At 61.1% G+C, this 56,462-nt stretch carries 54 protein-coding genes (2 of these 54 cut by a window edge); 16 read left to right on the forward strand and 38 right to left on the reverse strand.

The window, feature by feature from the left end; genetic code table 11:
* The 3 genes from ACIONG_RS11060 to ACIONG_RS11070 all read left to right on the forward strand — a co-directional run.
* Positions 1 to 607, forward strand: partial view of a curlin gene (locus tag ACIONG_RS11060; protein ID WP_401299172.1) — the 3' portion only. It extends 845 nt beyond the left edge of the window; 607 of the gene's 1,452 nt are visible here — the last part of the coding sequence; its start codon lies beyond the left edge, outside the window; its stop codon occupies positions 605 to 607.
* Positions 608 to 877: 270 nt separating this feature from the next.
* Positions 878 to 1,084, forward strand: a complete 207-nt coding sequence (locus ACIONG_RS11065) for a hypothetical protein (protein WP_034152589.1) — start codon at positions 878 to 880, stop codon at positions 1,082 to 1,084.
* Entirely contained in the window at positions 1,074 to 1,358 is a 285-nt protein-coding gene (locus ACIONG_RS11070; RefSeq protein ID WP_082341417.1) for a type II toxin-antitoxin system RelE/ParE family toxin, read from the forward strand. Before ACIONG_RS11065 ends, ACIONG_RS11070 begins: the two co-directional genes overlap by 11 nt.
* A 75-nt stretch (positions 1,359 to 1,433) precedes the next feature.
* Here ACIONG_RS11070 and ACIONG_RS11075 read toward each other — a convergent pair whose 3' ends face one another.
* The 22 genes from ACIONG_RS11075 to ACIONG_RS11180 form a co-directional block, all read right to left on the reverse strand.
* On the reverse strand, positions 1,434 to 1,652 hold the full coding sequence (locus tag ACIONG_RS11075; protein WP_034152590.1) for a hypothetical protein: 219 nt from the start codon (positions 1,650 to 1,652) through the stop codon (positions 1,434 to 1,436).
* 181 nt (positions 1,653 to 1,833) lie between these two features.
* Complete coding sequence (locus ACIONG_RS11080; protein WP_401299176.1) at positions 1,834 to 2,205, reverse strand: DUF6124 family protein; 372 nt, start codon at positions 2,203 to 2,205, stop codon at positions 1,834 to 1,836.
* Between the two features lie 1,220 nt (positions 2,206 to 3,425).
* Positions 3,426 to 4,286, reverse strand: a complete 861-nt coding sequence (locus tag ACIONG_RS11085; RefSeq protein WP_401299179.1) for a CsgG/HfaB family protein — start codon at positions 4,284 to 4,286, stop codon at positions 3,426 to 3,428.
* Positions 4,287 to 4,315: 29 nt separating this feature from the next.
* Positions 4,316 to 4,747 carry a curli assembly protein CsgF gene (locus ACIONG_RS11090; protein WP_016987875.1) on the reverse strand — a complete coding sequence of 144 codons (432 nt, stop codon included), beginning with the start codon at positions 4,745 to 4,747 and terminating at the stop codon, positions 4,316 to 4,318.
* Positions 4,744 to 5,136, reverse strand: a complete 393-nt coding sequence (csgE, locus tag ACIONG_RS11095) for a curli production assembly/transport protein CsgE (protein ID WP_103305800.1) — start codon at positions 5,134 to 5,136, stop codon at positions 4,744 to 4,746. Before csgE ends, ACIONG_RS11090 begins: the two co-directional genes overlap by 4 nt.
* Positions 5,133 to 5,672, reverse strand: a complete 540-nt coding sequence (locus tag ACIONG_RS11100) for a type II secretion system protein (protein ID WP_103305799.1) — start codon at positions 5,670 to 5,672, stop codon at positions 5,133 to 5,135. Before ACIONG_RS11100 ends, csgE begins: the two co-directional genes overlap by 4 nt.
* Positions 5,647 to 6,021, reverse strand: coding sequence for a type II secretion system protein (locus tag ACIONG_RS11105; protein WP_064588154.1), 375 nt, complete (start codon positions 6,019 to 6,021; stop codon positions 5,647 to 5,649). Before ACIONG_RS11105 ends, ACIONG_RS11100 begins: the two co-directional genes overlap by 26 nt.
* A 5-nt stretch (positions 6,022 to 6,026) precedes the next feature.
* Positions 6,027 to 6,500, reverse strand: a complete 474-nt coding sequence (locus ACIONG_RS11110; RefSeq protein ID WP_083368631.1) for a type II secretion system protein — start codon at positions 6,498 to 6,500, stop codon at positions 6,027 to 6,029.
* A gap of 2 nt (positions 6,501 to 6,502) precedes the next feature.
* Positions 6,503 to 8,350 (reverse strand): secretin N-terminal domain-containing protein, encoded by a 1,848-nt coding sequence (locus ACIONG_RS11115; protein WP_315445701.1) that lies wholly within the window; start codon positions 8,348 to 8,350, stop codon positions 6,503 to 6,505.
* Positions 8,347 to 8,859, reverse strand: coding sequence for a hypothetical protein (locus tag ACIONG_RS11120; protein WP_401299186.1), 513 nt, complete (start codon positions 8,857 to 8,859; stop codon positions 8,347 to 8,349). Before ACIONG_RS11120 ends, ACIONG_RS11115 begins: the two co-directional genes overlap by 4 nt.
* Positions 8,859 to 9,407 carry a GspMb/PilO family protein gene (locus ACIONG_RS11125; RefSeq protein WP_103305794.1) on the reverse strand — a complete coding sequence of 183 codons (549 nt, stop codon included), beginning with the start codon at positions 9,405 to 9,407 and terminating at the stop codon, positions 8,859 to 8,861. Before ACIONG_RS11125 ends, ACIONG_RS11120 begins: the two co-directional genes overlap by 1 nt.
* Positions 9,394 to 9,939, reverse strand: coding sequence for a PilN domain-containing protein (locus ACIONG_RS11130; protein WP_401299190.1), 546 nt, complete (start codon positions 9,937 to 9,939; stop codon positions 9,394 to 9,396). Before ACIONG_RS11130 ends, ACIONG_RS11125 begins: the two co-directional genes overlap by 14 nt.
* 1 nt (position 9,940) lies before the next feature.
* Positions 9,941 to 10,744 carry a hypothetical protein gene (locus ACIONG_RS11135; protein WP_401299193.1) on the reverse strand — a complete coding sequence of 268 codons (804 nt, stop codon included), beginning with the start codon at positions 10,742 to 10,744 and terminating at the stop codon, positions 9,941 to 9,943.
* Positions 10,725 to 12,431 carry a GspE/PulE family protein gene (locus tag ACIONG_RS11140; protein ID WP_401299196.1) on the reverse strand — a complete coding sequence of 569 codons (1,707 nt, stop codon included), beginning with the start codon at positions 12,429 to 12,431 and terminating at the stop codon, positions 10,725 to 10,727. The genes ACIONG_RS11135 and ACIONG_RS11140 overlap by 20 nt, the downstream gene beginning before the upstream one ends.
* Positions 12,432 to 12,512: 81 nt before the next feature.
* Positions 12,513 to 13,043: a response regulator gene (locus ACIONG_RS11145; protein WP_103305790.1), complete on the reverse strand. Its 531-nt coding sequence runs from the start codon at positions 13,041 to 13,043 to the stop codon at positions 12,513 to 12,515.
* Positions 13,044 to 13,262: 219 nt separating this feature from the next.
* Positions 13,263 to 14,024, reverse strand: a complete 762-nt coding sequence (locus ACIONG_RS11150) for a SurA N-terminal domain-containing protein (RefSeq protein WP_315445706.1) — start codon at positions 14,022 to 14,024, stop codon at positions 13,263 to 13,265.
* A gap of 15 nt (positions 14,025 to 14,039) precedes the next feature.
* Positions 14,040 to 15,590: an ABC transporter substrate-binding protein gene (locus ACIONG_RS11155; protein ID WP_401299199.1), complete on the reverse strand. Its 1,551-nt coding sequence runs from the start codon at positions 15,588 to 15,590 to the stop codon at positions 14,040 to 14,042.
* A 9-nt stretch (positions 15,591 to 15,599) separates the two neighbouring features.
* Positions 15,600 to 16,220 carry an SCO family protein gene (locus tag ACIONG_RS11160; protein ID WP_103305787.1) on the reverse strand — a complete coding sequence of 207 codons (621 nt, stop codon included), beginning with the start codon at positions 16,218 to 16,220 and terminating at the stop codon, positions 15,600 to 15,602.
* A complete protein-coding gene (locus ACIONG_RS11165) occupies positions 16,217 to 16,867 on the reverse strand; it encodes an SCO family protein (RefSeq protein WP_401299202.1) in 651 nt (216 codons plus the stop codon). The genes ACIONG_RS11160 and ACIONG_RS11165 overlap by 4 nt, the downstream gene beginning before the upstream one ends.
* A gap of 14 nt (positions 16,868 to 16,881) precedes the next feature.
* Positions 16,882 to 18,804 (reverse strand): YncE family protein, encoded by a 1,923-nt coding sequence (locus ACIONG_RS11170; protein WP_401299205.1) that lies wholly within the window; start codon positions 18,802 to 18,804, stop codon positions 16,882 to 16,884.
* Positions 18,805 to 19,294: 490 nt separating this feature from the next.
* Positions 19,295 to 25,129: a manganese-oxidizing multicopper oxidase MnxG gene (gene mnxG, locus ACIONG_RS11175; RefSeq protein ID WP_401299208.1), complete on the reverse strand. Its 5,835-nt coding sequence runs from the start codon at positions 25,127 to 25,129 to the stop codon at positions 19,295 to 19,297.
* Between the two features lie 199 nt (positions 25,130 to 25,328).
* Complete coding sequence (locus tag ACIONG_RS11180; protein WP_401299211.1) at positions 25,329 to 25,937, reverse strand: lytic transglycosylase domain-containing protein; 609 nt, start codon at positions 25,935 to 25,937, stop codon at positions 25,329 to 25,331.
* Between the two features lie 206 nt (positions 25,938 to 26,143).
* On the opposite strand from ACIONG_RS11180, the gene gspG reads away from it, so the two are divergent.
* The 3 genes from gspG to ACIONG_RS11195 all read left to right on the forward strand — a co-directional run bounded on the left by gspG (position 26,144) and on the right by ACIONG_RS11195 (position 28,372).
* Complete coding sequence (gene gspG / locus ACIONG_RS11185; RefSeq protein WP_103305781.1) at positions 26,144 to 26,572, forward strand: type II secretion system major pseudopilin GspG; 429 nt, start codon at positions 26,144 to 26,146, stop codon at positions 26,570 to 26,572.
* A gap of 14 nt (positions 26,573 to 26,586) precedes the next feature.
* On the forward strand, positions 26,587 to 27,774 hold the full coding sequence (locus ACIONG_RS11190) for a type II secretion system F family protein (protein ID WP_103305780.1): 1,188 nt from the start codon (positions 26,587 to 26,589) through the stop codon (positions 27,772 to 27,774).
* A 73-nt stretch (positions 27,775 to 27,847) separates the two neighbouring features.
* Positions 27,848 to 28,372, forward strand: coding sequence for a hypothetical protein (locus tag ACIONG_RS11195; protein ID WP_401299216.1), 525 nt, complete (start codon positions 27,848 to 27,850; stop codon positions 28,370 to 28,372).
* A 272-nt stretch (positions 28,373 to 28,644) separates the two neighbouring features.
* Here the strand turns inward: ACIONG_RS11195 and ACIONG_RS11200 are convergent, their stop codons facing one another.
* Positions 28,645 to 29,544 carry a LysR family transcriptional regulator gene (locus ACIONG_RS11200; protein WP_401299219.1) on the reverse strand — a complete coding sequence of 300 codons (900 nt, stop codon included), beginning with the start codon at positions 29,542 to 29,544 and terminating at the stop codon, positions 28,645 to 28,647.
* A 159-nt stretch (positions 29,545 to 29,703) separates the two neighbouring features.
* On the opposite strand from ACIONG_RS11200, the gene ACIONG_RS11205 reads away from it, so the two are divergent.
* Positions 29,704 to 30,729 carry an alpha/beta hydrolase gene (locus ACIONG_RS11205; RefSeq protein WP_401299221.1) on the forward strand — a complete coding sequence of 342 codons (1,026 nt, stop codon included), beginning with the start codon at positions 29,704 to 29,706 and terminating at the stop codon, positions 30,727 to 30,729.
* 207 nt (positions 30,730 to 30,936) lie between these two features.
* Entirely contained in the window at positions 30,937 to 32,364 is a 1,428-nt protein-coding gene (locus ACIONG_RS11210; protein WP_401299224.1) for a mechanosensitive ion channel domain-containing protein, read from the forward strand.
* Between the two features lie 207 nt (positions 32,365 to 32,571).
* Here ACIONG_RS11210 and ycaC read toward each other — a convergent pair whose 3' ends face one another.
* The 6 genes from ycaC to ACIONG_RS11240 form a co-directional block, all read right to left on the reverse strand.
* Positions 32,572 to 33,195, reverse strand: coding sequence for an isochorismate family cysteine hydrolase YcaC (ycaC, locus tag ACIONG_RS11215; RefSeq protein WP_103304931.1), 624 nt, complete (start codon positions 33,193 to 33,195; stop codon positions 32,572 to 32,574).
* Positions 33,196 to 33,263: 68 nt separating this feature from the next.
* Positions 33,264 to 35,102, reverse strand: coding sequence for an amidohydrolase (locus tag ACIONG_RS11220; RefSeq protein WP_103304930.1), 1,839 nt, complete (start codon positions 35,100 to 35,102; stop codon positions 33,264 to 33,266).
* A 31-nt stretch (positions 35,103 to 35,133) separates the two neighbouring features.
* Complete coding sequence (locus ACIONG_RS11225; RefSeq protein WP_401299228.1) at positions 35,134 to 35,760, reverse strand: antibiotic biosynthesis monooxygenase; 627 nt, start codon at positions 35,758 to 35,760, stop codon at positions 35,134 to 35,136.
* Positions 35,753 to 36,169, reverse strand: coding sequence for a DoxX family protein (locus ACIONG_RS11230; protein ID WP_401299230.1), 417 nt, complete (start codon positions 36,167 to 36,169; stop codon positions 35,753 to 35,755). Before ACIONG_RS11230 ends, ACIONG_RS11225 begins: the two co-directional genes overlap by 8 nt.
* A 211-nt stretch (positions 36,170 to 36,380) precedes the next feature.
* Positions 36,381 to 37,304 carry a LysR family transcriptional regulator gene (locus tag ACIONG_RS11235; RefSeq protein ID WP_103304927.1) on the reverse strand — a complete coding sequence of 308 codons (924 nt, stop codon included), beginning with the start codon at positions 37,302 to 37,304 and terminating at the stop codon, positions 36,381 to 36,383.
* A gap of 56 nt (positions 37,305 to 37,360) precedes the next feature.
* Positions 37,361 to 38,353: an MBL fold metallo-hydrolase gene (locus tag ACIONG_RS11240; RefSeq protein WP_103304926.1), complete on the reverse strand. Its 993-nt coding sequence runs from the start codon at positions 38,351 to 38,353 to the stop codon at positions 37,361 to 37,363.
* Positions 38,354 to 38,604: 251 nt separating this feature from the next.
* Here ACIONG_RS11240 and ACIONG_RS11245 point away from each other — a divergent pair, with 251 nt between their 5' ends.
* Positions 38,605 to 39,060, forward strand: a complete 456-nt coding sequence (locus tag ACIONG_RS11245) for a helix-turn-helix domain-containing protein (protein WP_213028179.1) — start codon at positions 38,605 to 38,607, stop codon at positions 39,058 to 39,060.
* A gap of 34 nt (positions 39,061 to 39,094) precedes the next feature.
* On the opposite strand, the gene ACIONG_RS11250 is transcribed toward ACIONG_RS11245, so the two are convergent.
* On the reverse strand, positions 39,095 to 39,664 hold the full coding sequence (locus ACIONG_RS11250; RefSeq protein ID WP_401299288.1) for a flavodoxin family protein: 570 nt from the start codon (positions 39,662 to 39,664) through the stop codon (positions 39,095 to 39,097).
* Positions 39,665 to 40,018: 354 nt separating this feature from the next.
* On the opposite strand from ACIONG_RS11250, the gene ACIONG_RS11255 reads away from it, so the two are divergent.
* Complete coding sequence (locus ACIONG_RS11255; RefSeq protein ID WP_401299235.1) at positions 40,019 to 42,943, forward strand: ATP-binding protein; 2,925 nt, start codon at positions 40,019 to 40,021, stop codon at positions 42,941 to 42,943.
* On the opposite strand, the gene ACIONG_RS11260 is transcribed toward ACIONG_RS11255, so the two are convergent.
* Both ACIONG_RS11260 and ACIONG_RS11265 read right to left on the reverse strand, forming a co-directional pair.
* Entirely contained in the window at positions 42,908 to 44,377 is a 1,470-nt protein-coding gene (locus tag ACIONG_RS11260) for an ATP-binding protein (protein WP_401299238.1), read from the reverse strand. The two genes, ACIONG_RS11255 and ACIONG_RS11260, sit on opposite strands and share 36 nt — an antisense overlap.
* Positions 44,378 to 44,467: 90 nt before the next feature.
* Complete coding sequence (locus ACIONG_RS11265) at positions 44,468 to 45,418, reverse strand: GlxA family transcriptional regulator (RefSeq protein ID WP_401299241.1); 951 nt, start codon at positions 45,416 to 45,418, stop codon at positions 44,468 to 44,470.
* 221 nt (positions 45,419 to 45,639) lie between these two features.
* Here ACIONG_RS11265 and ACIONG_RS11270 point away from each other — a divergent pair, with 221 nt between their 5' ends.
* Positions 45,640 to 46,362: a pirin family protein gene (locus tag ACIONG_RS11270; protein ID WP_213028176.1), complete on the forward strand. Its 723-nt coding sequence runs from the start codon at positions 45,640 to 45,642 to the stop codon at positions 46,360 to 46,362.
* A gap of 49 nt (positions 46,363 to 46,411) precedes the next feature.
* On the opposite strand, the gene ACIONG_RS11275 is transcribed toward ACIONG_RS11270, so the two are convergent.
* Both ACIONG_RS11275 and ACIONG_RS11280 read right to left on the reverse strand, forming a co-directional pair.
* Complete coding sequence (locus tag ACIONG_RS11275; protein ID WP_249412115.1) at positions 46,412 to 46,888, reverse strand: hypothetical protein; 477 nt, start codon at positions 46,886 to 46,888, stop codon at positions 46,412 to 46,414.
* Positions 46,889 to 47,072: 184 nt separating this feature from the next.
* Positions 47,073 to 47,948 (reverse strand): LysR family transcriptional regulator, encoded by an 876-nt coding sequence (locus tag ACIONG_RS11280; protein WP_103304919.1) that lies wholly within the window; start codon positions 47,946 to 47,948, stop codon positions 47,073 to 47,075.
* A 111-nt stretch (positions 47,949 to 48,059) separates the two neighbouring features.
* Between ACIONG_RS11280 and ACIONG_RS11285 the strand changes: the two genes are divergently transcribed.
* The 3 genes from ACIONG_RS11285 (at position 48,060) to ACIONG_RS11295 (ending at position 51,450) form a co-directional block, all read left to right on the forward strand.
* The gene (locus ACIONG_RS11285) at positions 48,060 to 49,334 is read left to right on the forward strand and encodes a YbfB/YjiJ family MFS transporter (protein WP_213028174.1); all 1,275 of its coding nucleotides are present in this window, start codon (positions 48,060 to 48,062) and stop codon (positions 49,332 to 49,334) included.
* Positions 49,335 to 49,394: 60 nt separating this feature from the next.
* Positions 49,395 to 50,393, forward strand: coding sequence for an NAD(P)H-quinone oxidoreductase (locus tag ACIONG_RS11290; protein ID WP_401299246.1), 999 nt, complete (start codon positions 49,395 to 49,397; stop codon positions 50,391 to 50,393).
* A 112-nt stretch (positions 50,394 to 50,505) separates the two neighbouring features.
* Entirely contained in the window at positions 50,506 to 51,450 is a 945-nt protein-coding gene (locus tag ACIONG_RS11295; RefSeq protein ID WP_213028172.1) for an alpha/beta hydrolase, read from the forward strand.
* Here the strand turns inward: ACIONG_RS11295 and ACIONG_RS11300 are convergent.
* Complete coding sequence (locus ACIONG_RS11300) at positions 51,447 to 53,258, reverse strand: ABC transporter ATP-binding protein (RefSeq protein ID WP_401299249.1); 1,812 nt, start codon at positions 53,256 to 53,258, stop codon at positions 51,447 to 51,449. The genes ACIONG_RS11295 and ACIONG_RS11300 overlap by 4 nt on opposite strands.
* A 35-nt stretch (positions 53,259 to 53,293) precedes the next feature.
* On the opposite strand from ACIONG_RS11300, the gene ACIONG_RS11305 reads away from it, so the two are divergent.
* Positions 53,294 to 53,974 carry a hypothetical protein gene (locus tag ACIONG_RS11305; RefSeq protein ID WP_401299252.1) on the forward strand — a complete coding sequence of 227 codons (681 nt, stop codon included), beginning with the start codon at positions 53,294 to 53,296 and terminating at the stop codon, positions 53,972 to 53,974.
* A 164-nt stretch (positions 53,975 to 54,138) separates the two neighbouring features.
* On the forward strand, positions 54,139 to 54,552 hold the full coding sequence (locus ACIONG_RS11310; RefSeq protein WP_103304913.1) for a VOC family protein: 414 nt from the start codon (positions 54,139 to 54,141) through the stop codon (positions 54,550 to 54,552).
* A gap of 56 nt (positions 54,553 to 54,608) precedes the next feature.
* Here the strand turns inward: ACIONG_RS11310 and ACIONG_RS11315 are convergent, their stop codons facing one another.
* The 3 genes from ACIONG_RS11315 to ACIONG_RS11325 form a co-directional block, all read right to left on the reverse strand.
* The gene (locus ACIONG_RS11315) at positions 54,609 to 54,938 is read right to left on the reverse strand and encodes a hypothetical protein (RefSeq protein WP_213028170.1); all 330 of its coding nucleotides are present in this window, start codon (positions 54,936 to 54,938) and stop codon (positions 54,609 to 54,611) included.
* A gap of 149 nt (positions 54,939 to 55,087) precedes the next feature.
* Positions 55,088 to 56,113, reverse strand: a complete 1,026-nt coding sequence (rtcA, locus tag ACIONG_RS11320) for an RNA 3'-terminal phosphate cyclase (protein ID WP_401299255.1) — start codon at positions 56,111 to 56,113, stop codon at positions 55,088 to 55,090.
* An 8-nt stretch (positions 56,114 to 56,121) separates the two neighbouring features.
* Positions 56,122 to 56,462: the end of a nucleotidyltransferase domain-containing protein gene (locus ACIONG_RS11325; protein ID WP_103304910.1), read on the reverse strand. It continues 448 nt past the right edge of the window; only the last 341 of its 789 coding nucleotides appear in the window; the start codon falls outside the window, past its right edge — the gene reads right to left on this strand; its stop codon occupies positions 56,122 to 56,124.

Consider the following 56,462-nt stretch of genomic DNA (forward strand, 5'->3'; position numbering starts at 1 on the left):
GCTGTATCAAGTCGGCAACGGCAACGTGCACTTCACCTACCAAAACGGCGAGGGCCACGTGCTCAGCGCCACCTCCGTGGGCAACGAAAACAAGGTCTACGCCAGCAACTGGAAAGGCCCGCAATCGGGTGGGCAGTTCGGCAGCAACCAACGCGCGACAGTGACTCAGGCGGGCAATGGCAACATCGCCAGCTTCACTCAGGATGGGGTTGGGCATGTGATGACCACGCATCAGACCGGGACCGGCAACAAGACCACGGTCAGTCAGGCCGAGTCGTATAACGAGCTTTATTTTGATCAGAATGGCAGCGACAACATTTTGATCTCGGATCAGCGCGGGACCGGCAACCTGGTGCAGGGCTCTTCGAATGGAACGGGGAACAGCGCCGAATTTGATCAATCGGGGTCGGGGAACCAGGCGTATACCGCGCAGTTGTATGGCAGTGATAACCAGATCACTGTGAAACAGGCGGATACGATGAACGTGGCGTATGTGACCCAGGGCGGGACGGGGAACATTGCCAATGTGGATCAGAGTGGGGTTACGCAGACGGCGAATATTCAGCAGTTCGGGTCGGCTAACCAGGCGACGGTTTTGCAGCAGTAGGGGTTGGGTGTTGGAAAACCGCGACCTGCTGAGGGTCGCGGCTTTTTTTGCGCTGACGCTTGAGTTGCGTCCTACGGAAAACGGAACGTTTTCAGAAATTCGGGGAGTTTTCTGACAAGTTCTGGCGGTTGGCCGTCGGAAGTACAGGCTCTAGGATTTGCCGGGACAACTTGATCCTCATGGAGCTTGGCCTACATGCAATTCATCCAGACAGCGACGACATCGATACCGTTAACGAATAGACTTCGAGGCACCAAACCCGGAGGTTCCATGATCGACCCGTCTTTGATCGACCCACTGTGCCCGGTTGTTTCGGATCTTGATCCCGAGGAGCAGGCTGCAAGTTATGACCGTTGGTTTCGGGCCGAAGTACAGGCCTCTCTCGATGATCCGCGTCCGAGTATTCCCCATGAGCAGGTGATGGAGGAAATAAATGCCTTGATGGAATCAATGCGCAAAAGCGCTGATGCAGATTAAGTGGCGACCCAAGGCCAGGGTCGAACTCTCGAAAATCCTTAAGTACATTGGCGAGCGAAATTTTGTAGCGGCGACTGCACTTCACAAGTCCGTCGTAAAAACTACATCTGCGCTTTGTTGGCATCCACACCTGTATCGCAAAGGCCGCTCTCCCGGCACTCGAGAGATTGTCGTAAGCCCGAACTATCTCGTCGTTTATCAAGTGGCGGACCACATTGAGATTGTGAGCATCTTGCATGCGCGTCAGGAGTACCCTCGACGCGACCCCGGTTAAGATCGCTTCCTCGTCTCAACACAAGAAACCGTGCTTCCCGTGGAAGTACGGTTTTTTTTGTATCTCAGTACTCAGTTAATTGAGATGAAATATGCGATTTATTGCAGCTCGAGCCTTCTTGCCGTCAGCCTCGTAAAGTCCCTGTAACAAAACCTGATCGTTTAACCGATGGAGGCGAAAATGGTTGTAGAAGGCTTGTCCCAATCGCTGGTTATCAAAAGAACCCATTTCCCACAGAACTGAGAATTCTGCATAGGCTGCGCTGTCGATTTCGAGTGGTGGTGAAAGGTCCATACGCTCCTCAAAAAATAGTTAGCCGTCAGGAAGCAGTAGAGTAGCCAAAATCGGCATTACGCTTTTGATCGTTCCCACGCTCTGCGTGGGAATGCCTCTCGGGACGCTCCGCGTTCCAACTCGCGAATTTGACGCAGAGCGTCAAGGGCTGCATTCCCACGCAGAGCGTGGGAACGATCAATCAGCCATCCTTCAACTCGACGTGATCCAGCGCTTGATTGACGGCGAGTTCGCCCAGCATGACGACTTGAGCGATGCCCAGTGCGGTTTTGCGCTGTGAGTTTTCCAGCGAAGCGGCGAAGTTGATGAGCATTTCGCTGGCCGAGCCGAGGGTTTCGCTGGCGTTCGCGAGCAGGGATTCGGTGTTGTACCTGGGGTTGGCGAGGTACATGGGTTCCGGCTCGTTGGCGCTGGACATGATGTGGGCGGTGGGCTTGAGGTAGAAATCGAGGGCGCGGTCGGCGGCTTCGTGGAGTTTTTTGCTGTCGACGGAGGCGTAGGGGGATGTGGTGTTGGTGTCTGGTTCTGGGGGGTTGGGTGTTGGTTTTTTCATGATTATTTACCCTGTATGACGGTTATAGCTGGTCCCCCATTCGGTTTCCAAGCGAATAGGTGGCAGCTGTACGCAGGTTGGAAACCCGGGACAGAGGCAACCCGGCAGACACAAGGTCTCCCACGCACAGCCGCCATAACAAAGTGCACACAGTGAAGGTGCGCAAGGATACGTTATGAATGGCGCTAGTGCGCTCTGTAGTTACTCGGGTTTCCACGCCCGGTCACTGAATTGGCAGCGACGAACACAGGCTAGTGACCGGACGTCCGACGGACAACCTGAAAACCTTGTGGGAAGGTTCTGCAAAAACGAAACATCCTTTAAACATCCCGAATTGAAATACGCATGTGTAGGAGCTGCCGCAGGCTGCGATCTTTTGATCTTGATCTTGATATTCATCTTAAAAAATCAGAGTCAAAAGATCGCAGCCTTCGGCAGCTCCTACAGTGAATGTGTGCAACCGGCGGGAATTGGTCGGCTCGTAGATCGCCATCGCTGGCAAGCCAGCTCCCACAAGGATTTGGGTACATCCGCAATGGCAACTGAGTCTGAGAGATAGCTATCGCGAGCAGGCTCACTCCTACAATTGAATCGCGCTCTGTCAGCAAGAGATTGGTCGGCTGTAAGGCCGCCTTCGCGAGCAAGCCAGCTCCTACGAAGATCAAAAGCCGAGCACGCTGTGCTCCTCACCACTCAACAGGATGAGCGTTAGCTCGGCTGCAGCTCTTGATCTTGATCCACGGGCGACGTCGGAAGGCTGAGTGGAGGGATTGATCCGGGCGTGGGAGCGCAGCGACCGTTTGGCGCAGCCAAACACAGCGAGAGGAGGTGCAGCGAAGCAAACCGTAGGCGCTGCGCCCGGATCGATCCCGCAGCGAAGGAACCCCGAGCCCCAGCGAGCGGGCCGCACGCAGGAGCAAGCCTTTTTGGTTACTTTTTCGGCGTCTGGAAAAAGTGACCCGCCGTAAGGGCGGAACCCTAAGCAGCCATTACCGCAGAAACGGATATGTACTCAATCAGAAAGAACCCCACCGCCTGACAAAAAGCCTTCGCGAGCAGGCTCGCTCCCACAGTTGAAACTGGGTACATCTGCCAGAGATTGGTCGGCTATAAGGCCGCCATCGCTGGCAAGCCAGCTCCCACAGGTTTTGGCGACTTTCTCAATATCATCAGCCCCGCCAACCTCTGCAAGAACCTGGTCGGCCCGAAGGCCGCCACGTTCACTCGGCATCCGGATCAACCTTGTTCTGACTCAAATACCGATTCAACACATCATCCTGCCCAGGCGTAGAAGCGTCCCCCGCGACCTGCCACAACCGCCGCTCAATCCCCTGCGCCACCATATGCCCCACCGCCGCCTCAATCGCCGACAACACACACAACTGCGCCGGCTCATTCGTCGTATACCCAACCTCAGCCTCAAGCAACTTCTTGAACTCGATAAACTTGAAAATCCCGGCACTGCGCGCCACCGAATAAATCGTCTTGCTGGTCATCACATTCGCCAACACCTGCCCGCTGCGCACATCCACCGCACGCAAATTCACCGTCACCTGATCCACCCGATACTCACGCTGCAAATCGATCCCCAAATACCGTGCCCCTTCCCCACCGCTACGCACATTCGTGTCATAAGCGATGATCCCGCCCTCGAGCATCATGTTCGCCGCCTGCAACGGTGGCAGCTCACCCTGAATATTCACCGGCGTATTCGGCTTCTTCTGCGACGCGCGAATGATCTTGCGCTCGGTCAACAGGTTCTGCAGACCTTCCCGCTCCAACACCACAAACCAGCCACTGGCCTGCATCGCGTCCATCAACATCGACGCCGCGCCCTGGGTCACGCTGGTGGAAAACGAACTCGCTGGCGTCGGCTTGTACTGCCCGGTCTGATCACGGAAGCCGTACACCACCGCCATCAGCCGCCCCTTGGGGCGCGGCATCTTCAGCAAGTCGTAATAAGTCGAGGCCCTTGGAGTCAGGGTCGGGGTTTCGGTGTCCTGCTCGGCCGGCATCGGCTCACGCAGACTGCACCCTTGTAATGTCGCCAACATCAGCCCTAGCGCGATTATTTTTTTCATGTCCATCACTCCCCGGAACCGTCAGCCCGTCATGGGTTGAGGCCGTTCACCTGAATTTCCGAAACCTCACCGGTCGCTCGATCGGTCACTTCAATGCTCAGTGCCCCGGAGTCGTCGATGACGTTGACGATAAAAGAGTCGGTGGACAGGCTCCCCGTGTTGCCAGTGGAGATGTTGTCCAGCAACTGCCCTAGCAGCCGCGATTGCAATTGACTGGTGAAGCGCTCCAGCGCCGAAGTGCCGGCCACGCTCGAACGGCTTTTCAGGTCCGGATCGTCGTGATCGTTTTGCGCCTGGGCGTTGTTGAGCAACCAAGTGCCGTTGAGCGGATTGCCGCCAAACGACGGGTTGACCGGCGTGTAGACCAGTTCAGTGGCCTGGACAGCCGCGGCGCTGGCGAGCCCGATCAACAACCCCGAGATCCAGAATCCGCTGCGCCGTGAGAACGTTGTGCTGTTCATAGTTCGTCCTTCTCAAGGTCGGTGGTGTCCTGCAACAGAGCCTCCAGCTTGCGCTGGACAACCTGGCGTCGAACCCAGTCGGCGGCCGCGTAGGCCTCGTCCTTCAGTTCCACGGTGTTCGGCGGCAGGAAGCGCCGATACACCAGGCGTTGCTGATATTCCACGGTCACCAGGCTGCCCCAGCGCGCGTCGGGACGCTCGCGCACTACCAGGTTGAAATCCATCGGGCTGGTGTCGCGCAGGCGTTCACTGAACGAGTAGTAAAAGTCGTGGCCGATGTGCGAGATCGTGTCGTCGACGATAAAGCCCATCATTTCGTCTTCTTCACCGGCATTGGCGCAGCACGCCGCAACGGCGAGGGCCAGCGCGCACCACCATTGGCGAGTCATGGCTGCAACGCCTGCGGCAGATTCGACTGGCCTTTCGCCGGGCCATTGGTGCCCTCAAGGAAGGCCTTTTCGGCAACAAACTGCCAGTCCGAATAACGCTGCATGCCTTCGAAATCCGACCACTGCGTCGGGAAGTCCGCCTGCTTCAATGGCAGCTCGATCGACGGGCTGTTGAGGCCAGTGATGCGTCCGTCGAAACCGCGTTGCAGCGCCCATTCACCCTGACCGATCGGGTCCGGATAGAGCTGACGCAAGTGATGTTTGGCCTCGGGAAAACGCTGATCGTCGAGCAGGTCCACCAGTTCTTTCGGGTACTGCGCCAGCCCCGGCGAACTGCGGTAGTAGCTGCGCAACGCCTGTGCGTATTGAGTACCGACCCAGAGCAACTGGCGCTCCCGGTCACGGCGCGAGGCGGTCGACCACAACTCGCCAGCACTGGCCAGGCCCATGCCCATCACCACTATCAGGAACAGCACGCCCAAGTAGGTGAAGCCACCCTGCTGCGCGCGGTTACCACTCGGCATACTGGCTGCCATCACGCGCCCTCCCGGTAGCACCGCTTTTGATGTCGGCCACGCCACCGGCGACGCCGTCCGGTGGCGCGATCAGCACCCACTGGTCTTTGCGTTCGGTGATTGGGTCCAGTGGTGCGCTGCGCAAGTAACGTTGTTCGATCAGTTGTTCAATGGAATCGGGGTAGCGGCCGGTGTCGCCGTAAAAGTGATCCAGCGCCTCACGCATCGCCGACAGGCTCTGGCGCAACGTGGTTTCCTTCGACGCTTCAAGGCTGTTGAAGTAGCGCGGCAGCGCGATGGTCATCAGCGTGGCGATGATCGCCATCACCACCATCAGCTCCAGCAAGGTAAAACCTTTTTCCCGGCGCATGAGGTTCACCACTCGCGGTAAGCGACACCGTTGAGGCCCTTGCCCCGGGCGTGGGAGTAGACGTCGAACACGTCTTCGCCATCGCGCGGGTTCTGAGCCGAACTGTTGTAGGCGCGTACGCCCCAACCCCCTTCATCGTCACGTTTGGCCGGCACCAGCGGATCGCGCGGGATGCGGCGTAAAAAATAGAACTTGGCGCCCTTCGCGCTGCGCACATCGCGCACGCCCTCGACCAGCACTTTCAGGTTCGGCGGGTAGCCGCTGCTGTTCAGCGACTTCTCGATGTAGCCGGCATCGAACGCGCGTTTATAGGCGTCGATGCCATCGCGAATCTGGTACAGCGCGTTGCGCAATTCCTGCTCCTTGCCACGCCGCACCAGGGTTTCGGTCAGGGGCGCGGCCATGCTCGCCAGCAGGCCGATCAGGGCCAGCGTCACCACGACTTCGATCAGGGTGAAACCGCGTTGGGAGGCGTTCATGATCAAGGCTTCTCAACGGTGACGCGGGTGGTGGCCACGGCCGATTCACCGACTGCACGCGGCTGCGCGGCAGGCGATGGCATCACGTAACTCTGCGAACGATCCGGTGCCTGGATGTGCATGCTGGTTTCGGTGCCGGTGGAGAACTCCATGTCCGACGGGCTCTGGTATGGCAGGTTGCGCACGATCCGTGGGGTGATCGACAGCACCAGTTCCGATTTGCCGATGGTGTCTTTGTTGCTGCCGAACAAGCGGCCCAGCCCGGGAATGTCACCGAGCCCAGGAATCTTGTTGCCGGTGGCGCCGTGATCGTTGCGCACCAACCCGGCGAGGATCTGCGTTTCGCCGTCGTGCAGACGCAGCGAGGTCTGCGCGTTGCGGGTATCGACCTGCACCGGGATCGTGCCCTGACGGGTCGGTTCCAGCGGCGTGGCGTTACTCACTTCCAGGGCAATCTTGATCGCCACTTCGTTGTTCAGGTGCACGGTGGGGGTCACTTCGAGCTTCAGACCGACATCCAGGTACGTCACGCTTTCGGTGATCACCGGCCCCTGTGTCGACGGCACCGAGGTCGCGCTGATGATCGGCACGCGCTGGCCGATGTGGATGCGCGCCTGCTCACGGTTGCTGACGCGAATCACCGGGCTGGCTAGGGTGTTGATGTCGTTGTCCTGCGCGTTGATCTTGGCCTGCGGCGATGGCCCGATCGAGATGCGGTCGGAGTTGATGCCCTTGAGTTGGCCCAGCAGGGTGACCGGCGAACCATCGGAGTTGACCACACCGAAGGTGCTCGGCCATTGCAGACCGAGGTCGAGAATGCGCTGAGTGGCGACTTCCATCACCTCGACTTCGAGCACCACTTCCGGGTTGGACTGGTCTTGCGATTGCAGGAGCTTTTCCGCCATGCGGATCGCGTCTTCGGTGTCGCGCATGGTCAGGGTGTTGAGGCGCTCATCGACGAACACGTCGCGGGTCTTGAGCATGGTTTTCACCATGTTCAGCGCGGTGTTGGCGTCGATGCTGGTCAGATAGAACGTGCGCATCACCAGTTCCTGGTAATCCTTCACTTTCTGCGGCGAATCCGGGTAGATCAGCAAGGTGTTTTCGTTCACCACTTTCTGGTGCAACTGGTTCTGTTGCAGCAGCAGGGTCACGGCGTCTTCGATGCGCACGTCACGCACGAAAATCGTCGCTTTCATGTCCGGGCGCAGGTCTTTGTCGAAGATGAAATTCAGCCCGGCGACTTGCGACAGCACCTCGAAAATAGTCTTCAGGTTGGCGTCGCGAAATTCCAGGGTCACCGGGCGATCGAGCTTAGTGCGCAGTTGCGGGTAGGCAATCACGTTGCGGCTCTGCACCAGGCGAATGTTGCCTTGCAGCTCCAGCGCGCCTGCGTTGGCCGGGTCGAGTTCGAGGATCTGTTTGACCTGGCGATCAGCGCCGTAGATGTCGCCGCGACGCAGGTCGCCACGGGCCAGTTCGAGTTTCTCGTCCATGGTGCGCAGGTATTCCAGCTGTTTCAGGGCATCCTGGGCGCGGCGGTTGTTCGGCTCGATGGTCAGCACGCGCATGTAAGCGGTGCGCGCCGAAGTGAAGTCGCGCCGCGAGCGGTCGGTGTCGCCGGCCGTCAGCAATGCCGTGATTGCTTTGGCGCGGCCGCTGTTGAGCAGCAGGTGCAGTTCGGTGTCGCGAGGATTCTCACGCAGACCTTCCTCGATCCGGGCCAGCCCCGCCTCGTACTGACCCTGTTCAATCAGGTCGGCGGCTTCCTTGTTGGCCACCTGCGCAGTACTGCACGCGGCCAGCCCGGCGCACAGGCCCAGGCTCATCAGCAAACGGGAACGGTTCATTGCGTACTCCCCACAGACAAGGTCTGCGACAAATGCAAAGGCAGGTAAACCAGGCTCAATTCCAGATCGGAAATGCCGGTGATCTTCCAGGTGTCGTCGATCACATCCCCGTTGCGCACGACGTAGATCTTTTCGCCGTTCTGCAAAAACACTTGCAGGTCGCTGCGGTCATGCAGCCGGCCGACGAATTGAAACGGCACCGGTGGCAGGCTCGGGGCTTGCACCACTGTGGCCGGGTTGATCGCTTGTTCGGTGACCGTGGCCAGGGTCGGCGCGGCTTTCCAGGATTTCGCGGCGAACAGATCGCCGGTCGGGCTCAGGTCCTTGATCGGTACGTCCTTGGCCTTGGCGTTGCTCGCCGGCAGCGCGCCACGGGTTTTCCCCGGCGTGGCGACGGCCACTTCGTTGGAATCGGCGTCTTCGCTCGGCGAGAAATACTCCGGCAACCACGCCAGCGCCGCCGCCACGCCGAAGAACGCCAGCCACCCTGTCACGCGCTTGGTATTCATCACGACCTCGACAGGTAAAGGGTCATACGGATCCGGCCATTGAGGTCGGTGTCGCCAATCTTCTTGCGTTGCAATTCGAGGTCTTCCACCACCACCGCCGGCAACTGGCCGAGCAAGGCATGCAGAAAGCGGCGCAGTTGCGGGTAGCTGCCGCGTACCGGCAACAGGATCTGATAGCGCGCCAGATGGGTTTTCGGGTCGACGCCGAGGGCGTATTCACCGCGCGCCAGGGTGATGTGCTCTTGCGCTGCAAGGGCGTAGATGCGGTCGATGGCGACGGTGGCTTGCGGCTGCGCCGGGAGTTTGTTGCGGAAGTCGTCGAGTTGCCTTTGCGGCACCACTGGCGGCGCGATGCTGCCGTCTTCAACCTTGGCCAGGTATTCGGTGGCCTCCTGAGTCTGCTGGCTGAGGTGCTGCAACGATTGCCAGCCCGGCAGCAAACCACCGAGCGCCCAGGCCACCGCAACCAGCAGCAGCGCCAGCCCGGCGAGGCCCGGAATGCCGAGGCCTTGCAGGTATTCGTGGACAATCAGCCTAGGGATTCGCATCGCCAATCTCCCAAGTCGCCGACAGGTTGAATTGCACCGGTTGCTCCGGCGATTTGACGACGATCTCGTGGCTCAGCAGCGAGACGTCCGACAGCTCGTCGCTGGCTTCCAGACGCTTGTGGAAGTCGAGCATCGCTTGCAGATCACGTGCTTCAGCGCTGATGCGTACCTGGCCTTTGCGCGCATCCGGGGTCAGGGTCAGCAGCGCGACGTCATCGCGCGGCATCGCTTCGAGCATGGCGAACAGGCGTTCCCACGGCCGGCGCAACTGCTGCGAGACCTTGCGCATCTCGGCGAGGTTTTGCGCCTGTTCGCGGGTTTCCGCCGGGCTCAGGGTGGACTTGCCACCGCTGTCGCCGGTGAGCTGACGCTGGGTGGTTTGCAGGTGACCTTGTTGCTGTTCGGTGTGCGCGTCGAGGTGCTGTTGCACGCTGAAGCACAGCAGCGCCAGCAGCACACCGCCGCCGAGCAGGCTCCAGCCCAACGGGCCGGAAAGTGGGCGTGGCTGAAAATCGAGATTGAGCGCGCGCATGTCAGGCCACCGCCCGGGACATGACGTACAAGCCGTCACGCACGGTCATCGAGTCGTCTTCGAGGGTGCGCAGTTGCACACCCGCCACGTCCGGCTGCGCATCGAGGCGCGCCGGCGCATGCAGATACACGTTGAAGGCGCGTTCGCTGGTCGAGGCTTGCAGTTGCCGTTCGCGACCGATCAACGCGCTCAGCGCCACATCGCTATCACTGCCGCCGACGGAACGCACGCCGGCCCAGCGCCCTTCCCTCGCCAGCAACAACACGCTGCGTTGCGGCTCGGCGACGACGAACAGGAAGTCGCCGGCATCGAGGCTTTTGTCGAAGCGGTTGAACGCCGCCATCAGGTACGGCTGCACCGAACGCAGGCGCAAACCGCGACCGCTGACCAGCGTGCGCAGGCGTTCGAGCAAGTCTTGCGGCAAGGCGCTGGCGATGCGGTCGTAACCGGCCGGCTCGGCGGACAACACCAGACTCCACGGCTGGGTCGGCGCGCCAAACAGGTCTTCAAAACACAGTTGGGCGAAGCCGCGCAGTTCTTCTGGGCTGCTGATCTGCGCGCTCCATGGCACCAGGCAGAAGCGGCTGAAGTGGCCGGAGATGACCACACTCAATTCGGCACCGGCACGGGCGTGTTCACCAAGCAGGCGATCGAGGGTGTCCAGCGCCACCGCGTAGCTCTGGAAGCCTTCGTCGATGTAACCGACGCTGCCCAGCCACAGGGTGTCGCTGCCGCGCCGCTGACCAAGGCCAACACCGCTGGCGCCGAGCACGGCGACAAAACGCTCACGCGATAAAAGTGACACGATTGATCTCCTCCAGCGTGGTGCGGCCTTGTTCCACCAGCTCCAGCGCCGATTCGCGCAGCAGGCGCAAACCACGGGCGCAGGCCAGGGCTTTGATTTGTTTGATCGGTTGGCGCTCGACGATCATCTGGCGCAGTTCGTCATCGAGGTGCAGCAATTCGGCAATCGCCGTGCGCCCGCGATAACCGCTGCCCCGGCAATGGCCGCAACCCTTGCCGTGGACGAAGTGGTAGTGATCGACTTTCTGCGGATCGAGGCCCGAGGCGCGCAGTTCTTCATCGCTCGGATTGATCGGTGCGCTGCAACTGCTGCACACCAAACGAATCAGGCGCTGGGCGAGAATCGCGTTGAGCGCCGAGACCAGGCTGTAGGGGTCGATTTCCATTTGGGTGAAGCGGCCGATGACGTCGAAGACGTTGTTGGCGTGGATGGTGGTAAATACCAGGTGACCGGTAAGTGCCGATTGCACGGCGATCTGCGCGGTGTCCGGGTCACGGATTTCGCCGACCATGATCTTGTCCGGGTCGTGGCGCAGGATCGAGCGCAGGCCGCGGGCGAAGGTCAGGCCTTTTTTCTCGTTGACCGGGATTTGCAGGACCCCCGGCAATTGATACTCGACCGGGTCTTCGATGGTGATGATCTTGTCCACGCCATGGTTGATCTCGGTGATCATCGCGTACAGCGTGGTGGTCTTGCCGCTGCCGGTCGGGCCGGTCACCAGCACCATGCCGTAGGGTTCGGCGGCGAGGCGGCGTAACTGGCGCAGGGTTTCGTCTTCAAAGCCCAGCGCCTGCAATTGCACGCCGCAGACCTTGTCGGCGAGGTCTTGCTTGTCGAGGACACGCAGCACCGCGTCTTCGCCAAAGATGCTCGGCATGATCGATACGCGGAAGTCGATCTGGCGGCCACTGATACCGATCTTGAAGCGTCCGTCCTGCGGCACGCGCTTCTCGCCGATGTCCAGTTCGGCCATGACCTTGACCCGCGAAATCACCTGCTCGGCGAACTCGTTGCCCTGGACTTTGCTGATGTTGTTGAGCACGCCGTCAATGCGGTACTTGATCACCAGACCTTGGCCGGTGGTGCCGAGGTGGATATCGCTGGCGTGCATTTTCAGCGCGTCGTAGAGGGTCGAGTTGACCAGTTTCACCACGCTGCTGGCGTCTTCGCTGATGCTGGTCAGCGACAGGCTTTGCAGGGTGTCGGTTTCGCTGTGGGTGTCGCCCTGGGCGTTCAGCGATTCGACGGCGTGGAAGCTTTCTTCGTGGCGGGCCAGATAGGCCTTGAGGTCATCGGCATGGACCAGATGCAGCGGCGCGCCGTGCAGGCAATCGTCGATCCAGGCCAGGCGCGCCGGGTCGAAGGGGTCGGCAAAGACACCGATGACTTCGTCGTTGTGGCGCAGCAGGATGAATTCACGTTTCAGGCATTGTGCGAGGGTGACCCGGTCGAATACCGGCGTCGCTTGAAACAGGCTGTCTGTGTCGAGCACCGGGTAATGCAGGGTGGCGCCGAGGGTGTGAATGAACGGCATCGGCGCCAGTTCACAGAGCACGCCGAGGGCTTCAAGCACGCGTTCGCCAGAGGTGGCGGCCCGCGCCCGGGCCTGGGCCAGCTGCTCACTGGAAAAGCGTTCTGGCGCGCTTTCGGCCAACAGCGGTTCGACGACAACGGACAGACGTTCCATGGCTTGCTCTCCAACCGGGGCTCAGAGCCCTGTCGGCGCGGCAAACCTTGGCGGCAAGTGCCGGAACGTCTGATCGCGCCATTACTCCCCGGTGAGCATTTGATCGTCGTCCGGTGCCATGGCGTACGCCTGTTTTCGGCGATCCGCCAACACCCAACTGCCATCGTACAACTGCAACGGGAAGCTCTCGGTCCTGCTCTGGCGTCGTTCGACAAACCCTTCGGATGGGTTGGCACCGGGTTTCGCTTCACGCTTGATGCCCAGAAGGTCGCATACCGCCCGCGCCAGTTCCGCCAATGGAAACGGTTTGAACAGGATGTGGCTGACCCCCAGTTGCCGCGCCCGCTCACAGACTTCAGCGGTCGGGTGACCCGTTATCAGCACAAAATGGCACGTCCTGTTCTGGCGGACCGCGTCGAGCACCTCAAAGCCTTCCATATCGGGCAAGCGGTAATCGAACACCAGCACGTCGGGGGCAAAGGTTTCGGCAATGCCGATCGCCGTCGCTCCGTCATGTGCAATCCGGACGTCCAGCCCCTGCGCCTTCAGATAATCCTGAAGGTTCTGTGCAAGCAGCTGTTCGTCTTCGACAACCAGTACTTTGTTAACCAAGGTCGACTCCTTGAAACCGCAGGTCCGATGACCCTGCCTTGAGAGTGCGCCTTACCAGGGGTAACGCACACTTCATGCCAGGCTGAGCGCCGGTAAATTTAAGTCTTCATGTCCTTGAATTTCATGACAATGCCCGCTCGTCCCGGTACCCCGTTCCCCAGAAACGGGGAAGCACCTGAATGGGCAAAGAAGCCATTCCCCACTATTGGGGGGGAACCTTCAATCGTCGTCAATTCGTTCGATCCTGTTCTGCGCCCGTAATTGCGCGAGCACCTGGCGACGAGCCTGGGTCTGTTGCTGTCGGGCGAGCTCTGCCCTGACTGTGTCCAGCCCCTGCAAATCTGGGACATCGGTTTCCTCCAGGTGGTTCGGCAAATAAATCACATGCCAGCCGAACGGTGAACGTACCGGGTGGCTGGCAAACGTCGCGCCGCTGACAATCGAGGCGCGCATCTGCATCAAGCGTAGACGCGCTGCCGTCACTGTGGCCGCATCCGCTTGTGCGGGCACGCGGATCAACAGGTGCCGGGGTTGCAAGGTGTTGGCCCGGATCAACTCGGCGAACATCTGCTGGGCGGCCAGTTCGCGGCGGGTGTATTCGGTGAAGGAGGCTTCGTCGAAACCGGCGTCCTGCAAACGCCGGAGGAATTTGTCCGGGCCACCGATGGCGCTGCGGGTTTGCTCGATTTGTTGGCGCACCACTTGATCGCCAATCTGCACGCCGCGCTTTTGCGCTTCCTGCCACAGCAGCTCTTTGTCGATCAGCGTTTGCAGCGCCGCCTGACGCAGCTGTTTGTAGGCTTTGGGATTACGAATACTCGCCACGGCGCGGCCCTGATCTTCCAGGTATTCAGCGAAAAACCGTTCGAAGCGAAATCCAGAGATTTCCTCGCCATTGACCCGCGCCACGGCGGGCTCATTATTGGCCCACGCCACCGGGAGCCAGCAGGTCAGCAGCAACAACAGCGTTGTGAGCTTCATGGTCGGGGCCTCCGTTCAGGGGCTGACAATAATCGGTTTATAGGGCGCGACCAGATAGAAGCGCTGATCCGGCAGATCCAGTGTGACCACATGCGCGCCGCTCAAACCCAGGCGCCGCCCGGGGCCGAAACTCAGACGCGGAGTCAGGCCGGTGTCGAAGTCGTGCAGGCCCTCCAGCGCCGCCACCAGTTTTTCCCGACTGGCGTCGCGACCGGCCTGCTTCATGCCTTCGCTGAGCAGCAGCATCGAGGCATAGGCGCCGACTTGCAGCACCGCGTGCTGGGCACCGAGGCCTTGACCTTCGCGCAATAACGTCAGGGCCATGCGCCCGGCCTGAGTCCAGTCGCTGGGCACGAATGGATAGGCGAGAAACACCCGCCGGGTGAACCCGCTCGGCACTTGCAACAGATCGCCGGCCACCTGACTCGACGCGGCAAACAGGTACGGCACCTGCCCGGCGCCTTGCAAGCGCTTCGCCAGACGACTGAAACCGCCGCCACTGCCCAGATAAAAAACCGAGCGCGAGCCCAGTGGCAACGCATCCGCCGAGGAATCCCAGGCTTGCAGATGGACGTTCTGCCAGCCGTGGCTTCGCAAGTACTGATCCAGGATTTGCGCCGTTTGTACCTGTGCCGGATCTTCCGGATAGGCAATCAGCGTTGGCCCTTGCAGCACGCGCAAACTTGCCGTGGCGTAATCGGCCAGCGCGATCAACTGCTCACGCAAGCCTGGCAATGGCTCGAATATCTGCGGACTGGCCTGCAGGGTGCCGAGGATCGACATCGGCCCGATCAGCGGCACGCCGGCCTTTTCCAGACGCGGCCCGAGTTCGCTGTCGAGGGCCGGCGCCAGCGGTGCGATCAAGGCGAACACTTGTTCCTGCTCGATCAATTGCTGCAAGGCGTGCTCGGCACTGGCGCGATCCGGGCCGGGGTCGAGCACCGTCAGGCGCAGTTGCCGTCCATGTATGCCGCCGGCCTGATTGATCCGCGCGACGCTGCCGTTGAGAACCGCCGCCACCGTCGCGCCCTCCTCGGCCAGCGGCCCCTGGCTGGGCAGCAACGTGCCCAGGTGCAAGGTCTCGGCGTCGAGGCCGGGATCGCGCTCATCGGCCAGGCGTTTGAGGTAAGCGGTGAGGTTGCGCTGATCCTTCATCGACAGCAGAAAGCGCGGCATGCTCGGGTCGAGGCGATTGTGGCCGGGGTCGCGGCCCTGCTCAATGGCTGTGGCCAGCGAGCTTTCGCTGTAGGCCGGATAGCTGCGGCCGTTGACCTGCTGCTGGCCATAGGTGCTGGTCAGCCGCGCCCAGTTCAACTCGGGAGGACGCACGCCGCCCTCAGGTCGACCGAGGCCATCGGCGCCGTGGCAGTTGGCGCACGGCAGGCTCGTCGCCGGCAACAACACATCCGCCGCACCAACCCGCGCCATGATCGCTTCACCGCTGGCCGACAAGCCTTGGCGGTACAGGCGCTTGCCCGCCGCCTCCTGCGCAGTCAACGGCACAGCGCTCGCGCCAAGGCTGACGCCAGCGAGCAGGATCAGGGCGAGTACGCGGCCAAGGTTCATGGCGCGGACTCAGCGGCCGGCCACGGGCATTGTCAGCAACTGCAAGCGCTGGGCAATGGCGGCGGCCGGGGCATCGGGGCGGATTTTGCTCCAGCGTTTATTGGCGACATCGCCGACGATCAACTGCGTGGAGTGTTGCTCGGGCGTCGGCACGATCTGGCCGATGCGGCTCAGTACCAGGTCCATCTGCGCTTTGTCGCCGGTAAGAAAAAGCCAATGAGGGTCATCGGAACCCTGCTTCAAGGTGTAAGCCTTGAGCACCGCCGGCGTGTCGCGCAGCGGGTCACTGGTAAGGGAAATGAAGGTGATGTCCTGCGCCTTGTCGCCCAGCAGCTCGCGGACTTCCTTGAGCTTGCGGGTGATCAGCGGGCAGGCATCGTTGCAGCTGGTGAAGATCACGTTGAGCAGTACCACGCGGTTGTGCAGCGCGTCGCTGTAGAAGCGCAGGGTTTCGCCGTTCTGATCCTGCAACGGCGTGTCAGTGAACCAGGTTTTCGCGTCGTGAGTGCCTTTGGCCGGCGCGGCAGCCACAGCGGCTGGCGGTTCAGAGACGTGGCCTTCGTGAGCGAACGCGACGTTACCGAGAATCCAGAAACACACGGTCAGGGAGATCCAGTCGAGCAGTCTCATGGTTGTTGCTCCATGGCGATGGCGGTGTGTTTGGCGAGGGTGCGCAGGCCGCTGAGTTTCTCGACTTCCTTGGCCAGCAGTGCCGGGTCGGTGAAGCCGTAATAGCGCATCCAGTGCCGGCTATCGCCGTCGCCGACGAGGATCAGCGGCTGATGGTTCTTGAGGTCGCCACTGAAACTGCCGAGGCCCTTGAGGGTTTCATTGATCGACTGCGGCGAGCCGGTCAGCCAGCTCCAGCCCGGGCCGCGCTGGAAGGTGCGGGCGTAATCCTGCAGGCGTTTCGGATCGTCACGCTGCGGATCGACGCTGATCGACACCAGTTGCACTTCCTTGCCGACCCGCGCGCCGAGTTGTTTCTGCACCTTGCCCATGATCGACGAGACCACCGGGCACACCGTGGTGCAACTGGTGTAGATGAAGCTCATGACGACGATTTTGCCCTGCACCAGGTCTTGTTCAAGGCGCACGGTTTTGCCGTTCTGGTCGAGCAGCGGCACGTTGGCGAATTTCACCTGAGCATGTTCCTGGCTATTGCTGGCCGGGGCCTTGTGCCCGGCGTGTTCGTCTGCCGAATGGGCCTGGACTTGCTGGAGGCCGAGGCTCAACAGGCACAGGGTCAGCAGGCCACTGGATGCAAATCGGTTCATGTCGAAACTCCTCTTCAACGGGCCAGGCCGGGGGCTACCCGAACACTGGCAAAGGTCTTGTCATCGAAACCAGCGCCCAGCGATGCCGCACGCACATGCAGGTACCAGGCGCCGCTGCGGTCGAGGGTGATCGGCGCTTCGTACACGCCGTCGGCGACTTCCAGCGCCGCCACTTCACGCGGATGCGAGGTGGGCGCGAGGTAGTAGCGCAGTTGCACGTCTTTGACGCCGCTGCGTTGGCTTTTGTCTTTGCCTTGAACGATGCGAAAGCGCACGACGTAGGGGTCGTTGAGCGCGACGGCAGTCTTGTCGAGGAGGAACTCGACTTTCGGCTGACCGAGGTGTTTTAGCGGTTTGCCGTCAGGATCAATCTGCGCGGTAAAGCAATGAATGATGTTCGGCTGGTTGAGCAGGAACGCCACATCGAAGCGCCCCGCGGCCGGCAGTTTTACCCGCGCGCTGTACAGCCCCGGCGAAACCTCGCGCAAGCTGCGGTCGATGACCATGGCGGCGCGGGCGATCTGGCCACGGTTGGGGTAACCGGACATCGGCGCGTTCATGCCTTCGGCGTAGAAGTAGGTGGTGTTGTCGACCGGGTTGACCACGAACACCGCGTTGTCGTCACGCGACACCGCCAGGCTTGAGGCCAGCGGCAAATCGCCGGCCAGACGCGGCGCTTGCGGGCCGGCTTCAAAGCCCTGGCTGATCGGCTGACGACCTTCGCCGAGGGAGGACAGGTTGATCATGGTGACTTTCGGTGAAGCGAGTCCGCGGATGTAGGCGTAGGCCTGGGTGAACACCACTTGGTAGGGCTCGGCGGAAACGTCCAGATCATGGATGGCGCTGTTGGTCGCGGCATCAATGATGCTGGCGCGGTTTTCCACGGTGTTGAGCACTACGCCGAAGCGGCCGTCGGCGCTGAAGCCCATCGGGCCGAGGCCTTGTTGCAACTGGATCACCCGGCGGATGGCGTGAGTGCTGGCATCGATCACTGTCACGGTGCCGTCCTTACCGTCGGCCACATAAACCGCGCCGGACAGTGGTGAATAGGCGACTGACAGCGGATGAGCGCCGGTTTTGATCTGCTGGACGATATTCAGGCTGGCGATGTCGATCACGCTGACGGTGCCGTCGTCGCGGTTGCTGACGAAGGCAAAGCGGCTGTCCTTGCTGAAGCTGATTTCGTGGTGGCCGCGCCCGGTCTTTAAATGTTTGAGGGGCTTGAAGCTTTGGCTGTCGATCACCGTGACGCCGGAGTCTTCGGCTTTGCTGGCGTTGTTGCCGACCCACAGCAGGCGTTCGTCCGGTTGCAGCGCCACGCGCACCGGTTGGCTGCCAGCGGCAATCGAGTCGATGACTTTGAATTGCTCGCTGTCGATCACGGCGACTTCACCGGCCGTCGGCATCGAGACGAATACGCGTTTGTTGTCTTTGGGCGTGACCCAGTCCATCGGCGGTTGCTTGAGTTCAATGCGCGCCAGGGTGCTGGTGATACCGCCGACCGACACCGACGGATCGACCACGGCGATGCTGGCGTCGCGGTTCATCACCAGCAGGAAATAGCTGTTGAGGTCGAGCAACGGTCGCGCGCCGATGTTGGATTTGAGAAACACCCCGACCCGGGCCTTGCAGCTCTGGTCACGGCCCTGAGCTTGATCGGCGGCGAGGGTTTGTGGATCGACCCAGGCACCCGGCGCCACACCGGACAACGGCTGGCCGGAAGCGCTGTCAGTGACGCGGAACTGCACATCGGCGAATTCGCCTTCACGCAGTTTGCCGTCGGCGGCCAGTGGCTTGAGATTGAAATCCACCGCCACGCCGTCACGGTTCAGCGTCTGACCGGCCCCGGTTTGCGCCAGCGCAATCTCACTCAGCGTCAGCAACGCCCCGGCCAGGGCCAGCGTGCAAATACCGATGATGTTGATGATCCTGTTCATACCACCCTCCCCTCATTTGCAAACCCATTCCCTGTAGGCCTTCGCCTGCTCGCGATGGCGTCATCTGCCTCACCATCCGAAACCGAGTTGCCCCAATCGCGAGCAGGCGAAGGCCTACACGGGATTTGCATTCATCCCACCCTCTTCATTGCCTACCACGCCCCCTGTGGGAGCTGCGGTGCGACGATTCGACTTGCCAGCGATGGCGTCCGTCCTGTCACATCAATGACGCCTGTGCCGCCGTCATCGCTGGCGAGCCAGCTCCCACAGGTTTTGTATCCATCCCGTCAATCTCACTGACACCCCTGGCCCCTTGTGGGAGCTGGCTTGCCAGCGATGGCGTCCGTCCTGTCACATCAATGGCGCCTGTGCCGCCGTCATCGCTGGCGAGCCAGCTCCCACAGGTTTTTTATCCAGCCCGTCAAACTCACTGGCACCCCAGCTCCCAAAAGGATTTGCATCCACAGGGATGTTGTCGTTGCACCTGCTTCTACTGCCCCTGCAGTGCTGGTTCCGGTTCATTGGTCACGCGCAGCAAGCCCCATAATCCGGAGGTGTTGCCGTAGGCGGCGTAGTCGCGGAACAGGTAGTCCCCCGGGATCGCATTGCTGCCGCCGGCGCTGGGGATCATGAAGCTGAAGTGCGCGGCCGGCAGGATACTTTCGTGGGCGCCGATGTACATCGACATCGGGTTGTAACCGAAGCGCACCGAGCCGACGCCCGGCGAGCCCATCGGATAACCACCGGTGTCGCTCTTCTCGGCCTGGAACGGGTTCACCGACCAGACATGCCCGTCGAGCTGGAACGTGGTGCCGCGACTGCCGCCGCTCGGCATCAGGATGTGCGTGCGCAACGGTTGGCCCGGCTTGGCATAGAGCACCGGCGTCTGCGGATCGCCGCCCACCAACGCATTGCTGTAGGCCATGTGCGCATTGCTCATGTCGCCGTAACCCGCGCCGTCGGCATGCCCGAACGGTGCGTCCGGAGCGAGGCCGAAGCGATACCACAGCGGCTCGGTCTTGTAGTTGATCGCCATGCTCGAGTTGTCCTGCGGATCGGTCGGCACGCCGAAGCCTTCGGCAGCAATCCCCTCCACCGGCCGGCCATTGGCCCAACGGGTGTTCAACGCCTTGTGCCAGACCATCGCGAAGTCGCGGTAGCTGGTTTGCCCAGGTGCCGTAACCGTAGCGTTGACCTTGCGCGCATCGTCAACCCAGGTCGCGCCGATCGGCAGGATGCTCATCGCCCCGCCAAGACCCTTCTGTGGTTGCTTGATCACGTCCGCCGGGGTGATGTTCAAGCCGCCAAACTCCACCGCCGTCGCGTTAATGTTGTCGACGCTGCGGCCCAGTTGCGTCACCGGTTTGCCTTCGCGCTCCAGATGCCCGGCGTAGTACTGATAGGTACGCGTCGGGTACGCGCCGCTGTTGCCGACACGCGGTGGCACGGTCTGGATCGGGTTGGCGCCGACGTTAGCGCCGTCGGATTTGGTGATGTCGTAGGCCAGCAGTTGCGCGTGCAGGCCTACGTGGCTGGACGGCCGCATCAGGTTGTTGCTGAAGGTGGTCGAGCCCAGACCGCTGTTGCGATCACGCTTGACCATGCCTTGCATCACCGCGGTTTGGGTCAGGTCAGGCATCACGCTTGGCAGACGGTTTTCCAGGGTGATGTTGATGCAGTCCCCCGCAGCTGCACGCAGCACCAGTGGTTCTACCGGGATGCCGGGTTTGAGCTTGCCACTGAGCGGATCCAGATCGGATTTACGCACGTACAGGATCGCAGTCGGATCATGCAACGGCCCACTCTGCCCGCCGATGGTGATGGTTTCGCCATCCTCCGGATCGGTCACGGTAACTTGTGGAATGCTCACCGTGCGCGAGTTCAGCACCAGGGTGCCGCCCGCCGGATTGAGCGGCCCGCCGACATGCTGACCGAGCCCTTCGGGATCGCCGATGGTCAGGCCCAGCGCATTGCCGAGGATGTCATTGGCCAGCGCCGCGACCACTTCATAGTTGCGCTGCACCGTTGGCCGGGTGCCGATGCCATTGGGGTTAGCGCTGATCCGTGGGCAACTGCCCTCGAACGCCACGGTGTTGCGCATGCCCGCCGGGCTTGGGTTGTTGGGGATGGCGAACAGATCACTGCGCTTGGCGGTGTAGTTACGCATCACACCCCAGATACCGCTCCAGTAGCCTTCGATCGAAGCGTCCATCGAGTAGAGATAGTCACCCGTGGTCGCGGCGGCGCTGGAGAGCATCGACACCGGCGCAATGAAGCCCATCTGCTCGGAGATGCCGATCATCTGCGACGCGCGCCAGCCAGAGTTGGAGCTGTTGCCGAAACCGGAACCGCTCTGCAGCCATTTCACGCCGTGCAGGGTGACGTTGTGCTCTTCCTCATGGCCGCCGGCATGCACCCGCAGCCGCACGTTGTCGCCGGTATAGGTGCGCAGCATCGGCGTGAACGGATCACCGGGTTCGGCGCCGCCCTTGTTGATGTGCGGCGGGAACAGCGTGGTGCCGCCGGTTGGGCCGGTCGCCGAGGTGAGCAGATTCGGCGCCAGGTTCATCGCCGGAATTGCCCGGTCGGTACGGCTTTGCATGGCGAACGATAGATCGCCGCCGAGGCCGTCGGCCTGCATGCCGCGCTTGCCATCCGGGCCAACCTTGTTCGGGTCGTACACGCGCAGGGCCAGCGGTTCGTTGCGATAGTTGACGACGAACATCCCCGGATCATCCACCGAAATCGCCTGCGGACATGGCCGGCTCGGGCAGCCCGGAACCTGACCGCCCTGCACTTCCAGCACCCCTTCAAGCAGGTTGCTGGCGTTGTTGCGCACTGGCGGATTGATCGCGTAGCGGAAGCTGTCGGCGGTGGCCGGGAACGCCTGCGCATTCGGCACACCGTTAGGACCGGCCCCCACATAGACACCAGCTTCATAGGCGTGCTGGAAGTCGCTGTATTCGAGGAAGAACTCGCGGAAGCTGTCGTTCTTGCCGTCGCCATCGAGGTCGCCGGTGTTGATCACCGCCTGCCATGACGTCGGCCCACCGTCCTGGCGCGCGCCGCTATAGAGAGGCTCGCCGGTTTCGGCGTGGAACCAGGTGGAACCGGCCGGTTCGGCCAATACGGTGGCGTACAGCCCAATCTGCTGGTGCGTCGATGGGCCTAAGTGGTCGTGGGTGAAGATGGTGCCGAGGCCGCGATCGACGCCTTTGGCGTTGACCACCGGATCGACGAACCAACGTTGCATCGCCGTGCGCGCACCGAGCCAGTCGGCGCGACCGTATTGGCCAAAGAACGGATGGTTCTTGGCTTTCGGGCAGGCTTGAGTACCGTCACGCGGATCAGTACCGGCGCACTGGTTGAACTCGCGGATCGCGTGAATGCGTTCCTGCACGGCGCCGGGCGAGAGCACGCCGTCCTCGTAATTCCAGCCGTTGGACGAGCCGTCCGCCGAGGTCAGATCCCACTTCGGCAAGTGGATGTGCTGGCCGATTACATCGGTCGGCGTGCGCACCTGATAGTCGTCCATCTCATAAGTGGCCGGCACCAGGTTGGTTTGCTGGTATTGCACGCAATCGAAGGTATTCATGCGCATCACCAGCGGCTCTGGCGGACGCTGCTTGGTGATCACCGGCCAGGCGTCTTCCCACAGCGCGAGAATGCGCGCCTGCGGGAAGTGATAACCGACTTTGTTGTACACCGCATCAAACTGGATGTTGGCGGCTTTGTAGATGCGTGGGCGGTCGGCGGTGAAGGTCGAGGCGCCGACAAAGGACATGCCGTCGATGCGCTCACCGCTGGCGAACTCGCCGCTGCCGGCGTTGCTGGTCAGGCGTTTTTGCCGATCATCCATGCACGGTTCGTAGTATGGCGCGCCCGCCATCGGCAAGGCACCGTTGGTGCGGAACGCCTTGGCCACCACTTGATTGCCGGGCAGCAAGGCGTAGCTTGGGTGATCTTTTTTCGCGTGGAAAGCCATCGCGGCCTGTTCGACTTCGGTGCCTTCTTCTGGCAGGTAAATCGGTTTGGCGCGGGTGACTTCCTTGGAGAAATCCAGCGAAGTGGTCACGGTGTGTGCCTCGCCACCGGCCGCGACGCCATCCAGTGCGTGCCGCTGCAAGCCGCCATCCCAACCGCCGGACTGTGCCGGGTCGAGGTTGGCCCACAGCGCTTTGCCGCTGGCCTTGAGCGATTGCGCGGTGGCGGCGTCGAGCATGTCCAGTGGCGGCGTTGGCGGACGCTGGCCCACGGAGCTTTCCATGCCGCCGATCCAGAACGGGTAACCGGGGTTTTTCAGGCTGCCGTCGGCATTGCGGTTGGCTTCACTGCGATCGACCAGCGCCAGCGAGCCGATGGCTTGACCGCCAGCGTTGCCGCCATGGTGTTCACCGTCGTCACCGCCCTCTTCTTCGTCATCGTCGTCATCATGACCGGCGACCAGGGTTTCACCGATTTTCGGCACCACCACCACTTTGCCGGGCATCGGCGCCATGGCTTTGCCCGGCAGCGGCACGATGGCCGGAATCGGTGTACCGGCGACGATTTCACCATCGGGCAAGGCCCGTGCCCCGACCGCCGGTTTGCCGCTGCGCAAGGCAAACGGTTCGCGGTGATAGCCGTCGGCGCCCTGCTGCGAAACATCGAGGCGAGTGCCTTCTTCGAAGACATCGTGGACCCGCCACATGGCCCACATGCCTTGGGCGAAGTGCGGATAGAAATGGCAGTGATAGATCGCATCACCGGCCACGCGGTTGCGGTTGCCCGATCCGCCGTTGGCGATTTCATAGGTGTAACCGGCGCCCGGACCGATGCCTTGGGCGTCGACGTAATCGGAGTTGTCGTCGTTGGGGTTGAACAGCCACTGATGGCCGTGCAAGTGGAAGATGTGCTGCTCGTGGCCATTGTGGGTGTTGCGGAATTTGACGAAGTCACCGATGTAGCTGTGGTTGACGTTCGACGGCTCCGACGGATACAGGGCCATGGTGGCTTTGACACCGATCTGATCAGCGCGCGGGGTCTGGCCGGGGGCGATGTTCTCAAGCCCGGTGTTGGCCGGCACATCCACCAGCATCGCCACATCGCCGACGGTGTGGGAACTGAGGAAGAATTCTTCATAGGCGCACGACAGGCAATCGTGCATCGGCCCCACGCCCAAGCGGTTGGCGACCACTTCGGCGCCCATGCCGCCGGAGCCGTAGTTGATCATGAACGAGTCGCGGGTCGGCTCCAGCACATGGGCCATCACCGGATCGGCCCAGTACGCGGGGAACGCTTGGGTGGCAGCGGTTTCATCCTGGAACTGCGAAGCGAAATCGCGGAACGGTTCCAACCGGTTGGGGATCGCCGGATTGCGTTTGCCCATTGATTCCAACGGATAGGTACTGGACGGGAAACTGCCGTCGGCGTTGCTACCCATGACAATCGCATCGCTTTCACTGGAAATGATTTCACTGCCGTCCACCATGTTGATGATCGGCGTGCCGGCCTTGCCTTCGCGCAACCACGGTTCGCGTTGCGGGTAGCGCGCCTGGTAGTCGACGATCGGTTGGCCGGCCGGCGTGCGGCCCGTAGTGGCGAGGCGCATTTCTTCTTCGGTGAGGGTGTTGCGATAGCTGCGACCGCCCTTGGGCAGGACGACGACCTGGCCGAACAGGCCGTTGGCAACGTTGCCGGCCGCGCCCTCGCCACCAAAAGTCGCGCCACGGCTGCTGACGGCAAACGCGCCTTCGCGTTCGGCGAACAAGGTGTAGGAGCGGCTCGCACCCGGTGGCACCAGGCTGTTGGCGTTACGCCCGGTGAATGAAGAAATGTCATCAATGCTGTTCACCGCTTGCAGGCCGTTGACCTGGAAACCGACGTGACGGTCAGCCACCTGCTCATCGACTTTGAAGTCTTCGGCGCCATTGGCGTTTTCGGCGCCCTCCTCTTCGCCCTCGTTTTCAAAGTGCTTGTTCGGGTTGGCCTGATAGTCGAGCAGGTTCTGCAGATTGATCGTCAGGCAATCCCCGGCGGCGACCCGCAACACCAACGGCCGTGGACGCTTGTCCGGGCGCAGCGAAACTTTGCCCGGCACCGCAGCGCCACCGTAAGCCAGCGACTGCTCATGTTCATCGACCACATCGCGGCGCAGGGCGAACATCATGCCGTTGATGTTCTGCGCACCGAGGCGGTTGAACATCAGCGGTTGATCGAAGGCGACGACGTTGGCCACCAGGTTGCGCTCGCAACGTACGGCCGCGCCGGCCAGCTCGACGCTGAGCATCGAGGCCAGAATCAGCAGCCAGTTGAGCAGAGACGGAGCGTGATGAATGCCAACCATGATCAGTAACCTCGTAGTGGGTGCTCTTGGGAACACTCTCGACAAATGCTTCGGAGCAATCCCTGTGCCACAAAAAAATGCATTACCGTTCAGCTAGTTACCGCAACGACTTGAGAATCCGGGGGATATTCCCCACCCGTTCCCCCCACATTTCGGGCCTTATCGGCTTGCCCCGAATGTGGGGAAAACCGGGTTGGGCTCACAACGGCGCATCCATCGCCAGGCCCTGCAAACACCGGTACTGACGCAATACATTCGGCACATAACGCTGGGTTTCAGCGAACGGCGGAATCACCCGGCCACGGCTGAGCACCGCGTCCGGCCCGGCGTTGTAAGCCGCCACCGCGAGGGCAATGTCGTTGTCGAACAGGGTCATCAGGCGCTTGAGGTATTTGGCCCCGCCCTGAATGTTGGCCTTGGGGTCGTAGACGTCCGTTACACCCAGCTCGCGTGCGGTGTCGGGCATCAACTGCATGAGCCCGCCCGCGCCTTTGGCTGAGGTCGCGCCGGGGTTGTAATGCGACTCGGCGTTGATCACCGCGTGCAACAGCGCTTCGGGCAATTGATTGGCCGTGGCCGCCGCCGACACCAGTTCCGCGTAGGGCTGGTTGGCGATCATTTGCGGTTGCTGATCGAGGCTGGCCACAGGCATTTCAGCTTCGTGGATCACCCGTTCGTACGTGCGTCCGGGCCGGTGGACGTTGGACAGGACATAGCTGCCCTTGGCGTCCACGGAGATGAATACATCGGCTTGCACGGCACCGCTGAGCAGCACACAACCGAGCAATCCGCTGGCGAGAAATTTCATGTCGGGCCTCCCCGGATCGACCCCGATAAATTGGGGGAAATGCCCCAATGGCCGATCACGCTTGAGCCATACGCAAGCACTGTGCCGACTCTTGAAAAGCCCGGTTTACAAGGCTTTCAGCCATTCGGATGATTTTCAGTGGGGGCTGAGCATGGCAATTGCATAAGCCTTTGTGGCGACTCGGCTGCCACTCACGGGAGGTCATCATGAAGCTGCAATTTCGTCCGCGTGACCAACGCGGTTTCACCCTGCTCGAATTGCTCGTGGTGCTGGTGGTACTCGGCCTGTTGGCCGGGATCGTCGCGCCGAAATACTTCGCCCAACTCGGTCGCTCGGAAGTGAAAGTGGCCAAGGCGCAGATCGAAGGGCTGAGCAAGGCGCTGGACATCTATCGACTGGAGGTCGGTCACTACCCGTCCACCGAACAGGGCTTGCAGGCCTTGGTCGCCGCACCGAGTGACGAAGCGAAATGGACCGGCCCGTACTTGCAGAAAAAACTGCCGCAGGATCCGTGGGGACGTAATTACACCTACCGCTATCCTGGCGAAAACAGCGAGTACGACTTGCTGTCGATGGGCAAGGACGGCCAGCCCGGCGGTGAAGGTGAAAACGCCGAAGTGACCAACTGGCAGTAAGCGGAGCGCGGCCCATGCGATTTCATCTGAAGGCGGTCGGCAAGACCGGTGTGGTGGCGCTGAGCATCGAGGCGCCGGGGCACGGCGAAGCGCGGCGTATTGCCGAAGATCAAGGTTTGCGCGTGCTCAGCCTGCATGCCGAGAAACACTGGCGCTCGTTGCGCCTGCGCCAACGCGAAACGTTCAATCTGGTGTTGTTCAGCCAGGAGCTGACCACGCTGCTCAATGCCGGCCTGCCGTTGATCGATGCGCTGGAAAGCCTCGCCGAAAAAGAAACCGCCCCCGCCGCCCGCAAAACCTTGACTGAGCTGGTGCGCCTGCTCTACGAAGGCAAATCCTTCTCTCAGGCACTCGGCCAGTTGTCGGCAGTATTCCCGCCGCTGTACGTGGCGCTGGTACAGTCCAGCGAGAAAACCGGCGCGGTCGGTGATGCGCTGGGCCGCTACGTCAGTTATCGCCAGCGCATGGACGAGGTGCGGCAGAAGATCGTCAGCGCCTCGATCTATCCGCTGCTGTTGCTGGTGGTCGGCGGTGGCGTGGTGCTGTTCTTGATGGGTTATGTGGTACCGCGCTTCAGCCTGGTGTTCGAAGGTTTGGGGTCGAACCTGCCGTGGCTGTCGCAGATCCTGATGAGCAGCGGCATGTTCTTGCATGCGCATCAGGGTGAATTCTTCGGTGCGCTGGCGGCCATTGTCATCGCCCTCGCCGTGCTGCAAAAACAACCGGCGTTTCGCCGTGGACTGGATCGGCTGGTGGAGAAACTGCCGGCAGTGCATCAACGGATTTTCATGTATGAACTGGCGCGCTTCTATCGCTCGCTGGGAATCTTGCTGCAAGGCGGAATTCCGCTGGTCACCGCCATGGGCATGGTTCGCGGCCTGCTCACCGTCGCCTCTCGGGCGCGGCTGGATCAGGCCTGCGAGCGCGTGCGCGAAGGTCAGTCATTGTCCGCCGCGCTGGAGCTCAATCGGCTGGTGACGCCAGTGTCCCTGCGCCTGCTGCGGGCCGGTGAACAATCCGGCAACCTCGGGCAGATGATGGAACGCAGCGCCGATTTCTACGACGAGGAGATCAGCCGCTGGATCGAATGGTTCGTGCGCCTGTTCGAACCGCTGCTGATGACCTTCATCGGCCTGCTCATCGGGGTCATCGTGATCCTGATGTACATCCCGATTTTCGAACTGGCTTCCAGTATCCACTGACCCCGGGAACGGGTCGGATCGACGCAACAACGCTCATCGACGTTCCCAACCAGACAATAAGACGGAGAACGATATGCACATTAAAAAGCTCGTGCTCGCAATGGCCATTGGCGCAGTACTGTCGGCGTCTACCGTGTTGATTCCGGACAATCTTTCAGGCGTTTCCAGTGTTCAGGCCAAGGAAGGTGGCAGTGGAGGGAGTGGCGGCGGTGGACACGGCGCAGGGGGTAGCGGCGGAAACGGTGGTGGGCATGGCGGTGGCGGTGGCGGTGGCGGCAATGGTGGCGGTCATGGCGGCAGTGGCAACGGTGGCAACGGTGGCAGTGGACACGGTGATGGCGGCGGTGGTCACAGCGGCAGCGGCCAAGGCTCCGGACACTCGGGCGACTCCGCGTCCTCGTCAGGACGCAGCGGCACGCACGCTGAACCAGGCGATGATCACGGTGTCCATCGCGCCGGTGAAGTCGGCGACGACCACGGCGTCCATCGCGCCGGTGAAGTCGGCGACGACCACGGCGTCCACCGCGCCGGTGAAGTCGGCGATGATCGCGGCGTGCATGTCGGCGGCGAGCCCGGCGATGACAAGCGCGCCAACTGATTTTCAGAAACGCCACAAAACCTGTGGGAGCTGGCTTGCCAGCGATGAGGCCGGATCAGGCAACTTTGTATTGCCTGACACACCGCTATCGCTGGCAAGCCAGCTCCCACAGGGTTATGCAGTGTGCACAAATTCCGCAGACAACCATGAACCCAATGTGGGAGCGAGCCTGCTCGCGAATGCTGTGGGTCAGCCAATGATGTTTTGACTGACCGTCCGCTTTCGCGAGCAGGCTCGCTCCCACAGGGTTTTGCAGTGTTTGAAAGATCCACTCAGAGAGCGACGTTGCTCTGGTTCAGCCGTTCGCGCAGGAATTCGACCAACGCTTGCACGGGTCGGGAGGCCTGTCGATGCTGCGGATACACCGCCGATAACGTCAGCGGCTCCGGGCGCAAATCATCCAGCACCGGCACCAGCCGGCCATCCTTCAGCGCCGCACCGACAATGAACGTCGGCAAATAGGTAATCCCCATCCCCTGCACCGCCGCATCCCTGAGCAACTCGCCGTTGTTCACGCGCATGCGCCCGGTGACATTCACCAACTGCGGCTTGCCCTGCCCCGCATCGAATCGCCATTGCACCGAACGCCCGTGGCCGTAAGGCAAGCAGTCATGACTGTGCAGGTCCTCAGGCTTGAGCGGTGTGCCGCGCTCGGCGAGATACGCCGGGCTGGCGCAGTACACCCGCTCAATCGACGCAATGCGCCGGGCGATCAGCGTCGAGTCTTCCAGCACGCCAATACGCAGCGCCAGGTCGTAGCCTTCGCCAAGCAGGTCCACCGGCCGATCGCTCAAATCGACCTCAACGGTGACTTCGCGATAGCGCTGCAAAAACATCGGCAACAGGCAACCGAGATGCGCCACGGCAAACGACAGCGGCGCACTGATGCGGATCGTCCCGCGCGGCTCGGCAGTTTGCCCGGCGATACCCTGCTCGACCTGTTCGACTTCACCGAGCAAGCGCAGTGCCGACTCGTAGTAGCTCTGGCCCAGTGGCGTGACGTCGAGGCGCCGGGTCGAGCGATTGAGCAAACGCACGCCGAGACGCTCTTCGAGCTGCATCAAGCGACGGCTGACGAATTGCTTGGACAGGCCCAACTGATCGGCGGCGTTGGTGAAGCTGCCGGAGTCCATGACCTGGCAAAAAATACGCATGTCTTCGAACGGGTTCATTGTCACTCTCTGGTGGACAGTTAAACGCTTTATAGCCGCTTTTTCACTTTCCGGCAGCTCATTAATCTGTGCTCACGGTGTTGCTGAGGCCTGAAGCCCAGCGCCACAGCAGCCCGCAACCCAGGCATAAAAAATCAAACGGATTAAAAGGAATTGCACATGAACATCGTCAAGAAAACCCTGACCGCTTCCCTCCTCGCCCTGTCCATCGGCAACGCGTTCGCCGCCGCCGGCAGCCCGGGTGTCGAACACAACACCCAGGCTTTTCTCGAAGCCCTCGCCGCCGGTGGTGGCAAGCCGCTGGAGCAGCTGAGCCCGAAAGATGCCCGTGCAGTACTTACAGGTGCGCAGGCTTCGGTGAAGGTTGATCTGTCCGATGTGCAAGTCAGCGACAAGGCGATCAAGGTCGATGGTCAGACGATCAACCTGAAAGTGGTGCGCCCGGCCAAGGTCAAAGGTGAGTTGCCGGTGTTCATGTTCTTCCACGGTGGCGGCTGGGTGCTGGGTGATTATCCGACTCACCAGCGCCTGATTCGTGACTTGGTGGTGGGCTCCGGCGCCGTCGCGGTGTACGTCGATTACACGCCGTCGCCGGAAGCGCAGTACCCGACCGCAATCAATCAGGCCTACGCCGCAACGAAATGGGTGGCCGAGCATGGCAAGGACATCGGCGTCGACGGCAAGCGTCTGGCGGTAGCCGGCAACAGCGTCGGCGGCAACATGGCGGCCGTCGTCGCGTTGATGGCCAAAGAACAGAAAACCCCTGCCCTGCGCTTCCAGCTGCTGATGTGGCCGGTGACCAACGCGCAGTTCGACGACGGCTCGTACCAGCAATTCGCCGAGGGCCACTTCCTCACCAAGGGCATGATGCAGTGGTTCTGGGACAGCTACACCACCAATTCCGCCGAGCGTGCGCAGATCCATGCCTCGCCGCTGAACGCCAGCACAGAGCAACTCAAGGGCTTGCCCGCCGCCCTGGTGCAGACGGCCGAATTCGACGTGCTGCGCGATGAAGGCGAAGGCTATGCGCGGCACCTGGATGCGGCCGGTGTGGCGGTCACCTCGGTGCGCTACAACGGGATGATTCATGACTTTGGTTTGCTCAACCCGCTGAGTCAGATTCCCGAGGTGAAAGCGGCGGTACGTCAGGCAGCGGCTGAGCTGAAGACGCACTTGCAGCCATGACGTTAAAAGATCGCAGCCTGCAGCGGCTTCCACATCGGACACGTGCAGGCGGCGATCTCTTCCATTGATCTTGTGGCGAGGGGATTTATCCCTGATGGGCTGCGCAACAACCCCTTTTTTGGGGGCGCTGCGCAACCCGTCGGAGATAAATCCCCTCACCACAAAAAGTCCTTCATCACCAACGCTCGTGCCAATCCGGAGCACATCATGTCCTTCCTTCTCACCCACCTGCTGTCCCTGAGCGCCGTTCTGCTGTTGGTTGACGCCGTGCTCTGGCACTTCACGCCATTCAACCATCGTGCACCGCGAGTCGGCATTCGCCTGGTGCTGTTTCTGGCGTTCAGTGCGTTGGTGATCAACGCCGGCGTCAGCCCGTTGCAGGCGCCGCTGTTTGCCGATGATCGCGTGGCGCAACTCGGCGCAACAGCGCTGGGCATTCTTTGGTGGTTGTACGCCGCGAGGGTCCTCACCGAAGTCATCGGCCTGATCCTGATGCGCCGCATTGGTCACAGCGGGCGCTTGCTGCAGGACGTGATTGGCGCGCTGGTGTTTTTGGCGGCCATCGTTGCGGCAGCCGGTTATGTGCTGGAGTTGCCGGTCAAAGGCCTGCTCGCTACGTCCGGTGTGGTCGCCATCGTCGTCGGTCTGGCGCTGCAAAGTACCCTGGCCGACGTGTTTTCCGGGATCGTCCTCAACACCACCAAGCCCTACCAAGTGGACGACTTCGTAGTGATCGACGGCGTCGAAGGTAAAGTGCTCGACATCGACTGGCGCGCCACGCATCTGTTGACCAGCGCCGGGACCATGGCCGTGGTGCCGAACTCGGTGGCGGCCAAGGCGAAAATCGTCAACCTCAGCCGCCCGAGCAACATGCATGGCGTGTCGATCAGCATTCAGGTGCCCAACCACATTCGCCCACGCCGGGTACTCGACGCCCTCGACCGTACGTTGCAAGGCAGCAGCAGTCTGCTGCTCAACCCGGCGCCCAAAGCCGTGTTGAAAGAGGCTGGCGAAACCACCTCGGAATACGTGGCCAGCGGGTTCATTGCCGAGTTGAGCAAGAAAGGCGAAGTGCGCAATCAACTGTTCGACCTCGCCCACCGTCATCTCGAAGCGGCCGGGATTTCGCGGCATCCGGACGGCGTGATCGAGCCGTCGACCCGCGCCCGCGCGTTGCTGGATGAGGTGAAAATCTTCCGCTCGCTGAGCCATGAGGAACGCGACCGTCTGGCTGAATCGATGGTCGCGCAGCAGTACGCGGCGGGCCAGGTCGTGCTGGATCTGGATGAAGTGCCGGACAGCCTGTTTGTGATCGCCACGGGCGTGGTCAGTGCGACTGTGCCGGACGGCGACGGGCAGACCGAAGCCGGGCGAATGGGGCCGAGTGAGGTCATGGGCGAACAGAGCATTCTCGCCGATACGCCGTCGCAGGCTACGTTTACGGCGCTGACATCGAGCATCATCTACCGTCTCGACAAGGGGCTGACCCGCCAGTGCATGGAGCAACGCACAGAGGTGGGGCGGGCGTTGAATAAATTGCAGGCGGTGCGGCGGCAGAACAGTCATCTCGCGTTGTTGGCGAAAACGACACCGATCAAGAAAGGTGGGTTTCTCGGTTGGCTGCAAAAGCGTTGATGCGAAGATCTTAAGATCAAGAGCTTTACCCCCTCACCCCAGCCCTCTCCCCCAGGGGGGCGAGGGGGAAAGGGAGCAGACCGCATGCAATTCAGAACCTGAGTTCGGCTCGGTATCGCAGGTCGGCGTATCTCGAACAAGCCCTTCGGTCAGTTCCCTCTCCCTCCGGGAGAGGGCTAGGGTGAGGGGCTTTTCAGGATCAGCCGATTACTTGGCGGTGAACTTGGTGTAGCTGTTGATCAGGTTGCGGTAGTTCGGCAAGCGGTTCGACAGCAGATTCGCCAGGCCTTCCATGTCGTTGCGCCAGTCGCCCTGCAGCTCGCACGCCACCGAGAACCAGTTCAACAGTTGCGCACCGGCCGCCGACATCCGCGCCCACGCCGCTTGTTGCACGGTGGTGTTGAAGGTGCCGGACGAGTCGGTCACCACAAATACTTCGAAGCCTTCAGCGATGGCCGACAGGGTCGGGAACGCCACGCACACGTCAGTCACCACACCGGCGATGATCAGTTGCTTGCGACCGGTGGCCTTGATGGCTTTGACGAAGTCTTCGTTGTCCCAGGCGTTGATCTGGCCTGGACGTTGAATAAACGGTGCATCCGGGAACTGTTCCAGCAGTTCAGGCACGATCGGGCCGTTCGGGCCTGCGTCGAAACTGGTGGTGAGGATGGTCGGCAGCTTGAAGAATTTGGCAATGTCGCCCAGTGCCAGCACGTTGTTCTTGAACTCGTTCGGGGTGAAATCCTGTACCAGCGAAATCAGACCGGTCTGGTGGTCGACCAGCAACACGACCGCATCATCTTTGTTCAGACGCTTGTAAGGAACGCTCATGGGGAAACTCCTGGTTGGATGGATGTGATGTCAAGCGCCGTGCCTCGTGGCCGGCGCTTTTGGGGAAATCAGAAAGCGAAGCAGGAACAACCGAACGCGCCCCAGAAACCGGCGAAATCGCTGACCGGTGCGTTCGATAATCGCGCTTTTTCATGACTGTGCGAGTGCACGGCGCAGGCGCCGACGCATTGGTGAACCTGCGCCTGCAACGGCGAGTTAGGCCGCCAGTGGCCGGGGACTTTCACCACCGGCGACCAGTCCGGCAGCACCGGAACGCTGGCCGGGCCGAGGTCTGCGAAGTCGCCGGCGGCGTAGACAATCTTGCCGCCCACCACGGTCAGTACCGACTCGATCCACTTGATCGCTTCTTCTTCGACGTGGAAAAAGTCCGCGCTCAGTGCCGCCAGATCCGCCAGTTGCCCGACCTTGATCTGGCCTTTCTTGCCCTGCTCCGAGGAGAACCAAGCGCTGCCGTGAGTGAACAGTTCCAGCGCGGTGGTGCGCGGCAAACCTTCTTCGTACAACGCCAGGCCACCGACGGTGCGCCCGCTGACCATCCAGTACAGTGACGTCCACGGGTTGTAGCTGGAAACCCGCGTCGCATCGGTGCCCGCGCCAACCGGCACACCTTCGGCGAGCATGCGTTTGATCGGCGGCGTCGCTTCGGCAGCTTTCGAACCGTAACGATCGACGAAGTATTCGCCCTGGAACGCCATACGATCCTGAATCGCGATGCCGCCGCCCAAGGCTTTCACCCGTTCGATGTTCTGCGGGGTGATGGTTTCGGCGTGGTCGAAGAACCACGGCAGACCGTTGAACGGAATGTCGCGATTGACCTTCTCGAACACGTCGAGCATGCGGCTGATCGATTCGTTGTAGGTGGCGTGCAGACGGAACGGCCAGCGCTGCTCGACGAGGTGGCGCACCACCGGTTCCAGCTCAGCCTCCATGGTTTGCGGCAGGTCCGGACGCGGTTCGAGGAAGTCTTCGAAATCCGCCGCCGAGAACACCAGCATCTCGCCGGCACCGTTGTGCCGCAGGAAGTCGTCGCCCTGATGCAACTTGACGCTGCCGGTCCAGTTCTGGAAATCGGTCAGTTCTTCTTTGGGTTTCTGGGTGAACAGGTTGTAGGCGATACGCACGGTCAACTGGTCGTCCTTGGCCAGTTGCTCGATCACCTGATAATCGTCCGGATAGTTCTGGAAACCACCGCCGGCATCGATCGCGCTGGTCAGGCCGAGGCGGTTGAGTTCACGCATGAACTGGCGGGTCGAGTTGACCTGATACTCCAGCGGCAGCTTCGGCCCCTTGGCCAGCGTCGAATAGAGAATCATCGCGTTGGGTTTGGCCACCAGCATGCCGGTCGGGTTGCCATTGGCGTCACGCACAATCTCGCCGCCCGGCGGGTTCGGCGTGTCGCGGGTGTAGCCGGCCACGCGCAGCGCCGCGCGGTTGAGCAGTGCACGGTCGTAGAGGTGCAGGACGAACACCGGGGTGTCCGGCGCCGCCTGATTGAGTTCTTCGAGGGTCGGCATGCGTTTTTCGGCGAACTGGAATTCGTTCCAGCCACCGACCACGCGCACCCATTGCGGGGTCGGTGTACGGTCGGCTTGGTCCTTGAGCATGCGCAGTGCATCGGCCAGCGACGGCACGCCTTCCCAGCGCAGTTCGAGGTTGTAGTTCAAACCGCCACGGATCAAGTGCAAGTGCGAGTCGTTGAGGCCGGGAATCACGCAGCGACCGTGCATATCGATCACTTGCGTGGCCGGGCCGCGCAGGGACATGGCTTGGGTGTCATTGCCGACGACCACGAAGCGGCCGTCCTTGATCGCCACGGCGCTGGCCAGTGGCTTGGTGCGATCGACGGTATGAAATTGACCATTGAAGAGAATCAGATCGGCGCTCATCGCAGTTCCTTCGAGAAAAAATGAATGGGATTCAGCGTGACGGGTGTTCGGCGGGTTCGACGTGGGTATGCGCTTGGCTGGCTTCCAGCCACGGCGCGAACAGACGGGTCACGCGGGGCATGAACACGTACACCACCGACAGCACGATGGTCAGGGTGATCAGGAACGTCGCAACCACGTAGTTGGAAAGCAGCGGGTGCAGCTTGAGCAGCGGCCCCCAGATCAGCGGCACCAGCAAGGTGTGCGGCAGAATCACCAGCAAGGTGATCACCGCTTGCTTCCAGCGCGGTGGCGGCGAAGCGGCATCGGCCAGCGGCGCGAACCAGAATTCATTGACGGGGGCGACCTCGGTCTGGTCGCCGTCGGCGAGCATCGGCGCGGCTTCATCGACCAGCGCCTGACGCTGCGGCGATTCCAGCCACTGCTGCATCGCCTCGGTCGAGCAAAAGCGCAGCACGCAGGTGTAAGTGTCGAGCCCGGCGAGCTTGCCGCGCACCACGTCCACCCCCAAGTGCCCTTCGCGCTGCCCCGCGACCCGGACGATATTGCGTAGCCACGCTTCATACGCCGACTCAAAGCCGGCCTTGACCCGGTGCTTGACGATCAGCGTGACAGTCTCATCGGACCCCGGTGCTTTTGGACTCAGGACTTCAGGCATAACGCAACACTCCGGGCAAACGAACAGAAATCGCCAGCCGTCCCGGCCCGGCGATAAACACAGTGGTAAACAGGATCAACAGCAACCAGCCGAACTGCCCCTCAGCCACACTCCATTGCGGATGCACAACCAACAGCGCCACCAGCAGCACAAACAGAATAGGCAAGCACACCAATCTCACCAGTAACCCGGCGACGATCAGTAATGGACAGAGGACTTCGGCGAAGATCGCCAGACACAAGGTCAGGTGGGCGCCGAGATGAAAAGGATCTTCGATCAGCGCCAATTGCGCGGTGAAGTCGAGCAACTTGGGCAAACCGTGCACCCACAGCAGAAACAACCCGCCGCTGACCCGCAGAAACAGCAAACCGACGTCGCGCGCCCGTTCATCATTGTGTATCGCGCTCATGCCCCGACCCTTGAAATGTCATTGGCCTGAATAATGCCGATGCCGGGCGCGGGGAAATTGGATGGATGTGCTCTCTTTCTTTCACCTAAAACCCCTGTGGGAGCGAGCCTGCTCGCGATAGCGGTGTGTCATTCAACAGGGATGTCGACTGACCGGGCGCCATCGCGAGCAGGCTCGCTCCCACATGGGGGGGGGGAACTGTGTTGTTTCGTCAGACCGAGGGGATATCCAGCGACACCGACATGAACTGACTGATCCGCGACCGCAACCACTTCTCCGCCGGGTCGTTGTCATGCACCCCGCTCCAGGCCATCGACAACTGCGCCGCCTCGATAGGAAACGGTGGATCTTCTGCGCGCAAGGCACAGCCCTCGACCAGAGCGCACGCGGCATAGTCCGGGACGGTGGCGATCATTTCGGTGCCGGCGAGCAAGGCGCGCAAGCCGCTGAACTGCGGCACGCCGAGGACTACACGGCGAGTGCGGCCCAGCTTGGCCAGGTCCAGATCGATGTTGCCGCTCAAATCACCGGAAAACGACACCATCGCGTGCGGGCGTTCGCAGTATTCATCCAGTGTCAGCGGCCCCGGACGATCGTCACCGCGCAGGACTTTGCAGGGAATGTCGCGCAGTTTCTTGCGCTTGGCGTTGGCGGGCAGATCGGTGGTGTAGCTGACACCCACCGAGATTTCCCCGGACGCCAGCAGCGCCGGCATCAGCAGGTAATTGGCGCGGCGCACCACCACGACAATCCCCGGTGCTTCTTGCTGAAGCTTGCGCAACAACGGCGGAAACAGGCCGAATTCGGCATCGTCCGACAGGCCGATGCGGAACACGTCGCAACTGCTCGCCGGTTCAAATTCCTTGGCGCGGCTGACGGCCCCGGAAATGACGTCCATCGCCGGTTGCAGCTCCTTGAGAATCGCCAGGGCGCGGGCTGTCGGTTCCATGCTGCGACCGTTGCGCAGCAGCAACGGGTCATCGAACAGATCGCGCAGACGGCCGAGCGCCGCACTCACGGCGGGTTGGCCCATGAACAGTTTCTCGGCGACGCGGGTCAGGTTCTTTTCGAACATCAGCGCTTCGAAAATCACCAACAGGTTCATGTCGACGCGACGCAGATCGTTACGGTTCATCGGCTCGTGTTCCTTGCTTGGAAGTTTTGTTCAGTCAGGTGCGAGAGCGCCGTAATTTACTCGATCAACGGTACTTTGGCCGCGCGTTTGTAAGGGCCGTATTCCACCGGCGCCCATTGGAAGTGCTTATCGATGGCGGTGATGTGACCGATCCCCGGAAACGGCAGGTGTGCGGCGCTCACCCAGGTTTTGCTGGCGGCCGCAGCGCTGAACACAGCGTTACGGCTTTTGATCGCCTGCTGACCGTTGACGTCAAAACTGATCGACACTTCAGGGTGGTCGAACTGCACGGCGAGGTTGTGCACCAGGTCACCCATGAACACGATGCTCTGGTTCTGAGAAGTGAAACGGTAGGTGGTGCTGCCTGGGGTGTGCCCGCTTTCAAGTGCAGCCTCGACCACACCTGGCAGCGGCGACTGCCCCGGCGTGAAGGTCTTGAAGCGGCCCGCGGCCACGTAGGGTGCGGTCGAATCCTGAGCGATCCTGAAGAATTCTTTCGCCCCGGCCGGGGCTTTGGCCAACGCCTGCGGATCGAGCCAATAGTCGGCCTCAGCCTTGGCTGCATAGACTGTGGCATTGGCGAAAACCGGTTTTTGCTCAGCGTCGACCAGTCCGCAAACGTGGTCCAGATGCAGGTGCGTCAGCAGAATGGTATCGACCTGTTCTGGTTGGTAGCCCGCAGCCTGCATGTTCGCCGAAAGTTGGCCGGCGGTAGCGCCAATGCACTGCCCGGCACCGGTGTCGACCAGGATCAACTGCTTGCCGGTGTTGACCAGAAAAGCGTTAAACGCCGTTTGCACGCCCGGGGTTTCAATCGAACGGCGAGCGAGCAATGCACGGATCTGCCCCTGACTCATGCCCTGAAGCAATTTGGGTGACAGATCGTTATAACCGTCGAACAGTGCCGTCACTTCATAGTCGCCCAGCGCCAAACGAAAGTAGCCGGGGGCCTGCGTACCGACCTGCGGCGCCTGTGCCAGAGCACTTGTGGCCGCCAGCGCGAGCGCCAATCCGAGTGTGCCCCACGTAGCGTGTAACGAACCTGTCATGCCAATCCCCTTGCTTGATCGATCTTCGACGGCACTGAACGTGCGCCTCTAATAGTAGCCATCCTCGCCGATCCGCCGCGTCGCCGACTTGCAGCGATGTGCTGAGTTCAACGTTTCGCGGCGCAATTAACAACGTTTAACTCGTCAGCCTTCCGGTCCCGTCGAACAATGAAACCCTCTGCGCAACATTGTTTTTTTGACCTGAGGGGAAAGTACCGAGCGTGCCTTCCCCCCCGACACGGACATTGGCCATGGCTCACTTACAACAAACAGTCGCCCTCGCCCCCGCCAGCGAATCTCGCACACCGCGCATCGGCGGCCTCAGTCCGCAGCGCGAACGGCGGGTCAAACAGTTGATCCTCGATCGCCTCGGTGAAAGCCTGGAAGTCACCGAACTGGCAGAGGCATGTTCGTTGTCACGCAGTCATTTTTCCCGGGCATTCAAGTGCAGCACCGGACTCTCGCCACAAGACTGGATCCGCACCCAGCGCATCGCCCGCGCCAAGCAGTTGATCCAGCTCACGCACTTGAGCCTGACGCAGATCAGCCTGGAATGCGGCTTCTGTGATCAGGCGCACTTCTGCCACATCTTCACCCGCAGCGAAGGGATCAGCCCGTTCGCCTGGCGCTGCCGTGAGGTGCCGGAGATGAAACTCAAGAGGTCGCAAGCTTCGGCATTGCCGCTCGGCATGCGTCTGGCGGTGTAACCACTGTTGCCCACGACGCTCTATTGATCCGCCTTCACTTGTGTCGCAAACGCTGCGCCACTTGCGCCACTCGCTCGCCCAGATGTGCCGCCGTGCGCCGGTCTTCGAGCGGCGGAGCCTGCTCGGGTGTCTGTTCGACATTGGATTGGGACATGGCACCGAGCGAGCTGCCCAGACGATTCAAATGCCCATCAAAGAACCCGGCCGCCGAACGCGCCGGGAGCAAGTCGAGACCGACCCAGATCATTGAATGTTGCGCGGCAAACACCGCAAGTTGCAGCAGCGTATTGAGCTTGTCGCCGCACAGGCTGCCGGAATTGGTGAACCCGGCGGCCACCTTGTCGCGCCACGGCTTGGCCAGATAGAACGCCGCGCTGGCCTCCATGAACTGCTTGAACCCCGCCGACGCGCTGCCCATGTAGGTCGGCGCGCCGAAGATGATCGCATCGGCGCGGTGCAACTCATCCCAATAGAGTTCGACTTCCTCTACCGTCACCAACCGACAGGTACTGCCCAGGTGTCGCTCGACGCCCTGCGCCACTGCTTCAGCCATGACGCGTGTATGGCCGTAGCCGCTGTGATAGACCACCACCACGTTGCTCATTGCGCCGTCCTCCGGACGTGTGCATTCCATTGCAGCCGTCAGGTCTGTGCCTGAGGTTGAACTTGTTCAAGGGATTTTTGGGGCTGGCGCAGATGCAGACGAGTTAATCGTTGTTAATTGTCTGTGGAACAGCGCGCTGATTCGAGCAGCGCAGCGGGTAAAAACAGCGGTTATGCGCAGCGTTGTACAGGTTTCCGGCAATCTGCACGTTGCACTGACGCCAAAACCTGAGGAATATGTCTGAAAACTGCGGATTAGAAGGCTTGCGTGCCGCTGACGCCGTCATCCGCCCTGCCCTCACGAAGACTTCACAAACCCTGGGCAGGATTATAAAAACATCGCAGGAGTGAGCTGTTGAGTCTTTCCCCGAATCAGGCCCTCGGTTTCGGCCCCTATCGGATTCAGCCTGGAAAACGGCTGCTGCTTGAGGGCGAGCAGCCGTTGCGTCTGGGTCGACGTGCCATGGACATTCTGCTGATCCTGCTGGCGCATGCCGGCGAAGTTGTGAGCAAGCAGCAATTGCTTGCCGGGGTCTGGCCGGACAGTGTGGTCGAAGACATCAACCTGCGGGTGCACATGGCGGCGTTGCGCAAAGCGCTGGGCGATGGTCAGGCCGGGCAGAGGTTCATCGTCACCGTTGCGCAGCGCGGCTACAGTTTTGTCGCACCGATCGCGGTGCAATCGATCGAACAACCCACCTGCGCCGAAACCGGCACCCGGCATAACCTGCCGCTGCGCCGCACGCGAATGATCGGCCGGCAGCCGCTGGTCGACAACCTGATCAGGCAGTTGCCGCGCAAGCGTTGCATCACGCTGGTCGGTCCTGGCGGCATCGGCAAAACCACCGTAGCCCTGCGCGTTGCCGAGCAGATGATCGGCCACTATCAGGACGGCATCAGGCTGCTGGACCTGACGCCCATCAACGACGCCCGGATGATCTGCTCGCATTTGGCGGCCCTGTTGGACGTGGTGTTGCATGACAATGAGCCGCTGACCAGTCTGGTCAACGTCCTGCGCAAGCGACAGATGCTGCTGGTGATCGACAATTGCGAACACCTGATCGACGCCGTGGCCCTGCTCAGCGAGCGCATTTTGCGCGGTGCACCGCATGTGCACATTCTGGCCACCAGTCGCGAGAGCCTGCGGGCCGAAGGCGAATATGTGCAGCGCCTTGAGTCCCTTGATTACCCACCGCCGATTGCTGCGCTCGATCGCACGCAGGCACTGAGTTTTTCTGCACTGCAACTGTTTGCCGAACGCGCTTTGGCCGCTCACGAGGGCTTTGAACTCAGCGACGCCGAGTTGCCCGATGCCATTGAAATCTGCCGACGTCTGGACGGCATTCCGCTTGCCCTCGAGCTGGCGGCGGCGCAGGTTGGCGGGCTCGGCCTGCACGGCCTGCTCAGCCAGCTCCAGGGCCGTTTACCGGCACTGGCCACCGGCACTCAGAGCAGCGTGGAGCGCCACCTCACCCTGCGCGCCACGCTGGACTGGAGCTTCAACCTGCTCACCGACTGTGAACAGACCTGCCTGCGTCGGCTCGGCGTTTTTCGCGGTGGTTTTACGCTGGAGTCTGCCGCCGCCGTGATCGTTGGTCAGCACATCAAGCCCGCAGAGGTGTTCGGCTCAATCACGCAACTGGTCGCCAAGTCGTTACTCAACGTCGAAGTCGGTGATGAAGAGGTGTTCTATCGGTTGCTCGACACCACCCGCCGCTACGCGCTGGAAAAACTCGACCAGTGCGGCGAACTCGCCGAAACCCGTGAACGCCACGCTGAACGCTGTCTGGCGCTGATGTATCAGGGGCAGACTGACTGGGAGAACACCTCAACCGCCCTATGGATCGAACGCTATGCGCGCGGTCTGGAAGACTTGCGTGCGGCGCTCGACTGGAGCCTGAACGGTGCCGGCCCCAACGATGTGGGCATTTATCTGGCCGCGACCTCGGCCCCGCTGTGGCAAGAGTTGTCGCTGCTCAAGGAGTACGGCGGTTACGTGCGTCGGGCACTGGCCGTGCTCGATAACGCTGCCGAACCCTGCCCGCGAGTGAAAATCGCTCTGAAGCTGGCGCTCGGCAGCGCCTGCTACCACACCTGGGGTGGTACCCCGGAAACCATCGCGGCGTTCGTCGACGCCCACACGCTGGCGCTAGAGCACGACGATGTGGCCGGGCAACTGCGTGCGGTGTCCGGGCATATGGCGGTCAACCTTAGCTGTGGCCACTATCGATTGGCGCTTGAACAGAGCGAGCAATTCGATCGACTTGGCCTGCACGGCGACCCGCAGTTGTCGCTGAGTACCCATCGCCTGCGCGTGTTGGCACTGCATTATGCCGGCGACCAGCAGCAGGCGCGGCTGCATGCCGAACAGGTGATTCAGCGCATGGCGCAAAGCGGCAATCCCAACCGCTTCACCCATGGCTTCGGCGTGCAGTACGACCAGAGCGTCGCCTCACTGACGGTGCTTGCCCGGGTGTTGTGGCTGCAAGGTTTTCCGGAACAAGCATGGCGCACGGCCCGGCAGGCGTTGGACATCGCCGTGCAAATCAACCATGGCACCTCGATCTGCTACACCCTGGCATTGGCCAGTTGCCTGATCGCTCATTACAACGGTGACCAACCGAACGCCCGTGCTTTGTTGCATCTGTTGCTGGAGCAGGCACAGAAGCATTCCGTATTGCTGTTCTATCAATGGGCACGGCACTACGCGCAGGTCATTGACGCCGATACCGCCGTGCCGATGCCGGCTGATGACAGCGGCCTGATCCGGGAAATCATGGTGACGCTGGACAGCGGTTTTGTTGATGACGCGTTGCTTGAACGCGCACATAGCGGTGCAGCAGGCTGGAGCACGGCAGAGATTCTGCGAGCTCGGGCTGAACGGTTGTTGATTGAAGCATCGGGTTGCCCACGCCGACGCCATCGCGAGCAAATTCGCTCCCACAGTTTCGGCGCGCTGGACAAACATCCGCAATGCACCGCCGAACCCTGTGGGAGCGGGCCGGCCCGCGAAGGCGTCAGCGCAGACACGTGCAATACCTGTCGGGCAGAGGAGGTGTTGCACCAGGCACTCGCAATCGCCCAAGCCCAAGGCGCCCTGGCCTGGGAACTGCGCAGCGCCACTTCACTGGCCCGGCTGTGGCAACGGCAAAATCGCCACCGCGAAGCGCTGGATCTGCTGAACCCGATCTATCAACGCTTCACCGAAGGCTACGCCACCCCGGACTTGCGCAAGGTGCGCGAGTTACTCGATGAGTTGGGCAGTCAATTGCGGACCTGAAACCCAACGAGTACGACTGACGTAGCGCGCATGCCGGCGCTCGTAATCGTTCGAGTCACCACTGCGCTCCAGTTGTTCGCGGGCATACCCACGGGTGGTGTTGAGCATGCGATAGCGCAACCCTGCGCTACCCCGCTCCACCGCCAGCAAGGACTTCTGCGCCAATCGCTCGATGATCAGGGCCAGCGTCGAGGGAGGCAATTGCGCGCAACTGATCACGCCCATTGCGGCGTCCATGGCAAACGCCATTTTGAACACTGACAGCCGTTGCAGCACCTGCTGTTCCTGTTCACTCAAGTGCTGATAGCTCCAGTCCAGCGCGGCTTTCAAGGTCTGATGGCGGGGCACGGCCGTACGCCGGCCCTGACTGAGCAACTGCAAACAGTTGTCGAGTTGGGACTGCAACCCGACCATCGCCAAAGCGTCGATTTGCGCCGCCGCCAGTTCAATCGCCAGCGGCAATCCATCGAGCCGTCGACAGATGTCCCGCACCGCGTTGAGGTCTTGTTTGCGCAGGGTAAAACCTTGCTGGCGGGCGCGGGCGCGACTCACAAACAACTGCACTGCCGAATAGCCCATGGTTTCTTCGACACTGCTCAACGCTGAGGACTTGGGAATGGCCAGTGGCGGCAGTTGCTGTACGGTCTCCAGACTGGCTTGCAACGCTTCGCGACTGGTGGCCAGAATCGACAGCCTTGGCGCGCTCGCCAATAAACGCTCAGCCAAAGCCTTGCTGGCCTCACGCAGATGCTCGCAGTTATCCAGCACCAACAAAGTGTGGCGGGCAGACAGCGTGGCGAGATTGGTATCGAGGGTATGCAAGAGGTGATCGAGTAACGACGTGGAATCGCTGACTATCGACAGATCCACTAACCACACGCCGTCACGAAAATGCTGTAACAGCAATTCTGCAACGCGCAACGCCACCGTGGTTTTGCCAACACCCGCAGGCCCCGTCACCGTCATCAATCGGCACAGCGGCAATTGCCGCACCATTGCGCCGACCAGTGAATCGCGACCGGTGACCGGCGTCAGCCGCACCGGCAAGTTGTGTTGCGGCGCCTGCAGGTTTTCCAGGACTTCCTGCGCGGTGCTGTCGCCCTGCACGGGAGCAACGAAGCAGTAGCCGCATTGCGGCACATTGACGATGTAGCGCTGGCCGTTCTCACCATCGCCGAGTGCCCGTCGCAGGGCGGCGATGTGCACACGCAGATTGATCTCCTCAACCACCGACGTCGGCCAGACCCGTGCAATCAAGTCCTCCTTTCTGACCACTCTGCCTGCGCGCTCGACCAGCACTTGCAGAATGTCCAGCGCACGCCCGCCCATGCGCAATGGTCGATCCCCTTCCAGGATCAACCGTTGGCGCAAATGAAAGGCATAGGGGCCGAAATACAGCACCGACGCCGCGTTCAAATCGTTGAGGCTGTTCATGCCAACTATCTTGGCAGCCTGCGATGACGGCACAACCTCCGTACAGGGCACAGCACGGACATCCGGGTGCGCCAGACGGACAGAACCGCTCTAGCTGAACTGTTCGCGGTACTGCGCAGGGGTAAGACAGAGCTTTTCAGCGAACAACGAGCGCATGTGCCGCACGCTGCCGAAGCCGCTTTTATAAGCCACGGTTTTCATCGGCAGATCGCTGGTTTCGAGCAAGTTGCGCGCGCAATCGATACGCGCACTTTGCAGAAACTCCATAGGCGTCATGCTGACGTCACGGCTGAACAAGCGCGCGAAGTGCCGCGCACTCATGTTCGCGAGCCCCGCCATGCGCTCCACGGTGAACGCTTCGTCGAGGTGTTCCAGCACGTAATTCTGCACCCGGGTGATCGGAGTCTCCTGCGGCGCGACGGCGGCCATCAATGGGCTGAACTGGGCCTGCCCGCCCTGGCGCTTCATTACCACCAGCAACACTTTGGCCACATCCTGCGCGAGTTTTTTGCCATGGTCCCGTGCGACTACGGCCAGCGCCAGATCGATGCCCGCGGTAACCCCTCCGGAAGTGATCAAATTGCGATCTTCAACGTAGATCTGGTCGGTCGTGACCGTGGCTCTCGGGAAGCCCTTGATCAGGCGTTCGGTGTAATTCCAGTGGGTGGTCACGCGAAAGCCGTCGAGTAATCCGGCATGGCCCAGCACGAAGGCGCCGGTACAGATCGAGCCATAGCGTTCGGCGCGCTGCACGGCGTCCGGCAACCAGTCGAACAGCGCCGGGAATTTCTCGTTGTAAGCACCGGGGCCGCCGGGTACCAGCAGCAAGTCATAGTGCTCACGGTCGTCTTCGACAGGCCGATCGGCGTGCACCCATAAACCATTGGAGGCGCGCAACTTGCCGCGCTCAGTGCCGAGGGTGACCAATTGATAATGTGATTCTGCTTTCAGGAAACGATTGGCCACCGAAAACACTTCCATCGGCCCGGCCATGTCGAGCAGGAGAAAATCGGGGAACAACACCATTGCCACGGTTTTCATGGGGAGACATCACTGAGATCAAAGAAAGTAAACGCATGAGACAGGTTGGACATTATGGCCAAGCGTGCGATGAGTGTCGGAAAAAGTTGCGTGAACTGCCGCGCAAAACTGTCAACCTGATTGCGACAGTCTTTCAATTTCCACCTACTTATTGCATCGAAAGGTAACCAGTAAGCTTCTCCTCACTCGGACGAATCAACGTCCCCCAAGGAGATTTCATCATGCTGACTCTTCGCAAAGCCTCCGATCGTGGCCTCGCCAATCATGGCTGGTTGAAGTCGTTCCACACCTTTTCTTTCGCCAGCTATCGCGATCCGCGGGAGCAGGGGTTTTCCGACCTGCTGGTGATCAACGATGACCGCGTTGCCGCCGGCAAAGGTTTCGGCCAGCACCCGCATCGCGACATGGAGATCTTTTCCTACGTGCTGGAAGGTGCGCTGGAGCATAAGGACACCCTGGGCACCGGTTCGGTGATCCGCCCCGGCGATGTGCAACTGATGAGTGCCGGCAGCGGCGTGGCGCACAGCGAGTTCAACCATTCGGCGACCAAGCCTGTGCACTTTCTGCAAATCTGGATCGTGCCGGACGTCGGCGGCGCCAAACCACGCTATCAACAGGAGCATTTCAGCCCGCAGAAAAAACGCGGCCGGCTGCAATTGATCATCTCGCCGGACGGCAGCGACGGCTCGCTGACCGTGCGCCAGGATGCGCGGGTCTATGCCGGGCTGTTCGATGGCAAGGAAAGCGCCACGCTGAAACTGCCGGCCAATCGCTACGCTTATGTCCACGTGGCTCGCGGCAGTGTTGAACTGAACGGTCAGCGGTTGCAGGAAGGTGACGGCGTGCGGGTTCGCGAAGAACAGGCGCTGACCTTGAACAATGGCGTGGATGCCGAGGTACTGGTGTTTGACTTGCGGCCGCAGGAGTTGCCGCAGATGCCATGAGGCAGTGCTCCAACGCGCGTAAAAACGGCCTTCTTTTGAAGGCCGTTTTTTATTGTGGCGACTCGGACGATGGCAGCTCGGCAGGCTTTGGTACGCCGACATCCTTGCCCGCCTGAACCGCCGTCAGGGTTGTTTGTATCGCAACATACAGATTGGCCTGACTGGCGAAGTAGCCACCAATGACAATGCTGACCACGCCAAATAAATGCACAGCCGTTGCCATCCAGACATTCGCCTTCACGGTACTTGCTTGTCTGAGCGCTTCTTTCGACTCTACGGCAATTGAGTCGAGGCGTTTATCGCGCTCGATCCGAATGCGTTCATTCGCTTTGTCCCTGGCTGCCTGAGCTAAAAGAAACGCATCGATCCTCCCTGATACAGCCTCCATCCGAGCATCCATCCTTGTCTCAATGGCCTCGATTCTGGCGTTGAATTCTTCACGGCTGATAGTGTTCATGGCGGGAGTGCTCTGACCTTTACTCGAAGCGTTCATGTTTTGGTATTGCTCAATTTCCCTGGCGTTCAATCCGATCCCCTTCCTTGGGTTACCGATACCTTCCCTGGTCGATCACCTGGGTGTAAGCGCTACGTCTCTCACCCAGCTGTAGAAACAATAGAGCCCTCCCCCAAAGCCCACAAGCCAGCGGATTCTGCTCGGGGTGTAGGCCTTTTCGTCAGGCAGCGTAGTTTTGCCAAAGCAGTCGTCGCACTCACTCATTCTCTGTCGCAAACACCTCGACAATTTGTTCGATTACCGCCCTCACGCGCGCGGTATGGCGCAAATCCGCGTGAGTCACCAGCCACACCTCATAGGGTTGCGGGCAACTGCGCTCCGGCCAGAGCCTGACCAAGCCATCGCGTTCGGCCATGTAAGCGGTCATTTCTCCTACACCGATTCCAGCCGCAATCGAGCGGCGCACCAAGAGGCTGGAACTGAGACTGGCGACGATTCGCCCACGATAGATGGGCTCGCTGACCAGTGTCAGGTCCTTGCGACTCTGCAAGTAAGGTTGATAGACCACCAGATCATGGCCTTCGAACGCCGTGCCCTGCTGCGGAATCCCCTTGGCGTCGATGTAGGCCTGTGAGGCGAACAACCCTACCGGCCAGCGGGCAATCCGCCGGGCGATCAGGTCGGGGTTGTCCGGTCGGGTGTTGCGCACGGCGATGTCCGCTTCGCGTTTGGCCAGACTGAGAATTTGCGTGGACGCATCCAGTTCCACGCGCACGTCCGGGTGCTGCCGGTGCAGGCGCGCGATGGCCGGGATCAGGAAGTCGATGGCCAGCGAATCAGTGGTGCTGACCCGCACGGTGCCTGTCAGGCGGTCATCCAGACCTTGGATCTGCCGCTCCAGCTCCAACGCCGAATGCTCCATTTTTTCTACGTTTTTCAGCGCCGCTTCGCCAACCGCCGTCAGCGCGTAGCCATCGGACGTACGCAAGAACAATGTGGCGCTCAGGGACTTTTCCAACGCGGTTATACGCCGCCCGACGGTGGCCTGATCCACGCCTAGAACCCGCGCCGCACCCCGTAGCGAAGACTCGCGGCAAACAGCGAGAAACACCCGTGCATCATCCCAATTCATACCGCCCCCTACCGATGCAAATATGCATCACTGCGCCGCCTAATCGCTGCGTTAAAGCAGCAACGATAGCCGATATGCTCAGCGCCATACACCTTCCCAAGGAACGCTCCCATGCGTACGTCATCTTCAGCACTAGCCATCTTCGCCGGACTTTGCGCCAGCCTGGTCAGTATTGGTCTGGCACGCTTTGCCTACACACCGCTGATTCCCGAACTGATTCAGGCGCAGTGGTTCTCCGCCAACGACGTGGTCTACCTCGGCGCGGCCAATCTGGTTGGCTATCTGATCGGCGCCCTGCTCGGTCGGCCGCTCGCACGCCAACTCGGCAACAAAAACGCCCTGCGCTTGATGATGTTGCTCGTCACCGCCGCTTTTTTTGCCTGTGCGTTTCCGTTGTCGGTGAGCTGGTTCTTCGGCTGGCGCTTGCTGTCGGGGATCACCGGTGGCGCGATCATGGTGCTGGTGGCCGCGACGGTGTTGCCCCACGTGCCAGCGTCCCGCAAAGGTTTGGCCAGCGGCGCGATCTTCCTGGGCATCGGGCTGGGCATCGCCGGCTCGGGGACCATCGTGCCACCGCTGTTGAGTCTGGGCCTGCAAGCCACCTGGTTGGGACTGGGCGCATTGTCCTTGCTGCTGACCGCGTTGAGCTGGTTTGGCTGGCCTTCTGACTTGCCGCACACGGTGGCCGCTCAATCGAACGCGGCGGTCCAGCCGACACCGCCCGGCGTGTATTTACTGTTCGCTCAATACGCTTTCATGGCCGCCGGACTGGTGCCAGCCATGGTGTTTCTGGTGGATTACGTGGCACGCGGGATCGGTGCCGGGGCACATATCGGCGCGCTGGTGTGGGTGATGTATGGCCTGGGGGCGATTGTCGGGCCGGTGAGTTATGGCTTTCTGGCGGACAAATTCGGCGCCCGGACGAGCATTCGTCTGGTCCTGGTGGTACAGGCGATTGCGCTTGGACTGCTGGCGACGTCTCACTCATTCATCGCGCTGGCGGTGCTCGCAGTGGTGCTGGGCTCATTTCCGCCCGGCATCGTGCCATTGGCCTTGGCCCGTGTGCATGAGCTGGTGCCGGAGCATCATCGCCAGCAGATCGCCTGGAGCCGGGCCACCGTGTCGTTCGCTACGTTTCAGGCGCTGGCCGGGTTTGCCTATTCAGCCGTGTTCAATGCCACGGGCGGCCATCACGCGTTGCTGTTCGTGATCGCCGCTGGCGCGATCGTGGTGGCGTTGTTGCTGGAGCAGGCGATGAACCTCTGGTACCGCACAAATCAGGGTGGGCGTGGGCCTGCTCACGCAAGTGCCCTGCCTGACAACGCTGCATTGGCTGTGCAGGCGCCTTCGCGGGCAAGCCCACTGCCACAGGGTTGCGCCGATTGACTGGAATTTTTGCACTGCACAGACCTCCCATCTACAGAACCTTCATCAGCAGGAATTGAAATGACCTTGCCCAACGAAATGACCCGCATCGAAATCACTGAACCCGGTGGCCCCGAAGTCCTGCAACCCAAACGCGTACCGCTGCCGGTGGCCGCTGAAGGTGAAGTGCTGATTCGCGTACACGCGGCCGGCATCAACCGGCCGGACGCCTTGCAGCGCGCCGGAAAGTATCCGATGAAGCCCGGCATGAACCCGATTCCCGGTCTCGAAGTGGCCGGCGAAGTGGTGGCCCTCGGCGCCGGGGTCAGCCAGTTTGCCTTGGGTGATCGAGTTTGTGCGCTGACCAATGGCGGCGGCTACGCAGAATACTGTGCAGTTCCGGCCGGCCAGACGTTGCCGATTCCCGACGGACTCGACTGGGTGCACGCCGCCGCGATCCCGGAAACCTTCTTTACCGTGTGGGCCAACCTGTTTGGCCTCGGCGGTGCCAGCCGTGGGCAACGTGTACTCATTCATGGCGGCACCAGCGGCATCGGCACTACGGCGCTGATGCTCTGCCGCGAATTTGGCATCGAAGCCTTCGCCACCGCCGGCAGTCCTGAAAAATGCGCAGCAATCAGTGAACTGGGCGGCCAGCCGATCAACTATCGCGAGCAGAATTTTGCTGAAGTGATCGCCGAGAAAACCGCTGGCCAAGGTGTCAATGTGGTTCTCGACATCATGGGTGGCTCGTACCTCAACGGCAATGTCAGCGCCTTGGCGATGGACGGGCGCGTGGTCATGCTCGGTTTCCTCGGCGGCGCCCGGGCCAACGATGTCGATCTACTGGCGATCCTCGGCAAACGCGCGGTGGTGACCGGATCGCTATTGCGTGCACGCACCACGGCGGAGAAATCCGCCATCGCCGATCAGCTGCGCGAACACGTCTGGCCGGCGCTGAACGCTGGGCGCTGCCTGCCGATGATCGACAAAGTCTACGCACTCACCGACGCAGCTCAGGGGCATGCGCACATGGAAGCCGGTGACCATATCGGCAAGATCGTCCTACAGGTGAACTGAACCGGCGCAGCATTTTGTAATTGTTGACCTCGCACGGTGGTCGAAAATATCGCGCGCAGACCGAGTCATCTGGTAAAAAGCCTTCTTTGTCTGCGTTGCGGTGAAACGTTTAATGTTCCTTTCCTTCATGACTAGACTGCGCCGTCGCCGCCTGGCGTTCGCCTGCATGGCCGCGCTGATTATCGGCGTGCCGACGAGCTGTGCCGTGCTGGAACATGCCGAGCGCAAATTGCTGTTTCGCATCGAGCCCGGTACGGCAGGTTGGTACCACGGTTTGCCGGGCAGCGTGCAGGAACTCGATCTGCAACCGAAGAGCTTCAAGGCCGGGCAGAACATCCACGCTTGGTGGTGGCCGGCGGAAAAAGCCAATGCCCCGGCGATTCTTTATCTGCACGGTGTGCGCTGGAACCTCACCGGGCAATTGTTCCGTATCGAGCAATTGCGCGCGGCGGGTTATTCGGTGCTGGCCATCGATTACCGTGGGTTCGGCAAGAGCAAGGGTGATCTGCCCTCGGAAAGCAGCGTTTACGAAGATGCGCGAGTCGCCTGGGAGCGTTTCAAACTGTTGCAGCCGGACCCGAACAAGCGCCTGATCTACGGCCACTCTCTGGGCGGTGCCGTGGCAATCGATCTGGCCGCCGAACTCGGCAAGGATGCTGCCCGTGATCACGCCGCACTCCCCGTGCGTGGGCTGGTGATCGAATCAACATTCACTTCACTGGCAGATGTGACTGCGGCCGTGGCCAATACCTCGCTGCCGGTGCGCTGGCTGCTGTCGCAGAAATTCGATTCCATCGACAAAATCGCCGACATTCATATGCCATTGCTGGTGGTGCACGGTCTGGCGGATGCGTTCGTGCCGTCGCGCTTCAGTGAGCAGTTGTTCAACGCCGCGCAACAACCCAAGCGACTGTTGCTGGTACCGGGTGCCACGCACAACAACAGCATGGCACTGGGTGGGCAGAATTATCGCAAGGCGATCGATGCATTGATGCAGAGTAAGCCGGCGCCGCGTGTAGCCGGGCCGGCCATGCTGCGCAGCGCGCAGGACTCCTAACGGTAGCCGCGAGCCTGCAAATCGAACAGTTGCGCGTAATGCCCGGCACAGGCGATCAGCTCGTCATGATCGCCCTGCTCCAGAATCTGCCCCTGCTCCAGCACAATGATGTGGTCGGCATTGCGCACGCTGGAAAACCGGTGAGAGATCAGCAGGGTCATGCGCCCTTCGGTGTGTTGACTGAAATGCTCGAACACCGCCGCCTCTGCCGCCGGATCGAGGGCTGAGGTCGGTTCATCAAGAATCAGGATGTCGGCGTCACGACGCATGTAGGCCCGGGACAAGGCAATCTTCTGCCATTGGCCGCCGGACAACTCCTGACCGCCCGCAAACCAGCGCCCCAATTGCGTTGCGTAACCCTGATCGAGGCCTTCGATAAAGGGCGCGGCCATGCCTTCGGCAGCGGCGTCCTTCCAGCGTTGCTGATCGTTGAACGCCAGCGTATCGCCGACGCCGATGTTTTCCCCGACGCTGAATTGATAGCGGATGTAATCCTGGAAAATCACCCCGATGCGCTGACGCAACGTGGTTTCCTCCCAATCCTGCAAGTCACTGCCATCGAGCAGAATCCGCCCTTGATCCGGACGGTAGAGCCGGGTCAGCAACTTGATCAGCGTGGTCTTGCCGGAGCCGTTCTCCCCCACCAGCGCCATGCTCTTCCCCGGCACCAGATGCAGGTCGATGCCTTGCAGTGCCGCACGACTCGCACCGGGGTAACGGAACCCGACGTTCTCGAAGCGCAAACCATCGCCCGGTTGCGCGCCGACGGTCAGATGACCGGTGTCGGCGAGTACCGGTTCGGCCAGGTATTCGTAAAGACTCGTCAGGTACAGGCCATCTTCGTACAACCCACTGATCGCGCTCAGACTGCTACTGACTGCGCCCTGCCCTTGCTTGAACAGCACCAGGTACATGGTCATCTGGCCCAGGCTGATATTGCCATGCACAGCATCGATCACCACCCAGGCATAGGCCAGGTAAAACGCCGCTGTACCCAGCAATCCGAGGCCGAAGCCCCAGCCATCGCGGCGCAAGGTCAATCGGCGGTCTTCGGCATAGAGCCTGGCGAACGTGTCGCGATAGCGTTGCAACAACAGCGGCGCGAAACCGAACAGCTTGACCTCTTTGATGTAGGCCTCGTGGGACAGCAGGGTTTCGATGTAATTCTGCTGGCGACTTTCCGGCGCACGCCGGGTGAACAGACGAAAAGCGTCACCGGAAAAATGCGCCTCGGCGAAGAACACCGGCAACGCGCCGACCACCAGCAACACCAGCGCCCACGGCGAAAAATGCACCAGCAGCACGCCGAAACTGATCAGCATGATCAGGTTCTGGATCAGCCCCAACGACTTCATCACCAAGGCCAATGGCCGGGTCGAGGCTTCGCGACGCACGCGCACCAGTTTGTCGTAGAACTCGGAATTCTCGAATTGCACCAGCGACAGGGTCTGTGCTTTCTCCAGAATCAGCGTGTTGACCTTCTGCCCCAGTTGCACCCGCAAGAGCGACTGCTGCACGGACAGCGCCCGTTGTGTTCCGGACAACAACGCCAACACCCCGGCCTCCAGCAACACATAACGCAACACCGGCCACAATGGCGCCGTACCGTGCTGCGCGTGCAGCTGCATCGCCGCGACCACCGCATCGACAATCCGTTGCCCCAGCCATGCCGCCAGCGCCGGCAGCAGTCCGGCAAACAACGTCGCCAGTACCAGCCCCAGGAACAAGCCGCGCGACGTGCCCCAAACCAGTCGCAAGGCCCGCTGTCCCTGGTCGAACAATGACGTGAAGCGCGATAGAACAGGCATAGGGCATTGGGCTCGGCAGAGGAAGAGACTGCGCCATGGTACTCCAGCGCCGCGATTGGATTTCCAGTGTCGGGTATTCCTCGGCATACTGCCGCGCCCGAACACCACGAAAAGGACTGAGTGTGTTATCCCGCGCCAATTTCTTCTGGTTTTACTACCCTGTCTCCTGGCTCGCTGTACTCGCACTGACACTGCACATCGCCTTTTATGACGTGTACCTGATCTCCCCCAGGGATGTCGGCGGCACTTTCATGGGTGGCATGAACGGCCCCCTGTTTGCCTCCGCGTGGATGCTGACCACAGGGGTCCTGCTGTTGAGTCTGTTACTGCGCTTGCCCGGGTCGATACCTGCCTGTATCGCCGCAGGACTTTTGCCACTGGGTATAGGCACTTGGTGGCTGATCAATTATCCGGACGACGCAGAGCAGCAGATCTACAGCATCACCCCGCATGAAATCGGCAGCACAATGTTCATCGGCGCTGCTCTCCTTGCCCTTGGCCTGTTTCTGCGTTCGCGGCTCAGGAACAACCGCCTTGGGTCTCGTCCTGTATTGATCGGCAAAGCCATCGTAGCCACCCTGATCGCCATTGTGTTTATCGGTGCGCCCATCCGGATCGCAATGCAGCTTTCATTGCCCAACTGTGCATTCGACAAGGATGGACATCAATTGACGATATGTCTGAGTGATGAAGACGAACGCTTTATTGTCGATTGAATGTCAGAACACTGCGCCGTGCTAAGACGTGCACTTTTCATGAGAAAAACGTCTGGAAGACTTCGCACTTCCCGGCGTCCAACGCTCTGCTACGTTTTCACCGCCCATCGCGGAACCCGGCGAACGGTCGCCACTCTCCGCGTCTGACCACTGGGAGCAGAGACATGAGAATCAACCCGTACCTGATCTTCAACGGCGACTGCCGCGAAGCCTTCACGTTCTACGAGCAAGCCTTGCAAGGGAAACTTGAGGCCATGATGACCTTCGGCGAAACGCCGGCCGCCGAGCATGTGCCGAAAGAGCATCACCATCTGATCATTCACACGTCACTGCAAGTCGGCGATCAGTCGATCATGGCCTCGGACACTACGCCCGACCGGCCGACTCAGGGCATGAGCGGATGCTCGATTTCACTGAATGTCGACAGCATCGCTGAAGCCGAACGGGTATTTAACGCATTGGCCAAGGACGGGCGCGTCGACATGCCACTGGAAGCAACCTTCTGGGCCGCACGCTTCGGCATGCTGGTAGATCGTTTTGGCGTGTCGTGGATGGTCAATTGCGAAAGTGAAAAATAACGCTGGCGGTTCGTCAGGCATGAAAAAGCCCAACCGGTTCAGGTTGGGCTTTTTGTTCAGCGCTGGGCCAATTCGTGTCTGACGCATTGCTCGTAATAGGTCTGCTTGACCGCCGCCGGTTTGAGCTTCGAGGCGCTGTTGTAGGTCTGCTCGGTAATGCCCATGGCGGTCATGCGCATCCACGGTTGCTGGAATTTGCGCACCTGCAATTGTTTACGCGCGCCATACAAAGATATCCCTGACAGCTTGGATTGTTGCGCGCCGGCGGCAATATCCGATCCCCAGGCACAGGCAAAGCGATGGCTTTTGCTTAACTCTTTTGCCTGGACTCCCGAGGCAAGAACAGCCAGGGAAAGCGTTGCAACGGCTATGACAATCGTCCGCATAGAGCCAACCTAACCTTTTGAAAAAAGGCGATTTTGCCGACGAAGCAGTCACTCGGGGGCCAGCAATTTGCCGCTTTTTGGCAATATTCGGCTACAAAAAAAGGGACAGCGCGATGTCATGATGAAATCCCGCTGTCCCGTTGCATTTGTCAGATCGCACTGACCTCAACCCTTAAACGATCTGGCCCCTCCTCCCGACATTCGACGCTGATCGGCAAAAACTGCTCGATGACGGCGATGTTGCTGTGCAGATGCTCGGTCATGCGCGGCGTGGTAAACGATCCACCACCGGCCAGCGCCATCGGCAACAACAATTGATCAGCGAGGTGTTCGGCCACCGCCGCACCGCTGTGCAACCAGTCCGCCGCCTGGTTGATCGCCGCGTCTGCGACCTTCTCCGCCCGGAGTGAAACCTGACCAAATGCGCTGAACACTTCAGTGACATGCTCAAATGCGTATTCCAGCAACAGCACGTTGCCCGGCCCACGCGCCGGATCGAGCGTGACCTGCTGCAATGCGTCCGCCGGCAGACTCAAACGCTTGGACACTCGATCAAGCTCACGCTCGGCGACAACCGGTGCAAGCCCTGCCGTCAGCGCCGAAGCCTGGGACGAAATGGCCGCGCCTCGCTCACACAAGTCCATTCGGACAAGCGCTGACGGCTGCACCCTTGCCTCGATCTCACCGCCCCCTGCCGGTACAAAACCGTGTCGCAGCAGATCCAGCTCAATGTTGGCGCCCATGCGCCGCAGCAATGGCAACCAACTGCGGGTCAGGAAATCCGTCGGCGGTGCCAGCGGATTATGAGTACCGCCGCTGATCCGCACCCGACTCGCCTCGGGTGCGCGCAACAACGCAGGCAACAGCGTTTGCAACACCAGCGTGCAACTTCCAGCCGTGCCAATCGCGAACTGGTAATCGCCGCCGCGAATCGCTCCCGGCTCGAAACTCAATGCCTGCGAACCCAACTCCGCACCCAGGGTCTTGGCGCCACACACCTCGGCCGCCGCCAGCACCGCCGTCAAATGCTGACGCAACAGTCCCGGACGGCTGCGTCTGGCGCGAATCTGCTTAATGCGAAATGCCCGGCCTGTCACCATCGACAGGCTCAAGGCACTGCGTAACACCTGACCGCCACCGATGGCGCCGTCCAGTTCAATCACTTCCTGTTTCATTGCAATCCTTATGCGTACAACCCGACGGTATCCCTGAGGTACTGGTCCAGCCGACGCGAGTTTTCCTGAGTTCTTTTTAATGCAGGCACTTCGCGCTCAAGCTCAGCAGCGATGAACCCGTGCAGCGCCGAACGCCGTGGCCCGTAGGCGCTCTCGTCGGCATTGCGTTTAAGCGCAAGCAGTTCGTCGACTTCATCGAGCAATGCGCGATCATCGACCGTGGTCAGCAGATCGGCGAAGGTCATTGGTGGCCGGCCGCGGCCCTGATCGATCCAGCGCACCGCCAGCAGCGGCCGTAGCACGTAGAAGTACTTTTTGAACCGCACGGTTTCGCCTTGCAGGTAGCCGC

The sequence above is a fragment of the Pseudomonas sp. NPDC087817 genome (genome assembly GCF_044742875.1).
Lineage (GTDB): Bacteria > Pseudomonadota > Gammaproteobacteria > Pseudomonadales > Pseudomonadaceae > Aquipseudomonas.

Bases quoted from the DNA above. Each gene is read 5' to 3' on its own strand.
- ACIONG_RS11065 (WP_034152589.1), top strand. From the start codon at position 878: ATGATCGACCCGTCTTTGATCGACCCACTGTGCCCGGTTGTTTCGGAT.
- ACIONG_RS11070 (WP_082341417.1), top strand. From the start codon at position 1,074: ATGCAGATTAAGTGGCGACCCAAGGCCAGGGTCGAACTCTCGAAAATC.
- ACIONG_RS11075 (WP_034152590.1), bottom strand. From the start codon at position 1,652: ATGGACCTTTCACCACCACTCGAAATCGACAGCGCAGCCTATGCAGAA.
- ACIONG_RS11080 (WP_401299176.1), bottom strand. From the start codon at position 2,205: ATGAAAAAACCAACACCCAACCCCCCAGAACCAGACACCAACACCACA.
- ACIONG_RS11085 (WP_401299179.1), bottom strand. From the start codon at position 4,286: ATGAAAAAAATAATCGCGCTAGGGCTGATGTTGGCGACATTACAAGGG.
- ACIONG_RS11090 (WP_016987875.1), bottom strand. From the start codon at position 4,747: ATGAACAGCACAACGTTCTCACGGCGCAGCGGATTCTGGATCTCGGGG.
- csgE (WP_103305800.1), bottom strand. From the start codon at position 5,136: ATGACTCGCCAATGGTGGTGCGCGCTGGCCCTCGCCGTTGCGGCGTGC.
- ACIONG_RS11100 (WP_103305799.1), bottom strand. From the start codon at position 5,672: ATGGCAGCCAGTATGCCGAGTGGTAACCGCGCGCAGCAGGGTGGCTTC.
- ACIONG_RS11105 (WP_064588154.1), bottom strand. From the start codon at position 6,021: ATGCGCCGGGAAAAAGGTTTTACCTTGCTGGAGCTGATGGTGGTGATG.
- ACIONG_RS11110 (WP_083368631.1), bottom strand. From the start codon at position 6,500: ATGAACGCCTCCCAACGCGGTTTCACCCTGATCGAAGTCGTGGTGACG.
- ACIONG_RS11115 (WP_315445701.1), bottom strand. From the start codon at position 8,350: ATGAACCGTTCCCGTTTGCTGATGAGCCTGGGCCTGTGCGCCGGGCTG.
- ACIONG_RS11120 (WP_401299186.1), bottom strand. From the start codon at position 8,859: ATGAATACCAAGCGCGTGACAGGGTGGCTGGCGTTCTTCGGCGTGGCG.
- ACIONG_RS11125 (WP_103305794.1), bottom strand. From the start codon at position 9,407: ATGCGAATCCCTAGGCTGATTGTCCACGAATACCTGCAAGGCCTCGGC.
- ACIONG_RS11130 (WP_401299190.1), bottom strand. From the start codon at position 9,939: ATGCGCGCGCTCAATCTCGATTTTCAGCCACGCCCACTTTCCGGCCCG.
- ACIONG_RS11140 (WP_401299196.1), bottom strand. From the start codon at position 12,431: ATGGAACGTCTGTCCGTTGTCGTCGAACCGCTGTTGGCCGAAAGCGCG.
- ACIONG_RS11150 (WP_315445706.1), bottom strand. From the start codon at position 14,024: ATGAAGCTCACAACGCTGTTGTTGCTGCTGACCTGCTGGCTCCCGGTG.
- ACIONG_RS11155 (WP_401299199.1), bottom strand. From the start codon at position 15,590: ATGAACCTTGGCCGCGTACTCGCCCTGATCCTGCTCGCTGGCGTCAGC.
- ACIONG_RS11160 (WP_103305787.1), bottom strand. From the start codon at position 16,220: ATGAGACTGCTCGACTGGATCTCCCTGACCGTGTGTTTCTGGATTCTC.
- ACIONG_RS11165 (WP_401299202.1), bottom strand. From the start codon at position 16,867: ATGAACCGATTTGCATCCAGTGGCCTGCTGACCCTGTGCCTGTTGAGC.
- ACIONG_RS11170 (WP_401299205.1), bottom strand. From the start codon at position 18,804: ATGAACAGGATCATCAACATCATCGGTATTTGCACGCTGGCCCTGGCC.
- mnxG (WP_401299208.1), bottom strand. From the start codon at position 25,129: ATGGTTGGCATTCATCACGCTCCGTCTCTGCTCAACTGGCTGCTGATT.
- ACIONG_RS11180 (WP_401299211.1), bottom strand. From the start codon at position 25,937: ATGAAATTTCTCGCCAGCGGATTGCTCGGTTGTGTGCTGCTCAGCGGT.
- gspG (WP_103305781.1), top strand. From the start codon at position 26,144: ATGAAGCTGCAATTTCGTCCGCGTGACCAACGCGGTTTCACCCTGCTC.
- ACIONG_RS11190 (WP_103305780.1), top strand. From the start codon at position 26,587: ATGCGATTTCATCTGAAGGCGGTCGGCAAGACCGGTGTGGTGGCGCTG.
- ACIONG_RS11195 (WP_401299216.1), top strand. From the start codon at position 27,848: ATGCACATTAAAAAGCTCGTGCTCGCAATGGCCATTGGCGCAGTACTG.
- ACIONG_RS11200 (WP_401299219.1), bottom strand. From the start codon at position 29,544: ATGAACCCGTTCGAAGACATGCGTATTTTTTGCCAGGTCATGGACTCC.
- ACIONG_RS11205 (WP_401299221.1), top strand. From the start codon at position 29,704: ATGAACATCGTCAAGAAAACCCTGACCGCTTCCCTCCTCGCCCTGTCC.
- ACIONG_RS11210 (WP_401299224.1), top strand. From the start codon at position 30,937: ATGTCCTTCCTTCTCACCCACCTGCTGTCCCTGAGCGCCGTTCTGCTG.
- ycaC (WP_103304931.1), bottom strand. From the start codon at position 33,195: ATGAGCGTTCCTTACAAGCGTCTGAACAAAGATGATGCGGTCGTGTTG.
- ACIONG_RS11220 (WP_103304930.1), bottom strand. From the start codon at position 35,102: ATGAGCGCCGATCTGATTCTCTTCAATGGTCAATTTCATACCGTCGAT.
- ACIONG_RS11225 (WP_401299228.1), bottom strand. From the start codon at position 35,760: ATGCCTGAAGTCCTGAGTCCAAAAGCACCGGGGTCCGATGAGACTGTC.
- ACIONG_RS11230 (WP_401299230.1), bottom strand. From the start codon at position 36,169: ATGAGCGCGATACACAATGATGAACGGGCGCGCGACGTCGGTTTGCTG.
- ACIONG_RS11235 (WP_103304927.1), bottom strand. From the start codon at position 37,304: ATGAACCGTAACGATCTGCGTCGCGTCGACATGAACCTGTTGGTGATT.
- ACIONG_RS11240 (WP_103304926.1), bottom strand. From the start codon at position 38,353: ATGACAGGTTCGTTACACGCTACGTGGGGCACACTCGGATTGGCGCTC.
- ACIONG_RS11245 (WP_213028179.1), top strand. From the start codon at position 38,605: ATGGCTCACTTACAACAAACAGTCGCCCTCGCCCCCGCCAGCGAATCT.
- ACIONG_RS11250 (WP_401299288.1), bottom strand. From the start codon at position 39,664: ATGAGCAACGTGGTGGTGGTCTATCACAGCGGCTACGGCCATACACGC.
- ACIONG_RS11260 (WP_401299238.1), bottom strand. From the start codon at position 44,377: ATGAACAGCCTCAACGATTTGAACGCGGCGTCGGTGCTGTATTTCGGC.
- ACIONG_RS11265 (WP_401299241.1), bottom strand. From the start codon at position 45,418: ATGAAAACCGTGGCAATGGTGTTGTTCCCCGATTTTCTCCTGCTCGAC.
- ACIONG_RS11270 (WP_213028176.1), top strand. From the start codon at position 45,640: ATGCTGACTCTTCGCAAAGCCTCCGATCGTGGCCTCGCCAATCATGGC.
- ACIONG_RS11280 (WP_103304919.1), bottom strand. From the start codon at position 47,948: ATGAATTGGGATGATGCACGGGTGTTTCTCGCTGTTTGCCGCGAGTCT.
- ACIONG_RS11285 (WP_213028174.1), top strand. From the start codon at position 48,060: ATGCGTACGTCATCTTCAGCACTAGCCATCTTCGCCGGACTTTGCGCC.
- ACIONG_RS11290 (WP_401299246.1), top strand. From the start codon at position 49,395: ATGACCTTGCCCAACGAAATGACCCGCATCGAAATCACTGAACCCGGT.
- ACIONG_RS11295 (WP_213028172.1), top strand. From the start codon at position 50,506: ATGTTCCTTTCCTTCATGACTAGACTGCGCCGTCGCCGCCTGGCGTTC.
- ACIONG_RS11300 (WP_401299249.1), bottom strand. From the start codon at position 53,258: ATGCCTGTTCTATCGCGCTTCACGTCATTGTTCGACCAGGGACAGCGG.
- ACIONG_RS11305 (WP_401299252.1), top strand. From the start codon at position 53,294: ATGGTACTCCAGCGCCGCGATTGGATTTCCAGTGTCGGGTATTCCTCG.
- ACIONG_RS11310 (WP_103304913.1), top strand. From the start codon at position 54,139: ATGAGAATCAACCCGTACCTGATCTTCAACGGCGACTGCCGCGAAGCC.
- ACIONG_RS11315 (WP_213028170.1), bottom strand. From the start codon at position 54,938: ATGCGGACGATTGTCATAGCCGTTGCAACGCTTTCCCTGGCTGTTCTT.
- rtcA (WP_401299255.1), bottom strand. From the start codon at position 56,113: ATGAAACAGGAAGTGATTGAACTGGACGGCGCCATCGGTGGCGGTCAG.